Raw genomic sequence first — 57671 nt, forward strand, 5'->3', positions numbered from 1 at the left:
GGCTGAAGAAGCGCTGGTGGCGCAGGCGCGCCAGAATCCAGCGTTCCACCACCTGCACCGCCACTTCCACCTTGGGCTTGTCGCGGGGCTTGGCCGGGCGTGCTGGCAACACGGCTAGGCTGTAGTGCTGCGAGAGCTCTTCAAGCAAGCGGTGGCTGGTAGGCTCATACCGGTCCGGGCGGGCCATGAGCGCACGCGGTTGGTCGGGCACCAGCAGGCGCGGCACACCGTCGATGAATTCCAGGGTGGCAATGATGCTGGCCACCCAGTCGGCAGCCTTCTGGGTGGGCGTGGCGCAGGCATAGGTGAAGTTGGATGCCCCCAGCACGGCCACGAACACCTGGGCCTGGGCAATCTCGCCGGTGCTGGCGTCCACTACCGGCACCGTCTGACCGGCGTAGTCCACGAAGAGTTTGTCACCTGCTTCGTGGGTCTGGCGCATGGAGCGCTTGAGGCGCTTGGCCCATTGCTGGTACTTCTCGCAGAAGGCGCTGTATTTGTAGGCCGCTCCCTGGTGCTGTTGCTGGTACTCCTCCCAAAGCAACTGCAGGGTGACACCGGCTCGCTTGAGTTCGCTGTGCAGGTGGGCGTAATCGGGCTCCAGGTGGCGGGACTGGCGCGCCACTGGGGGCCGGTACAGCCGGGCTTGGAGTTCCTCGTCGCTCAAATGCTGGGCCTGTGCCCAGTCCAGCCCGGCGGCACGGGTGTAGCTGGCTATCTCGCTGACCGAGGATTTGGAAATGCCCAGTGCGGCGCCAATCTGGCGTTGGCTGAGGTTGCCGCTGTGCAGCAGCTGCAATGTATGTCTTATCTTGCTCATGATGACCCTTGGTGTGGGCATAGCTGGGTTCCGGTCAAAAAACCGGGCAGCCTACGCCTCGTTTGGGTCACTCAGGACACTGCTGGGGTGTCCGCCTTCAAAATGGAATGCCGTCCGCCATCACCGTGGAACGGTGTCCGTGATGACGCTGGAACGCTGCCCGCCATCAGCATGGAATCGTGCCCGCCATCGCGTGGAATACGCAGTCTGAGACAGTGGAATGGCTGTGGGTCATGGATGGGGCCCGGTCAGCGCGTCGGCCGGCTACGCAATCAATTCGAATTCGGCTTCTAGGCCGGAGTCGGCGCTGGGCGCGATCCACAGCCTGAAGCGGCCCGGCTCGACCACGCGGCGGCAACGCAGGTCGTGAAACGCCAGCTCGTCGCTGTGCAGTTCGAAGTGCACGCGGCAGCTCTCGCCGACCTCCAGACTCACGCGCCGGAAGTTCTTCAGCTCGCGCACCGGCCGCGTCACCGACCCTACGAGATCGCGCACATAGAGCTGGACCACTTCGGTGCCGGCGCGCCCGCCGGTGTTGCGCAAAGCCACCGACGCCTTCAGGCTGCCGCCCGCCACAAGCTGGCCGGCCGACAACTGAAGGTCCGTGTACTCGAAATGCGTGTATCCCAGGCCGAAGCCGAACGGAAACAGCGGCCGGTGGTCCTCGTCCAGATAGGCCGAGAAGAATCCGCTGGGGTCCAGCGGCGTGCCGGATGGGATCGACGCCGCGTGCGGGTCCGGTGGCCTACCGGTGTTCTTGTGGTTGTAGTACAGCGGAATCTGCCCGACACTGCACGGCAGGCTCACGGGCATGCGGCCGCGGGGTGGCAAGCCAGACAGCCCGCGTCGCTGGCCCGGTAAGCTGCATGCAGGCAGTCAGTTTTCGTACATGGACGCCCCCCGAATTTGCCAGGCTTTCAATTCATAACGGCTCAAAGGTAAAGATTGCACCCGTACATTCGGACTTTGAATGCGACTTGCGCCGCGGTCCCTGATGGGATTCGCTGATTGACGCCTCTATCGGTCGGGCGCACTTTGTGTGCTTCGAAAACTGCGGGCTTTGCCAACCACAGTCTGACCTGTTTTGCCATCACTTCATGATCGCCTGAGTGGTTGATCAACGCTTCCACTTTGGCACATCGATGCTGTTTCGGGTGGGGGCGTCCATCCCATTGGTCGGCGGTAACAGCTATAGCCGCACAATGGATCACGCGAGGCTGGAAAAATTTCGGCTGCTCGCATTGCGCCGTGTCAGGGAAGGCGACCCACCCTCCGAAGTGGTGAAGTCGCAGGGCATGAATCGCACGTCGATCTACCGCTATACACCGGACCTCAACCCGGACGAGCTAGTGTGGAGTCACATCAAAGGCACAGGGGTGGCTAGCAACCCGCTGCGCGCCGGAGTGAAACTCGAAATCCGTGTCGACCAGCAACTGCGCAACATGCAAAAGAATCGTGGACCGGTTCGATCACTCCAAACACCGTCTGACGTCCATATTTCGGACTGCTGAGCAACTTAACAGTACCCCTCAGGGATGTCGATAAATAAGCGCGGTTTCATCCTCGAAGTCACCCATTTCCTGCAGCCGCCGAACCTCGGTCCACCCGAGACCGGCTGCGGCAATGCGCGACAATTCTTCTGCGCGGTTGCGGCCCAAATCAGTGCTCAGACCATCCGACAGGCGACGCCGTATTAGATCGGAAAGCCTCACGACATGCTCGGTGGCGGCCATTTGGCCAATCCCCTCGGAACTCGCGATGCCAGACGGCGCATCGACCATGCCGCGCGGCGGTTCTCCCCGTTTTCCAAGCCTGCGTTCTACCGCATTGGCAGCCAGTCGTCCGGCCTGGCGATGCAGCATGATCGTTGATCCGGTCATTGCCACAAGACCGGGCGCGTCAGGATTTTCAACGGCGCGCACCGCATTTTTCGATGTTTTTCCGTCAAGCGTGGACGTGGGGCGCACGCCGCACCAACAATGCAAGACACTTTTGCGCGTCAACTTAAGCCCCGGAAACAGGCGGTTTGCTTCGGACAGGATGTAGTCGATCTCGTGGTCAAGAACGCGGATGTCATCGGGGTTTTCAGTAACGACCGTCTCGGTAGGGCCGATGAAATGGTTTTCGCCCCAAGGAAACACATAGTAGGGCTCGCCTTTGCTTGAAAACACCTCAAGCCCTTCGCCCCTGTAGGTGTCGGGCAAGCGCACCATGACATTGACACCCTTGACGCCAACAATGCGCTTGGCGCTGTTCCCGCCTGCGCCAGACAGTCGGTCGATCCACGGGCCGGTGGCGTTGATCACCATGTCGCAAGTAACGCGTGCTTGCCCTTCGGCCTCGGGCGCACGTTCGTCAAGCGTCACAGCCCAGCCATCGCCACAGCGGCTGATGTCCGACACCGCGGTATAGGTGCGCACCATGGCCCCCCGCCTTTCGGCGTCAAGGGCGGTATCGACGCAGATCCGTTCCGGCCAAGCGTACATGTATTCCTCGAAAATCCCGACCCCGCGCAGCGGCCTGCCAAGACCAGCCGCAAGCCCGCTTTCCGCTGCGGCCTGATCGGCCGAGACCCGTTTGTAGGACAGTGGCACTTTCCATCCGCCCAAGGCCTCGACCAGGCGGAACCCGATATCAACAAGCCATGGCGGGTATTGGTCGCCCTTGCGAAAGGGATAGTAAAACCTGTGCTTGGTCAAATGCCCGGGCATTTCCCGGACAAGTTCCGCACGGCAGCGCATGACCGCCCGCGTGTAAAGCAGTCGCTGCACCATATCCAACGGATGCAAGACCATCTGCCACAGCGGATAGCGCACCGCGAGATAGCCAAGCCCGGAATAAAGCATCCGACTGGATCGTGACGAGGTGCCCGCGCCGATATCGCCGCGATCCACCAACAAGGTCCGATAACCCCGCCCTGCCAGCTCACGCGACGCCGCGCAGCCCACGGCCCCCGCCCCAATCACCACGACATCCCAACGGCTTTCGTGTAGTTGCTCAAGTGGAGAACGCGTCATTCTTGGGTACCTTTTGGTTCAGCAACGGTCATCATTAGGGCACTGTCTTCCTGCAGCTGCAACGAGATACAGCCGATCGGGGTCAGATATACGGTTCGCGTCCGAACATCTGTCTTGTCGGTGGGGAACCCTAAGCGCAGGGACATTACGCGGATCGCGGCAAGGCGGTGATACTCATCGCCACATAATTGAGCCCTCAATGTGTCAACCCTTGACATGGGTGACTACCTGGTCAATCTTTTCCAGAACGTCACTCGGTACATTCAAAGCCTCGACGTTCACATGACTCCCGGGAATGATTACATTCATGGAAGATAGTCGGTCAATCTGCCTACCCAGCCTTTCAGAAAAATCTGTCGCAAGAAAATCGGGATTGATTACGATGACGGTCATTCCAACACCAGGAGAACGATCTCCTTTCGAAAATGAGGGCGCATCAATAGACCAGTTCGAACCGGTCAGGCCGGCGGAAAGAATTTCAATCATCAGGGCAACGTTCGCACCTCGGAAGCCGCCAAAAGGCAGAAGTACGCCGTCCAAAGCCTCCCGGGCATCGGTGGTTGGAGCGCCATCTGAATTGATCGCCCAACCTTCCGGAATGGACTTGTTGTCATCTGCCGCCTTTCGGACATTGACAAACGCTGTAGCGCTGGATGCCTGATCGATAACCAGTGGCTTCCCGTCACCTACCGGGGCGCCAAATGACAGTGGATTTGTTCCGTAAACGGCTCTTTTACTCTCAATGGTAGCAACCAATGCGGGAGCATTGCAAAATGCCAAAGCCACCAAGCCAACCTCCGCCAATCTGCGCGTGTAATAGCCCAGCTCTCCCACAGTAAAACAATTCGATTGAGTGAAGATGACCACACCCACTTCACTCGCCACATCAACAATGCCATTAAAGGCGCGATCAAATCCGAGCTGAGCAATGCCAAACCTGGCATCAACGCAAATCATTCCCGGGGCAGGAGTGGATATTGACGGCTCCGCATTTTTAGAAATACGCCCTTTCATGAATCCATCGAGATAGTCGACCAAATGAGAAAAACCAACGGCACCATTGCCAGCCCATTCGGCAGAAATAATCGCATCTGAAAGAGAGTCTGCAATGGCAACACTTGCCCCCACAGCAAGAATGGCATTGCGCGCGAGCTCCCTCGCTGCGGGGGTTTCATACTTCATTGAGTCACCTCACCTTTCATGCAGGAGTCAACTGTCACGCCCAGATATCACCCACGGTGAAGCCGTTTACAAATGGATCTGTCGGGTCAAGCACATAGGTGTTGTATCCGTAAATCCAAGATTGGCCGCCAATGGTGGGAACAACGCCGTTGTGTTGGCCGACTTGCATCTCCTCCACCAGATGTCCGGTATAAACAATACCCAACATACCTTCATGTCGAAAAGGTTGATTGAGGTTTAGCTGCCCTTTGGCGTGCAAAGTGGCCATTTTGGCGCATGTGCCTGTTCCGCACGGACACCGATCCAGTGCACCGGTCCATGTTGCAGGCTTGTCAAAATCAATTACACCGCTCGCAACCGTGACCGTATTCTTCCAGTCCGCATTCGGATTGGACGTGGGCCCAGAAAGCTGGGCTATCGTAATACCATACCCAGGGTAGTGTGGGTGCTCGACTGGCAGTTGATCTTGCGCAGCCTTAAGTATGAGCGCTGAGACGCGAGCAATTTCTCTCCCATGTTCGGGGATGAGTTCAAGCCCTTTGAATTGCCTAACGTCCGCAATGACGTAGAACATCCCTCCCCAGCCGACATCAACGGTTATTTTTCCCAAATGAGGTACTTCAATCACCGTATCCAAGTAGGCAGCAAATGCCGGAACGTTTTTAAAAGTGACCTGCGTAACTTTGCCATTGCTGCACTCTGCCTTGATGCCGATAAGCCCCGCCGGCGCTTCAAGCTGAAACTCTGTAACTGGCTCATGCATTGGAATCATGCCAGTTTCAAGCAGCACAGTGGCTACGGAAATGGTGTTCCCACCGCTCATCACCGGGTATTCAGTTTGTTCCATGATGATGTAGCCTGCGGCTGCATCCGGATGCTTAGCCGGCACGATAAGGTTACAACACAGCGGAGGATAACCTCGGGGCTCTCTCAGCATCAGAAGTCGGATCTGATCGTCATTCTTTTCGAGCCATTTCATTTGCTCGTATACGGTATTTCCAGGAATATGGGGAACGCCACCTGTTATCACACGCATGGGCTCGCCCGCATGTGTTTCGACCGCATGGAAGATACGCTTGAAGCTCATGGGGTTGTATGTTGTTTGGTTTTAAACATTTCCGCGCCAACACAGCTGGCGACAGATTTCCAACTATCTGAAAGAGGCATGGGTTGCCTTCTACTGAAAGTCTCCGGAAGGTGTTTGCCTCATCAACTGCGTGTTGTCGCCACTGGCGCTCGCATTGACGGTGACCTGGCGCTCGCTGACCAAGTTCCACCACGGACACGGCAGTCCCGCCGGAACACCCATCACAGCGGGGTGGTTCGAACCGGCACTCAACAAAACTGCGCGCTTGACGTCCGCGTACGGCAAGCCGGAAGCTTCGGTCATGACCGCGACCACACGGGCCTGGGAGTTTGACAACTTGTGCAGTTCCGACAAGTTTGCAAGACGGCACAAATCCGGCCCAAGCGCTTCTTGAACCTTCTCTGCTTCGGCAGACGGAGGCAGAACGACCGAATTGCCACATGCAATCGCAGTCATTGCCTGCAGCCACTGTGCATCGGTACCCGGCCCGTGGCAGTACACCGGTCCAATCGGGGTGAATACCAGAGTGTTCTCTTCACCCATCAAGGCCGGCATCTCCTTGGAGCCCAAGGAACGCACAACAGTAACCAAGGTGTCACGCGCCTCGTTTGCCTTGGCACGGATGGAAGCAGGCGCGTTGGACGCCAATGCGTTCAACCGGCCCACGCATTTCTCCATGGCAGCACCTTCGTACTTCCGACGGTCCATAAGGAGTCCGTCGATGCACACAGGGTAGTTGAGGTATTGCCGCAGTTCTTTGGCTCTCAGTTCGGTGAATGGTCCAGCATGCAAAGTCATCGAAGCGCCCCTCGGTTTGCAGAGCTGCTGAAGGAAAAACGGCCCAATGGAGCTCACACCACTGTCGATCGGGCCGGAGCCGTCCAGCTGCATACCCACGCGAAGACTATGAACCGTTCGATTGACAAAGATGTTCGGTACCCTTGACACCGACAGCACCTCACCGGCAGTTTCGTAGATCCGGGTATGAAGACCCAGATAGGCGGGCGCGACGACGGTATCAATGCGTTGTAACAAGCCTGCCAGATGGTTGGCTTGCCAGCGAACGATGTGAAGCACAGGCCCCTGGAGGTCGGGGTTTATCTGGTCGAGCGCCTTGATATCGGACAGCTCAACAATCGCTGGTTTGACCAAGCGACCGCCACTGCCGAGCCGCCCCAAACGCGCAACCTTGTGCCCATTCCTGGACAGCTCTTCAAGGTAAGCCTCAAATGCTTTGACATCTGTCTTTGCCGACACCGGACCAATGTCGGTCGAGGGGTCTGAGGCGCTGTTGACGCTACGCTCATTGAGCATGGCCTGCAGCATGTTCACCATCTTGTCTGCCACTACGTCTTGCAGGCACAGCAGTTTGAGTGAGTTGACCCGTGCGCCAGCGCCATCAAAGGCACCCAAGACCGCGTCGAAAATGACCTGCTCCGAGAGAGCGGAACTGTCGACCAACATGGCGGCAAACCCGGCGCTTCGTGCGAACACAGGCCGCTCAGGTTGAGCGCGGCCGGCATTCTTTGTCACTTCTGCTGTGACCTCACGGGACGCACCAATCACCACCGCAGCAGTCTTCTCATGCGACACGATGGCGGCGCCAACGGTTGCGCCGGGCCCTGCGACCACTTGCATGGCGGCTTCGGGAACCCCGCACTCGGTAAGAAGTTGCTTCAATGCCAAACCGACCGCTTCAGTTCCCGAGGCCGACTTGAGCACCACTGGGTTGCCTACGGCCAATGCAGCGCTGCACTGCGTCATGGACCATGCCAGCGGAGACGTTGCCGGAGCGATGACCGTGACGGCACCCATGGGCACAGCACCATCGAGTTCGGGGCACGCGGCGACCCGCGCCGCATTGAACCGGCACACGTCTGCCGCCCACCGAATTTCTTCCGCGACATCGGCGGTCGTCAATGTCTGGAGGTCGGTCAACACGCGCACCAAGCCCGCGCTTCCTTTTTCAAGCCTCCTGGCAACCTCCAGCAGGGCGTTGGCCCTATCGGAAATCGAACGCTCTGCCCAAGCAGCAAGACCCGCCTCGGACGCCCGGTCAACAGCCCCTTTGGCCAGCGCAACCAAGTCGTCATTTGGCAAAGTGGCGCCACCGACCACGCTGTTCGAATGCGACACATCAGGCGTTTTCACGATGCTGGCGCCAGCAGTCGGCGCACCCGAACGCCAGGCCAGGAGGTACCAGGGCAAAGGAATTGCCGGGTTCGACGAACCATCGGTCTTGGCGGCCTCCTGGACGGGGTCTGCAACGATTTCATCGATTGAAATCGACGAATCAACGACCTGATTCACGAACGAAGTGTTCGCTCCATTCTCAATGAGTCGACGGACCAGGTACGCGAGCAACGTGGCGTGCGGGCCGACAGGCGCATAGACCCTGCACGCTTTGTTGAGGTTCGACGGTCCCACGATTTGGTCGTAAACAGTCTCGCCCATACCGTGCAGACATTGGAATTCGTACTCCTTGCCTTGTCCAAGTGTGTGGACAGCAGCAATCGAAAATGCGTTGTGGGTCGCGAACTGAGGAAAGATGGCGTCCTGCGCACTCAGCAGCGCCTTGGCGCAGGCCAAATAGCTGACATCCGAGTGGACCTTCCGGGTGAACACGGGATAGCTGGCCATCCCCAAGGATTGGCAGCGCTTGACCTCGGTGTCCCAGTAGGCACCTTTGACCAAACGCACCAAGATGCGTCGGTTCGTTGCGCGGGCGAGCCCAATGACGTAGTCAACCACCGCTCGGCCGCGTTTTTGGTAGGCCTGCAATGAAATGCCAAGCCCGTCCCAGCCGACCAGCTCGGGTTCGTGCGAGAGACGCTCAAGCATCTCCAGCGTCAGCGGAAAACGAGCCACCTCTTCCTGGTCGAGGTGGAAGCCGATGTTCCATTTTTTTGCCGCTCGCGCCAGTTGAAGCAAACGCGGGTACATCTCGGCAATCACACGCGCATGCTGAGTCACTTCATAGCGAGGGTGCAGCCCCGTGAGCTTGACCGAGACACCTGGACCCTCAATGGGTCCCAGCCGACCGGCGGTCTTGCCAACCATCTCGATGGTATGCGCGTATGCCTTGAAATAAGCGTCGGCATCATCGGGTGTGAGCGCCGTTTCTCCCAACATGTCGTAGGAATAACGGTAGCCTACCTTCTCACGAGGGCGAGCTTCCGTGATCGCCTCCTCAATCGTCTGTCCCGTCACGAACTGTTTGCCCAGCAGTCCCATGGCAAACGAGACGCCTGCGCGAACGGCGCCTTCACCACTGCGGCGGAGCACGGCCGACAGCGCGTTGGCAAGGGACTTTTCATCGGGTTGTTTGAGCAGCTTCCCGGTGATTGCCAGCCCCCATGCCGTTGCATTCACGAACAGTGACGAAGACTGTCCAACGTGCCTTTGCCAGTCCTGCCCAACCACCTTGTCTCGAATCAGCTTGTTTCGCGTTTCCGTATCGGGAACACGAAGCATGGCTTCTGCCAGGCACATCAGCGCGATGCCTTCCTGACTGTCCAGCGAAAATTCCTGCGTGAGCAAGTCGATGCTACCGGCATCCAGGCGAGCCTTGCGGACGCCCAGGGCGAATCTGGAGGCCAGTTCCTGGGTTGTCTTAAGCTGATTTGCGTCAAGTTTGGCCTCGTGCATCAAGCGATGCATGGCGTCCTGCTCGGACATTGCATCGAACTCATCGATGCGCACACGAAGGTCGGCCAATTGGGCCGCAGGAACAACAGCGCCCATTGCGTAGGTTTCAGACAACACTATCAACTCCGAACAATTTGTGTGAAATACATCAAGCCTGGATACCGCGAAGACGCTCAGAACGTCGACGCAGAGCTTCCAAAGTAATCAGCAACAGGGTGGAGGTCACGACAAGCGTGGTCGCCACCGCGAGGATAGTTGGACTCAGTTGTTCGCGGACACCCGACCACATCTCGCGCGGCACAGTTCGCTCATCCGAGCCCGTCAGAAACAGCGCAACGACAACCTCGTCGAACGAAGTAGCAAACGCAAACAGCGCACCGGAGACAACTCCAGGAGCGATGAGCGGCAACTTGATGGCCATGAACACCTTCAGAGGTGAGGCGCCAAGGCTGCGCCCCGCCCGGGTGAGGTTCTCATTGAATCCCGCCAGTGTGGCCGACACCGTCACAACGATAAAGGGCACGCCCAACGCGGCGTGAGCTAGCGTCAACCCGAGAAGGCTGTTGACCAACCCGAACGGGCTGAAGGCGAAGTAAACGCCGACCGCTGTGATGATGGAAGGAACAATCATTGGCGACAGCACCAGCCCACGAATGAAGGTCCCACCTTTCAGGCGAGGGTGCATCAGACCAAGAGAAGCCAGGATTCCCAGCACCGTGGCAACCAGTGTGGAACCGACGCCGACAATCAACGTGTTCTTGAAGGCCAACTGCCACTCGGGACGCTCAAGAAAGTTCTGGTACCAGCGCAGGCTGTACCCGGGCATCGGGTAGGTGAAGTAGGGCTCACTGTTGAACGAGAGCGGGATGATGACCAGGATGGGCAGAATCAGAAACAGGAGAACCAGCATCGAGAACACCAGATGCGTGATCCGACCGGCAGCGCCCCAAAAAGTCACATAGGCAGGAAATTTCGTCATTTTTTACCCCAACTTCACACCAGAGCCGCCAGTCAGCCGAACGAAGATGGCGTACATCATCAGGACACCGGCCAAAAGTAAAGTAGCCAATGCAGCCGCCAACCCCCAGTTCAATGTGGTGTTGACGTGATTGGCGATGTAGTAGCTGATGAGCTGATCATTCGCACCGCCCAAAATGGCTGGCGTGATGTAGTAGCCCACGGCCAGAATGAAGGTCAGGAGTACTGCGGCCGCCACGCCGGGGAGCGTGTGAGGGAAGTAGACCTTGCAGAACGAGAGAATGGGCCCGGCCCCAAGCGAACGGGACGCACGCATGTAGATGGGTGGAATGTTCTTCATGACGCTGTACAGAGACAGGATGGCGTAGGGCATCAGGATGTGGGTCATGGAGATGAGCACGCCCCATCGGTTATAGATGAGCGTCCAGCCAGTTTCCGAGATACCCATTACCGCCAACAGCCCATTGAAGACACCATTGGTTTGCAAGATGACCATCCAGGAAACCGTGCGAACCAGGAACGATGTCCAGAACGGCAGGAGCACCAGGATCATCAACACATTGCTGATTCGAGGTGGCAAGGCAGCCAACATGTAGGCAACGGGGTATGCAATAAGAAGGCACAACAAACTGATGCAAGCACTGACCCAGACCGTTCTCAGAAAAACGTCGCGGTACAGCCTCTGCTCCTCTGGCTGTTGAACGATTTCCCCGCTGTCATCCCGTGTGAGGTCGAAGGCCTTGAGGTAGTAGCCAAGCGTCGTCGGCTGGGACGCGTACTTGAGGGCAACCCATGTGCCAGGCTCTGCCCACCGCGAGTCAATTCCTGTCAGCCGCTCTTGCCACGAGACACCTTCAGACGCTTCGACCTGACGCGCCGTCTTGAGCAAGAGGCTGCGCATGCCCGCAGATTCAAAGTTCAACCTATTGGCGGCTTTATTGACGCTACCAGAACCTTTGGCGGCGACGAAGTCGTCGGCCAAAGCCTTGAACACCTGTTCTGGAGGCAGTTTGCTCGTCTTGGGTTCCCAAGACCCGATGGTTCGCGAAGTACTCGGGAATGCTGCTGAAACAGTGGTGTCCTTCACACTCTTTTGAAGCAGGTTGGCGATGGGCCCAACAAACGTCAAAAGCAGGAAGACGATGAGAGGGAGTATGAGCGCGTATGCACGCATCTGGCCCATCCGCTCGGCGCGGCGCAATCTGGCCTTCAGGGCCGAAGCACCGATTTCCAGTGGGTCAGGAGCACTTTGATGAACGGAGGCGGCAGACATGGATGTGGCAATCTTTCGATGTTGGTGCGGAAAACGCTCTCACGCCCCCTCTCAGGGACCATTACTTGCGGTTGAGCCAGGCAGAAAACTTCTGCTTCAGGTCGTCGGCATGGTCAGCCCAGAAGGCGGGATCCACGTTCAGCGAGCCGGGCAGGTTCTTCGGTGCAGTGGGCAGATATGGCAGAACCTTTTTATCAATGAACGCCACGGCAGACATGCGAGCTGGACCGTAGGCGGTCAGGTTGGTGAGAGCGGCAAGCTGCTCTGGCTGGGTGGCGTACTTCACGAACGCTTTCGCTTCCTTGAGGTTCTTTGTGCCCTTGACGATGCTGTAGCCCTCGGAGTTGTTGAGCGCTCCCTCCCAAATGAATGCGAACGGCTTTTTGTCGGTCGCAATGGCGCTGTAGATACGGCCGTTGTAGGCGCTGCTCATCACCACTTCGCCGTCAGCCAGCAACTGGGGGGGTTGTGATCCCGCCTCCCACCAGACGATCGAGGATTTGATGGTGTCCAGCTTCTTGAACGCACGATCCACACCAGCAGCCGTGGCGAGTGTCTTGTAGACCTGATCAGCAGGTACGCCGTCCGCCATCAGAGCCCACTCAAGCGCACCTTCAGGCGACTTGGACAAACCGCGTTTACCGGGGTATTTCTTCAGGTCGAAAAAGTCGGCGACTTTTGTCGGGGCAGTGGCGCCGGTGTTGCTTGTGTTGTAGACCAGGATCGCAGACCACTGGACGTTACCTACCATGCACTCGTTGAGCGTCTGTGGCAGGAAGTCATCGGCCACTTTGCCGTCTTTGGAGGGCACGATGTCGGTAGCGGGATTGATCTTTTCGAGCAGCCCCTCATCGCATGCACGGATGACGTCAGACAGTTGCAGGTCGATCACATCCCACGAGACGTTGCCGGTCTGGACCTGGCTTCGCAGTTGCGCGATGCCACCGTTGTAAGTGTCGCCCTTGACCGTCACCTTGCTGGCTTTGGCAAAGGGCTTGAACACCGTCGCATCCTGAGCCTCTTGATAAGAACCGCCCCAGGACGTGACGGTCAGCTGCGCGGCGTTGGCTTGAGCCGCCAGAGTGAGAGCGGCCATTGCCGCGAATACCTGATGACGTACTTTCATTGGGATCCTCAAGAAGAAGTTATGACACAAAGGAACTAGCCGGGCTCGTGGCCTGGCGACTAGAGCAAAGCCCGGCAGGACTCCGCTTTCCAGCCCACGCTGAGGGCATCACCGACTTGCAATCGGTGTCCCTCACCGTGATTTGGAATCTTCACGATGAAATCTTGCTTGCCGCAGATGTCGCAGTGCAAGCGCAAGTGGTCACCGTAGTAGATGATGTCCACGACACCACCCTTGAAAAAGTTTTCGCAATTTTCGGCATTGGCGCCAACCAGGACCTTCTCAGGGCGTAGCGATACGCTCACCTTCACCCCGCTGGAGACACCTTCTGCAACAACGGCTCGAACGGCAGCACCATTTTCGAGCTTGACCGAACAAAAGCGCCCATCCACGCGCTCAACAATTCCGAGAAGCTCGTTGCTTTCGCCGATGAAGCGTGCGACAAAAGCACTTGTAGGCGCCTCGTAGAGGTCAGATGGCGTCGCGAGCTGCTGAATGATGCCACTGTTGAACACCGCGATGCGGTCAGACATCGTCATGGCCTCACCCTGGTCGTGTGTCACATACACGATAGTGAGTCCGCTCTTTTCATGGATGCGCTTGATTTCATACTGCATCTGCTCTCGCAACTGCTTGTCGAGTGCCCCAAGGGGTTCGTCCATCAGAACCAGTGCAGGTTCGAAAACCAGTGCCCGCGCGACGGCGACACGCTGTTGCTGGCCACCCGAAAGCTGGGCAGGCATCCGGTCACCCAGCTTTTCCATATTGACCATGGAAAGCGCCCGGCTGATCTTCGTCTCGATATCGCTTGCGCTCGTCTTTCGCACCTTCAAAGGGAAAGCCAGGTTTTCGCGCACAGACATATTGGGAAACAACGCATAGCTTTGAAAAACCATGCCGATATTTCGCTTCTCAGGAGGAATTCGATTGATTTCCCTGTCCTTAAGACGAATCTGGCCATGCGTTGCAGTTTCGAATCCGGCGAGCATCATCAGACACGTCGTCTTACCCGATCCAGACGGCCCAAGCATTGTCAAAAACTCGCCATCCCGGATATCGAGATTCAAATTCTTGATGACCAAGGACTCACCGTCATAGGTCTTCTGAACATCCTTGAAAGAAACAATGGTCGACATTTTGTTGGCGTTAATGGTTAACAAATCAAAGGACTACACCTATTCCACAACTGAAGAGCGACAGCGCCGCGTAGTCAGCTGATGGCGGGCCTAGGAGGACGACTTCCTGGTGCGACATGACCTCTGCACGAGCGCTGGACTGAACTGTGACCGCTCAGGTGCAGCTCCATGCAAAATAAACCACAAGTAATGCTTAGCTTCAGCGCAAGTGATGAGCCAGCTCAATCTGGTGCAAATTAGAGGATGCAAATAGGGATAAGCCCATATTGGTGCTGGCAACTGCAGGTATTCGAGCCCACTTGGTGCGCACGTGTCACCGTGCCAAGCTGCCCCACTATTGCCACCTGGACTGGCCCACTTCGATCGACGGTGCGGATTCAAATCTGAAGCGCATCAACACGGCGCTGCCACGGGCTGTGTGGGTCACGGAAGCGCGCCACGCCGGCGCTGGCGACCCCTTAAAGAGGTCCTCCTGGGTCCACCTGAGCTCAAAACAAAAAGGGGCAGACGAAAAATCATCTGCCCCTGCCATACCTGCTCACGCACGTGAGCTGGGTCGACATGACTACCAGCTGCGAGGCGGTGCGTACGTCTCTTTGACCACGCGAGGTGACGTCCAACGCAGAAGGTTCATCCATGACCCCGCCTTGTCATTGGTGCCGCTACCGCGACCACCGCCAAAAGGCTGTTGCCCGACCATGGCGCCCGTTGGCTTGTCATTCACGTACAGGTTGCCTGCAGTATTGACCAAGACCTCCTGGGCATGGCGAAGCGCGAAGCGGTCCGTGCAGAACAGCGCACCAGTGAGCGCGTAATCCGATGTCGAATCAACCAAGCCGAGCACATCGTTCCAGTCGTTGTCTTTGTAGACATAGACCGCCAAGACCGGTCCAAAGAGTTCTTCCTTCATCAGGAAATGGCCCGGATCCTTGACCTGGAAAACGGTCGGCTCGACAAAGAACCCTGGTTCGTCCCAGCACCGCCCCCCGGAAACGAGCTCGACGCCCTTGTCCTCGCGGGCTGCGGCGATTCGGCTGCTCAGCCGCGCGTATGACAGTTGGTCAATCACTGCGCCCATGTAAACCGACGCGTCGGCAACGTCACCAACCTTCAATCCATTGAGAAGCTCCTGCACCTTCACCTTGACCTGGGGCCACAGGCTTTCAGGAATATATGCACGCGAGGCAGCACTGCACTTTTGCCCCTGATAGCCGAATGCTCCGCGCACCAAAGCGATGGCCACCTCATCGGGGTTTGCCGATGCATGCGCAAGAACGAAATCCTTGCCCCCGGTCTCACCGACGAGTCGGGGGAATGTCCTGAAGTTATCGACGCCTGCTGCGGCGCGCTTCCACAGAGAGCGGAAGACAGCAGACGAGCCTGTGAAATGCAAGCCGGCGAAGTGCCTGGAGCTGAACACCGACTCCGTCACCTCGACGGCTTCTCCAGGAACGAAGTTGATAACGCCGGGAGGTAACCCGGCCTCTTCCAAGGCCTGGAAAAACAGATAGTTTGCCCAAGTGGATTTGTTCGACGGTTTCCACAGCACGACATTGCCCATCAGCGCGGGTGCACACGCCAGGTTTGTTCCGATGGCCGTGAAGTTGAAAGGCGACACAGCGTACACAAAGCCCTCCAGCGGACGCCAGTCGGTCCGGTTCTGCGCTTGTGCGGTGGTCAACGGCTGGTCTTGCAGAATATGTTGCGCATTGAAGGTGTTGAATCGAAGAAAGTCGATGAGTTCACAGGTGCTGTCGGCATCCGCCTCATCCATGGTTTTGCTTTGACCCAGCATCGTGGCGGCGTTGATGCGATGGCGCAACCGCCCGTCAACAATCGCGGCCGCTCTGTGCATGACAGCCGCTCGGTCTGCAAAGCTGGTGCGCTCCCAGTCCTTTGCCGAAGCGAGGTTGTCCTTGATGGACTGCTCGATCAGGTCCTTTGAAGGACGGTGTACGCGCGCCAACGCTCGCGTCTTGTCGTGCGGCGCGTACAGCGTCTCGACATCCCCGGTGAAGTACTTCTTGCCGCCGATGACGGTGGGAATCTCGGTGACGGTGCGGTCTTCCAGGTGCTGCCGCAGCTGACCCAATGAGGCAGAGCCCTCGCTGTAATCGGTTGCAGGTTCGTTCAAAGGCCGAGGGAAATGTGGAGTGGAGAGCATGTATTCCTCATGGTGTAGGGCGCATCCGGATTCATCTATGGAACGAGCACATCGCTCAGCCAAGCGATGCATGGAACTTCGTCGCATTGTTGAGATTGGAAACGCCAAAGGTGGACGGCATGAGTTTGACTATCTCATTCATGGGGCGTTACAGCATCAAGGTTCGTGATGCAAAAGTCCAAGCCCGGTGAAGCTACATCCCCGCGGATCGAACCCAAGCTTTCTGTAAGAGTCCGCATTCCTGCAGGAATGCCCCGGCGACCTCACAGCCTTGGCCATGCTGAAACCCACTGATTCCGACAGTCATGACCGCTATACTGGCTCGAAAAAGTCCATTTTTTGCCCCCATCATGAATATCTCCGAAGAATCCCCGCTGCCAGATTGGGAGCTGTTAACCAGTTGGGTTGCTGTGGTGGAAACTGGAAGCGTGTCTGAAGCGGCAAGGCAACAGAATCTTTCCCAAGCGGCCATTTCTCAACGGGTCAAACAGCTAGAGGGATTATTCGCCACGCCCTTGCTTGACAGGGCCACTCGCCCCGCCCAGCCGACAGCAGCCGGGCTGCGTCTGTTCGAAAACGCCAAAGAATTGACTACCCGCGCCAACCAGTTGATGGAGAGCGTGCGCAACGTGAGCCGCGCCCGCCGAATGATCGTTCGCTTCGGATGTGTGGACTCGTTTGCGGCAACAGTCGGACCCATGATGATTCGAGCTCTTTCGAGCTCCTCGCACCAAATTCGCCTTTGGTCGGGTATCACGCCCGTGCTTGAACTGCTGTTGGAGAGCCGACAGCTCGACATGGCCATCACGACCGGGCATACAGCGATGCCCGGGATCACCAGAGTGCCTCTGTTTACCGAATCCTATGTCGTCGTTGTGCCGGTCTCGATGAAGATTGAACGGCTAGGAACACTGTCGGATTTGGCCCGCTCGTTGCACTTTATTCGTTACAGCGCTCGCTCGCTTATCGGTCAGCAAGTCGATGACTATCTTCAGCGCGTGGGTGACTCGCTGGAGCGCACTTGCGAATTTGATGCAACCGATCCGCTCCTGAGCTTGGTCGCCAGTGGCATGGGCTTCGCACTGACAACGCCTCTTTGCATCTGGCAGTCACGACAGTTTTTGCCCCAGATTCGTGTGCTGCCAGCATCCGCGTTCACCAAGCACGGCAAGCCATACCCTGACATCAATCGCTCCTTCTACTTGGGATACCGTTCCGGTGAGCTCGGCACATTGCCAAGCGAAGTCAAAGACTTGGTTCGCATTGCGGTCGCAAAACAGATCTCAACTGAAATCCGTACTCAACTGGGCTTGGACCCAAATGCGTTGCGCATTCACTCCGACGGAGATTAGGGCAATGCTGATCAAGGCCAGCTAAATCGGTAGCCCATGTTCACGGCCCGCTTTAACCCATCTCGTTATACACAACTCATCCCAAGGCTGAGTTATGCTTCTAATTTAATAGCGTAGAACGCATGTGAACTGGGCTGCAAGGGAGTTTGAGACGATGGACTTGGGCGACAAAAGGCGAGACAAGCGGGCAATCAAGATGATGAAGGGCTTCAGTGCGATGGGTGATGTACATGATCGTGGCCTGGCGCATTGCGCGGCTGAAGCGGCTGGGGCGCAGTTGCCCCGAGTTGGATGCGGCGCTGATGTTCGAGCCGGATGAATGGAGGGCTGCCTATATTCTGAATAAGGAGAGGATACCGGACAAGCCGCCCACGCTAAACGAGGTGGTGCGCCGGATCGCCCGCCTGGGTGGATTCCTGGCGCGTAAAGGAGATGGAGAGCCGGGTGTCAAAACCATCTGGCTGGGCATGCAGCGCATCATCGACTTCGCCGCCGGCATCCGGTTCTCACGCGAACTGCTGGCTCAGGGGAGTTGTGTATATCGAGATGGCTTTAACGCCAAGAACTGCGTTACGTCATTGGCCAGGGTGGCGGCGAGAGTCTTCATGCTCATCACGACACCGGTAGATTGACCTTGTGCAGCGACTGCGTGGCATCGGGTCAATATTCAAGCGGCGCCAACAGTCGCACTACCTTCAGGCACGCGCTGCCTCTCCAGCTGCAGTTGGGTTCAATTGAGCGCTTGGATATGCCTTTTCTCGTCGCTACACAACACGATGTGTGCACGCCGGCGGGTTGAGGTAGTGCGCCGAAGACATAGCGAAGCGAAAAGGTGTGCAAGCTTGTTTTCCATAATTTAAACGTAAATTATATTAATTTATATAAATTGACGCCACTCAAATTCGAGTACCGCCTTTGAAGCTGAATTTATAAGGGACAGCTATCGAAAGCGTTACTCTACTATTAATAAGTTCCAAGGGCTACAGGCAAGCCTGATTTGAAATTGTACACGGTAATAGGAGGTTGTTTTAGGTTGCCCTTTTCATCAAAAGAAAATATACCAGAAACTCCTTTATATGAGCTTTTGTAAATTTCGGCTCCGACTTTTTCAGGATCAATAGAATTAACTTTTTGCATCGACTGAATAATAAACATTGTCTGATCGTAAAATGAACCAGCATAAGTATCTGGGTCTCGGCTAAAACGTTTTTTGTATTTAACCTTGAAACTGGGGCCCTCTGCCATTTTGTCCAAAATAGGCCCGCCTTGTGCGCAAAAAACAGTATCATCTGCAGCATCACCTGCCAGTTTCCCCGTTTCTGCTGTGCAAACTGCATCTCCACCCAAAAGTTTGGCAGTAATACCAAGCGCCTTTATTTGTCGGACCATTGGGCCAGCTTGTGATGAGTATCCTCCAAAAAATATAACTTCGGGCTGTTTGGCTTTAAGGCTAGTCAAAATCGCAGAGAAGTCAGTGGATTTATCGGTTGTGAATTCAGTGCTGACGATTGTCAATCCTAATTTTTTTGCTTCTTTGGTGAACTCATCGGCTAAGCCTTGCCCATAAGCAGTTCGATCATCAATTACCCCAACTTTTTTGACCTTCATAACTGTGGCTGCATAGAATGCCATGCGCGACCCAATTTCATTGTCACCTGCCATGATGCGGAAAAGATTTTTATATCCTCCCTGGGTAACTTTAGGGTTGCTGCCCACAGTCGATAATACTACTCCACCTTGGCTATAGACCCTTGACGCAGGAATTGCTACACCGGAACAGTAGGGGCCTAGTACAAATTTTATGCCACTATCTACTAGTTTTTGTGCCACATTTACCCCAGCTTTAGGGTCACATTGATCGTCCTCGGACTGCAATTCAAATTTGAGCGTCTTTCCTCCTACAATAATTTTTTTGGTATTCATCTCCTCCAGTGCTAAGCGTACGCCGTTTTCATTGTCTTTGCCCGCATAAGCACTCCCTCCCGAGAGGGGACCAGTGTGACCAAAGGTGACCGTCTGCTCTTGTGCGTAAGAAAGGCTTGAGCACAAGATGGCGGTGGTTGCCGCAATTTTCATATGAATGGATTGCATTTGGATTTCTTTATTAATCTAATTAATAGTTGTAAACTTGAAAATCTTCTCTAGGCAGTTTGTGGTTAATTTTTATGTTGAAATTTGGTGTGATAGGGGCCCTCTATTAAATATTTTTCATGTTGATAAATTATTTATTGCATTCAGTAAATTACTCCCGGAGTTCGTTGGTGCGCCGAATCAAAGTGAAATATTGAATCACGAATGTCCCGTGGAATCACTTACTTGGAGCCAGTTTGCAGTCACATCCGAGTCGATACCTGTGTTTTAACAATGTCAGCGATGGTCCTGCCACCGGTATCGCTGCCGGAATTACCGTCGTCTCTAATTGGCCATGAACCACTGGTTCAGCGGGATTCAGGGGATAAGTCTGGGCTGAGACAAACAGTGAGGCAATAGCAGCAAGAAATGCAACTGGGGTGAAACGGAACTTAATGAGACGCATCCTCCAAAAATTGGCAATAGGCCGATCATCCAAAGCTCGCGCACCCAATCGGATCATGAGGCCGGCAGCGTGAAATTCCATGACTCGTCAGCGTAGTTCGCAGTCTCCCATCTTGGTTTTACAGCATCTACTACGAAGACAAAGCATTTTTTCGGGATCAGTTCAGCGTTAGCTAAGTTCATTCATAAAATTTCTTATGCGAAAATTAGTTCGTATCGTATTGTAATCATTCGCACGTGTTACCGCAATGCATGTGTAATGTGATGTTGTTGCTTCAAATTACGCCTTGTCCCCGCACAAGACTTGGTTGGGGTCGCGTAGCCCGCGGCGGGCAGCGGGGCTTTGCTGCGCTCACGCCTGTAGCCCAGGCACGGGGCTTTCAACACCCGGTAGAACCTCGACTCATTGGTCAGATATACGCCCTCGTCGGCCAGCTTGGGGACGATCTGGTACGGCTTCAGGCTTGCGCAGTTCTGGCGGATGGCGTTCGGAACGAACGCTGTAGAGCATCTGCAGCAGAATCGCGTGCAGCAGCTTCTCGGCGCAATGCTGTAGCGATCGATTTTGAAGTCGACATCGTACATACCCGAGAACAATCCATCCATCTTCATCAAGGCAACGTTGACCATCCTGCGGATCGGCCGCAGGGGATGCCCTGCGGGCACGAAGTCCTCCAGCTTGCGAAGGGTAAACAGGCTCTCGATTAAGATGCTGGCTCCGAGCATGATCTGGGCTTTGGATTGCTCAGGAGATAGACTCCAGCCTACCGGCCAAAGGGGCTATTCAACGGCTGCGGAGTATTTGAGCAGCCTGTTATGACTAGGTACAATAATTCCCTTGCGAAATAATTCCCCATACACAGATCTAGCGCGAGTGCATAGCGTGACTATCTCGTTCATGAAAAACCGCGATAGCGCTATGAAAATAAAAAAACCAACCCCGCAAGTTTTTGTTCGAGAAAACAAGCAGCCCCCCGTTCCGACAGAGGTTGCTCAAGATGGAGGCCGATCCGCAATCAAGCTAAGTGTGCTGGCCGTTAAGGCGCGCATGTTTCGGTTAGCCCATCGCCTGACACTGAGCGAATTAAGCAAACGGAGTGGCATTTCCGAATCAACGCTTTCTAAAATTGAAAACGGCCAACTGTCACCAACATTCGAGAAGATCGATTCCCTTGCAAACGCCCTTGAAATAAACGTGGCCGAACTTTTCAGTCGCTCCACGCCAGCAGCACCTACCGGTCGGCGCGGCCTAACCCGCCGTGGAGACGGTGTGGTACATCCGTCCCCTCAGTACGATTACCAGTTCCTTTGTGCTGATCTGTCCGATAAACAGTTCATTCCCATGACGGCCCGCATCAAGGCACGAACAGTCCATAATTTTTCGGAGTTGCCTCGTCACGAAGGTGAAGAGTTCATCTATATACTAAGCGGCGACATCATGCTTCATTCGGAATTTTACGAACCCTTGCAACTGTCTTGCGGGGATAGTTGCTACTTCGACAGCAAGATGGGCCATGCTGTTACATCCATGAGCGAAGATGATGCGGAGATTCTGTGGGTCACATCCAAGTACGTGAGGCCACAACCCTGACAAATTTGCGCTTATGTGAGCTTCTCCTGCATTGCAAGAACTCGTAAAACTGAAAAGCAACCGATACTGCCGGCTGAAGTCAGGCACTCCAGGAAGTGTGGGCGCCGACCAAAAACTGACCCACTGGGGGCAACTGCCCGTGGACAATAACTGGATTGAGAACCAAATTCGTCCCATTGCCATTGGCCGCAGCAACTGGTTGTTTGCCGGAGCCTTCGTGCCGGTCAACGCGCGGCAGCAGTAATGAGCCTGATCCAGTCAGCCCGCATAAACGGGCATGACCCCTATGCCTACTTGAAGGACGTGTTGACGCGACTGCCAACGCAACGGGCCAGTCAGATCGGTGAGTTGCTGCCACACCGCTGGCAAGCCAAAGTCGTTTGACTGCCTGCCGTGACCGCCGTCAGCGGTCAATATGGGATGGCCGGACGCATACTGGGCTGGGGCCTGCAGGCCCCATGCAGATTGGCCTGTTCAAGGATGCGCCGACCATGGCGTGGTTCCGCCGCCGCCCCGAGGCTCCAGTGATGAGCACGCGTGGTCGAGTGGGCTAGCCGCGTTGGCCTAAGAATTTGTCGATGTTGTCATGGTTTTCGTGAGTCTGGAGTCTTTAAGGTTGAGTGTCCTAAACAATTGGATCGAGGGAATGGGTCGAGCTGATACCCGACGTTATGGAGAAGATTGACTAAGAAGTCACCCGTGTCAAGGGTTGACGCATTGAGGGCTCAGCGACCCAAGCGCTTTAGCGCTGTCAGTAGCATGGCTTGCAGCGCAGGCTTGATGTGCTTGGCTTTGTCATCTCGGTAGTTGAACGGATACGTTTCATCCATGTAGAGGGACTGGCACATTTCCAGTTGTATGGCGTTGATGCCTCGTTCGGGGCGTCCGAAGTGGCGAGTAATGTAACCCCCTTTAAAGCGGTCGTTGACAACCAGTGTTATGCCCAAATCGGTTGGCAGTGCCTGCACAACAGCCTCAAATAACTCATCTCGGCATGCTGCGCCGCTGTTCGTGCCGAAGTTCAGGTCTGGCAACTTGCCGCTGAACAGATGCGGCAACACGCTGGCGATGGAATGCGCTTCCCACAGCAGCAGGGTCCCGTGCTGTTCTTTCATTCGCTGAAGCTCTTGCTGCAAGGCGTCATGGTATGGACGCCAGTACTGGGCAACCCGCCTTTCGATCTCGTTCCGGCTGGGCTCTTGACCCGCTTGATAGACAGCCTCATCGCGAAAGGTTCGGGTTGGACAGAGGCCTGTGGTGTTTTGGCCCGGATACAGACTCTCTCCACCTGGCGGTCGATTGAGGTCGATGACATAGCGCGAGACTTTCGCCTGAATGACGCCGATACCCAGGTTGTCAGCGAAGTCGTAGACCTTGTCCAGATGCCAATCGGTGTCTGGCATGCGCAAAGCATGCTCCTGGTACTGCGATCTCAGCTCTTTTGGCACAGAGGTCCCCAAATGAGGAATGGAAATCAGGATAGGCGCGACACCTTGTCGCAGCGAAAAGGCCTCGTGGACCTGATTGTTCATGAGTGAAAATCTCTGGTTCATTGCAAGATTGGGTGGACCCACTTTCCCTGTCGGCTTGCGGCATACGGCTGCTTGGGGGCTCGGCAACTCTGACCCTCGCGACGTCGGCATCCTGCATTAGCGTTGGTTTTGCTCGGCCAAATACGCAATAGCTGAACATCAGCTTCACAAACAGTAATCCTGTTCGGATAACGAAAGGGTGAACCTACGCTACGGGTCATCAATCCTCAACTGAACCGGAGCCCTATGGAAAGCTATGACACCGTCGTGATTGGTGCCGGAGTAATCGGCTGCTCAGTCGCATACCACCTCGCTAGTCTCGGAGCCAAGCGAGTGCTAGTCCTAGACCGCACTCAGATTGGAGCGGGAACGACGTCGCAGTCCAGCGGCATCCTTCGCACTCACTACTCGATCGTCGAGAACGTTGAGTTGGCTCTGAATTCCTGGCAAGTCTTCAACAATTTCACAGAGTACCTCGGCGACGAAGATGCTGCTTCTGGCCTGATCAAGTGTGGCTACCTCATTGCCTCACCCGAGGGGCCCAAGCTGGAGTCTCTTCGCGAGTCGTTGACAGCCCAGAAAAACATGGGCATCCCGCTGAGCATGCTCGATGCGAAGCAGGCCGCGGAACTGCTTCCCATTGCTCGATTTGACGATGCAGCACTGATTGGCTATGAGCCGGAAGCCGGCTTTGCTGACGCGTACCTGGTTGCGACCAGCTTCGCGCGGGCTGCGCGAAGGCTTGGCGTAAAGATCATGGAAGGGGTTGAGGTAGAACAACTGCTGCGTGTGGACGGAAAAGTCGTGGGCGTACAGACCAACAAGGGCAGCTTTAGCGCATCGACAGTCATCAGCACGCAAAGCATTTGGGCCACCGACATCGAGCGCTGGACGGGGGTTTCCACTCCGGTGGTTCCCGAACGACACGCTGTACTGGCTTTGGAAGGCCCGCACCCCTACACCTTCAAAATGCCAGTGTACAAGGACCTGGGCTCCACTGGAATGCTGTATTGCCGCAGTTACGGAGGCAACCAGATGCTCGTGAGTGAAGGGATCGTGGGTGAAAAGCTCGACACCCCAGACAACGAGCAAGGCGACATTTCGATGGACTACATCGTCGAGGTCGGCGGCCAGGTGGCTGAGCGCTTCCCCGGGTATGAGACAGCCAGTATTGCCTCTTCCTGGACCGGGGTCTATGACGTCACGCCCGACTGGAACCCCGTGTTGGGTCGGTTGCCCGATGTGCCTGGTCTCATTGTTGGATACGGCTTCTCTGGCCATGGCTTCAAGCTTTCACCGGGGGTAGGTCGCGTACTGGCGCAGGAGGCGCTTGGCTTGAAGACCGATGTGTCATTGACCCCCTATGCGCATGAGCGTTTTCGCAGCGGAAAGCTGCTTACCGGCAAGTACGGACTTGGTGCCGTCTCCTAATCATTTTTTCTCAAACCAATATGAATATGAATATGAATATTCTTGTTCCCATCAAACGCGTGATTGACTACAACGTGAAGGTCCGCGTCAAGTCCGACGGTAGCGGCGTCGATGCCGCTGGCGTCAAGATGTCGATGAACCCCTTTGACGAGGTCGCCGTCGAGCAAGCGGTTCGTTTGCGCGAAGCAGGCACTGTCACCAAAGTCACCGTCGTCACCTGTGGCGCACCGGTTGCTCAGGACGTGCTTAGAACTGCGCTGGCCATGGGCGCTGATGCCGCTGTTCTGGTCGACACCGGAGCCGAACCTGTCGATTCTCTGGGCGTCGCGCACATCCTCAAAGCACTTGTGGAGCGCGAACAGGCGTCGCTGGTGGTGTGCGGAAAACAGGCGATTGATGACGACCTCGGTGCCACTGGCGCCATGTTGGCCGGTCTCCTGGATTGGCCACAAGCCATCTCGGTGAACAAGCTGGAGCTCCAGGAAGGAAGGCTAGCGGTCACCTGTGATGGTGATGCGGGCCTGGAGCAATGGCAGCTTCCCGTACCTGCTGTGATCAGTGTTGACCTTCGCCTTAGCGACCCCCGAAGCATCTCGCTGCCCAATATGATGAAAGCCAAGAAGGCCACCATCACCACCATTGCCGCTGCCGAGCTCGTCAGTGTTCCCAAGCCCGTGGTTACTGTGGTGGCCGTATCCGAGCCGCCTTCCCGCGCCGCTGGCAAGAAGGTCCAGAACATTGACGCCTTGATTGAAGAGATTCGGCGCCTGTCGCCTGCAGAGACTTGAGGAATTCGATGATGAGCAAACTTACTTTGATTGTTGTCGACCACGACGCTGACGAAATCGACCCGGCAACGGCTCGCGTTGCCACCGCAGCCGCTGCGCTTGGGGGATCTGTGCAGGCCCTGGTCTTCGGTTCCGATGCCGTGGCGCAACAGTGCGCGGCCATTGCGGGCATCTCCAAGGTGCTGCATCACCCCTTGGTCAAGGTCAATGCGGAAACCGTCGCAAAGGTCGTGCATAGCATTCAAGACGCATTTGATGCAGTCGTGGCGTCGCACAGCATGATGGCCCGAGCTGCGCTGCCCCGTGCCGCGGCGCTCAGCGCTTGCGCGTTCCTGACAGATGTTATTGCCATTCAAGGTGAGGTTTTCACCCGGCCTATGTATGCCGGTAGCGTAATCGCTTCGGTCAGCGTGCAGTCCAAGGTGTTTTTTACGGTGCGTGCCTCCGCGTTCGAGCAGGCATCACGTCAAGCTCCAGCAGAGGTCAGTTCGATGGTTGCCGTTCCGGCAGATGAAAGAACAGAACTCATTGGGAAAGAGGCCGCGTCCAGCAGCCGTCCAGATCTTACGCGAGCTCGCGTGGTGGTGGCGGGTGGTCGTGGTGTCGGCTCTGCTGAAAACATGCGCCTTGTCGAAGCCCTGGCGGACAGGCTGGGTGGGGCAGTGGGGGCTTCTCGTGCTGCAGTGGATGCCGGTTTTGCGCCCAATGCGTTGCAGGTTGGGCAGACGGGTAAGACGGTTGCACCTGATATCTACATTGCAGCAGGTATTTCGGGCGCCATCCAGCACGTCGCGGGTATCAAGGACGCGAAGGTCATCGTGGCCATCAACAAAGACCCGGATGCTCCCATCTTCTCCATTGCTGACATCGGTCTCGTCGGCGACCTCTTTGAGGTTCTGCCCAGGCTCACAAATGAGTTGTCGACCATCGGTTGATACCCGACCATGTCGACGCCTCCAGATGGCGTGAGGCCATTTTCGATCGTTCAAACGACACCGGAGCCTTGGAAGAATGGGGGAGGGGTCACTCGGACCATCTCTTCCAGGCGTTCTGAAAACGGGACGATCTGGCGTATCAGCGTAGCGGACATCGAGAAGGATGGGCCCTTCTCGGTCTTTCCTGGCATCGAGAGGGTTTCGGTGCTCATGCGAGGGCCGGGGCTAAGGCTTGTCGGTGCCGGGGTGTCCCTCAATTTTCCCGAGGTTGGAAGCAAAGCCAAGTATTGCGGTGAAGCGCAATTTGAGGCGCGCCTAGGAGGTAGCTCAGCCCGCTTCCTGAACATCATGGCTCAAAACAACCGGGTGACAGCGCAAGTGTTGCTTCAACAGCGCGCGTGCAGTTGTGCTGCCAACAGCGTGATTGCCGTCGTGGTTCTCTTGGGAGTGGTCACCGCAAAATGCCAGGACGGATGCTCCATCACTCTCCATCCCAGTGAGGGTCTGGAAGTGACGCGTCCAGGCATCGAGCTCGACATCGAAGCCAACGCCGACAGTTCTGATGCCTGTTGGGCCGTCATTACCCTTAGCGAAACATAGTTAAGGCGACGCTGAATAAGGCAAGTTAAAGCGCGACTTTGGTATTCGGGTTCAGAGAATCCATGGAATCCAGTCAAACCACGCTGTTTCCCAGCCCCTTGGGGCTCGGGTTTCGGGCCATTCGGCCCACTTTGGACCCTTACAGGCGCACCTGCGCCATCAGCCGTCGTCGCCCCAGGTAGATGTTGGCCAGCGCCAGGGCGGTGAATGCCCGCGTCGCATTCTTCTGTAGATCCCGATAGCGCACTTTGGTGAAGCCCCATAGCTTCTTGACCACGCCAAAGACATGCTCTACCCGCGCACGTATCTTGGATTTATTGCGGTTCTTGCTGCGAATCCCCTCATCGACCACGCCGCCGCCGCGGCTGCGTTGGTTGGTGAAGTCCTGGGCCTTGGGGGCTCGGCCTCGGATTAAGGTCTTCTGGCTGGCGTAAGCCGAGTCGCCATACACGCGCCGCTCTTGGCCGTGCAGCAGATCGGGTAAGGGGTGTTTGTCATGGATGTTGGCAGCGGTGACTACCGCGCTGTGTGCCAGCCCGCTTTGGCTGTCCACGCCGATGTGCAGCTTCATGCCGAAGTCCCACTCCTGGCCCTTGCGGGTCTGGTGCATCTCGGGGTCGCGCGCTTTGTCTGCGTTCTTGGTGGAGCTGGGCGCGCTGATCAGGGTGGCATCCACGATGGTGCCGGTGTTCACTTTGAAACCCCGGGCTTGCAGTTCTTGTCCGACCTTGGCAAACAAGGCCTCGCCCAGTTTGTGCTCGTTCAAGAGGCGGCGGAACTTGAGCAAGGTGGTGGCATCGGGCACGGGCTCGCGCCCCAGGTCGATGCCGACGAAGTGGCGCAGACTGGCGCTGTCGTACAGGGCTTCTTCGCACGACAGGTCGGCCAGGTTAAATCAGTGCTGCAGGAAGTGGATGCGCAGCATGCGCTCCAGTCCGATGGGCGGGCGGCCATTACCCGCCTTGGGGTAGTGCGGTTCGATGACTTCGCATAGAGCCGCCCAAGGCACGATGGACTCCATCGTTTGCAGGAACGTATCGCGCCGGGTCGGTTTGCGGTGCTGAGCGAATCCCGCTTCTTGGTCGACTGCCATCGCAAGGGTCTGTTGTTTCATCGTCATGTAACGCTTCAGCCTCGGTGACCGTGGACCTTAATCAGCATTGCATTAGGTTTAGGTTCGGTCACTGCCGTGCAGGCCTGATTACCGAGTTGCCTGTAGTTGTTTGCCTCATCCTCTGCAGTAGGAATTGCTCGTTCCAATTGCATTGGCTTCTCATCTCCACCAAAGACTTTGAACCCACTCTAAGGCCGTGTGGTTTGTCTGTCGGATCGGATAGCGCGCATGGACTGGGTGGCGACAGCATTCCCTGCCGCCACCCAGTCCGCCGCCTCACTCAGTCGTCTGTATGCACTCGGTGCATCTCCGTCAATATTTTCTCCAGGTTGTTAGCCATTTTTATGTAGTTACCGGTTGTTAGGTCAATCTCGACCGGTCCTTGCAGGGGAGTAGGCCAATCGGTTGCCCTTAGCAGGGGGTAGTCTTCGGCACTGAATACACACACCTGCGTTTTCAGCGTATCCAAGGTCACCGCGATGGCCACTATGCGTTCTGGACCAAAGTCCCGTTTCGAAGCTTGTCCATCAATATCTCGGTTAACCATCACATACACCCCAGGCGTTTTGCTGTTGTTCCAAAAACGGAGTTTTCGGAAGTTCAGGAGGCGGTGCACTTTGCTCACCAGTTCCCAATTTGCGCACCGCAGCATCTCGGTCGTCGCTGCGGTCACTTCCTGGGGAACGGAGACGGTTTCAGTCCAGGATTTTTGAGTGGACATGCTTTGTTCTTTTTTTGTCATGTGTAATTTAAGTTTGCTACCCACCGGGCAGCGTTTAATTTCATTCGGGTCACTTTCATGCTGCTCTCACTGCAGCTGCCTTTTCCGCTTAGGAAAAAGCCAGGCAATCTTTCAGGTTCTACGTTCATTGCGTACCCCGGCGGAGGGTTTAAGTCTCTATATATCTACCGGTCATCTGGTTGCGGGCCAAATTTTTAAAGAACCACTGAGATCCGACGATGCGGAACGCGGGGAGAAACTGAAAAGCCAAAGGCGGAACAGCGTCTAGAGAGGCAATAAAAGTGTGTTTTCGAACCCGAGGAGGTTCTTGTCGATCCGCATCGAGGAGATCGATGTGGACGTGAGACAGCGTTCACGCTTTGTCGCGCTACTTGCCAGGGGAGGTGCTAACCGAAAGGTCAGTCACTGATGTGTAAGTAAATGTAGCATTTAATTTTGAAGATGACAAGGGCACCGCGCAATTTATATTTGCGAGGCGGCTTGGCACATCCTGCATGTCACTGCGCGGGGCAGGATGCCACGGCCACTCGGTGGATTTCTGCTGACTGCGCGGCCGAGCCGGACGCTGCACGGTTTGCCATGCACGGCAGTTGTAACGAGGGAGAAGTCTGCGCGGGCGGCGCAGACCGGATTGCCAGGGCAGAACAACGGTCTGCAGATTTATCTTGGACTCTGATCTGTGCCGGGTCGACGATCTACCCGGCACAAGCTCGCCGATGGGCTTTCCCTGGGAGAAGACGTCTTAAAGTGGCGTTGCACAGGGCCTGTGCCGGGTGTGCCATGTGCTTTTCTTAAATATCGTGAGATATATAGGGATACCTATATACCGTCCCATACACAGCCTCCATAAGCCAAGAAGTTTCCACCCAACTCCCCGGCACACCCGGCACAGTGAACTTCCAGGCCCGCCCACGGCGGACCACAGACAGTTTTCAGCGGGAGCCGTTAAACCTCTTAGACGCAGGCGCATCTGTACCAAATGGCGAAAGGCCCTTGGGGACTGAGGCTGCCAGGGAGATGTTGCAGACCCTGCGCTGGACACCGTCCACCCGTATCCGCGATTCATCCAGTTCCTTGAAGTGTTCGTTCATACGTTTCCAGAACTGCACCACACTGACCTCTCGCATGGCGTTGGTAGCGCACCAATGGCGGTAGTCTTCGAAGACCCGGTCCTTCAGTGTGTCGCAGGTCGTTTGCAGCGCAACACCCAGGTCGTCTATCCAGGAGACCACGGAGTTGGTATCGGCTTTCGCCTCCTGCAGCATGGACTGCATGGCCAGGGGCATGACAGGGTCGAAGCCGCCCCGCGATTGCAGGCGGACCAGACCTTCCAGGGCCCAGTTCAGGACGCCAGACAACTCACAGGCGATGATGTTCTCGGCTAACAAGGGGTCGCGGTCCCGCTCCGCAATGGTGACGCCGAAGGGGACGATATCCCAGCGCCGCCAGAATCCGATGCTGTGGTCGGTGATGGCGGGCAGATGGTTGCCCAGTACCAGCCACTTGCCTCGCACGTGGATGCTGACGGGGTCACGGTATTTGCGGTCGATGGGTATGCGCTCTCCGGCAATCATGGACTTCAGTCTCTGCTCGTCAAACGGTTTGCGAGGCACCTCATCGACGTACACCAGGCTGGCGCCGACCAGCACAGACAGGTGGAAGCCGGCAAGTTGGTCCAGGGACATAGCCGCAATGCGGCCGTGCAATGCCTGCACGATGTTGGCCAAAACGCCCTTCCCATTGGCCCCCTGCCCCAGCCAGAACTGGGCGCGCTGGTAGCGGGCATCCGCCAGCAGGGTGTATCCCACGTATTCCTGGACCCGGTCCCTTACCGGTGGGTCGGGTAGGACCCGCTCCAGAAATCGAAGAAATGCGTGGGGTACAGGACCCGCAGGGTCGTATCGGCATCCCAGACAGTGCGTCAGGCCCAGGTCCGGGTTCGCGGCATGTACCTCCAGCACATTGCCGACCAGATGGACATAACCGTTTTCTGTCGGAATGACCACGTCGCGGGTCAAGGGCGGAATAGACGGCGCAAAAAGACAGGCTGCCCGAAAGGCCTTACGGGCGTTTTCTGCGCTGGCCCAGTTCAGGTCTTCGGCCACCAGCCAGTGGTAGGCATGCCGCTCCGCCTCGTCTTCGTCAATCGGTGACCAGTGCGTGCCCGTCCATCGGTATAGCAGCGTGCGGTCCGACGCGACGCCCCCGGCCTGGACGATAGTGCCGGCATAGAGATGCGGACGGAAGGGGCTGCGGACGACTTTGCTCATACCAGGCCTCCTACACCGCTGGGTGGCTGCACCCGGCGGTTCAACCAGGTCTCTACATCGGTAGCACGCCAGCGCAGCTGCTGGGGGTGCGGTCGCAGCAGTCGGGGTGGTAGGGCTTGCGGATTGCGCCGGATATCTTTGCGAATCGTGTTTTTGCTGCGACCCAGCAACTGTGCCAGGTCGTCCAGTGTCAACAGAGGTTGTGTTTCCATGGTGTCTCTCGGTATCGGTCCAGTGATGACAAATAGAGAGACCGACCACGCCTTTCTGTGCCAGCTACTGGCAGGGGTTGCCGGTAGCTGGTATCTGTAGCGAGGCAGGTTTAAACGCGTGGACTGCAGATCCGTAACTGCGGTTGGGTAGCGCTGCAACGAGAAAAAGGGCGCATCCGGTATGGATGCGCCCTTGGGAATCAATACTTTTGCGTGGCCGAAGCCATCGCCCTGCCCTTTCCATCCGTCTGGTGCGGCGGTCCGACGCCTCAGAGATGTCCTGTGCGACCGTGGTTCTGTGCCCTGCTCCTACCGTCGCACTTTCAACCTACATCTACATCTACATCTACCTGTACCTGTACCTGTACCTGTACCTGTACCTGTACCTGTACCTGTACCTTTTTATTACGCACGCTTAGCCTCGAACTCGTGCGCATCGTGGATTTCTACTGACCGGTGCAGCCAGTACAAGATGTTCGGCAGTTCGCTGGTGCCAAAAATGTCACTACTGCTCACCTCTCCGTACATCAGCACGAGCATGCGCTTAGAGTGGAGGTCCAGCGACTGCATGTCAAACCCTGACTGGCGGATTTTGGGGTCATCCATCATCTGCCGGATAGCCCGGTCGATGCTTTCTTCCTCGGTTTCTGCTCTTGCCGAGAAATCGCGTAACTTGACCTGGTTCGCTAGGAGCTTCACTACGATGGGTGGGGTTCCCAGGTACACCGCAGCGGCTTCACAGAATTCTCGACCGATGTCCTCCGTGCTGCGAATACCGTTGCGTAGCTGGTTGATGTAGCCGTAGCTCACGCCCAGCTCTTTGGCCATGTCGGCCAGTGGGGACTGGCGACGACGGCATTCGTCAAACAGCCAACCGATGAGGGGGCCACCGGGAGTCTGGTACAGGCGTGTGACACGTTCGGACTTGCTCTCGCCGGCGACGGGCGCTGGGGTGACGCGGTAGTCCTTGGTGCGCCGACGACCGGTTGCGGTACTGAAACGTTTGGTGGTCTGTGCCGATGGGGTCTGGTGTTGCATATAAGGTGTCCTATGGGTTGCGTAACGGCTGTTACGTGCAACGTATAGGCACCGCGATTTCGTTTTGGGTGGGGATGGTCTGTGGTTCTTTCAGCCCATGGAACCGTGCCGTGTATGGTCTGGCCGTAGGCCGTCGCTGCAAGTTGGACGAGTACTTACTGTGGCCGCAGGGCTCAGTCAAAGCTGCCGAGCGGTGGAGATCCTCTTTCCCTACAAGGGCATTGCCGTCCCAATCGACCCTATGATGGCAGCTACCAATTTACGTAGCATCCCCGCAGAAAACCAGCCGTGAAAATTCTCTATTCCATCATGACCGTCATCGGCTGGGCCGTGGCTATCGCGGCCTTGTTGGCCGCACTGGGCTTTGGCTACATGCGCCTGCACTATGGCCCTCTCGATATCCGCGTGCCAACCCACTCTCGGTAAGCGGCCGTAGCCGGCGAAACACCTTCACCACAGTGCCGAACCGCGGAGATTGATCAAACGCTTTTTTTCTTGGCGTTTGCGGTATTCCCGTATGCCGCCCGCGAAAAGCACGGCGAAACCACCGCACAGGAGAACTTCCCAAAGGCTGAGAGGTCGGCCCAACAACGCCGGTGTCAACGCGAATGCCCCTGCTACGGTAAGCACAGCGGGGATGGCCATACGAAGAATATTGAACATTATGTTTAGAGCTTGGTATCGCTGGTATTTCGACCTCGGAGGTTTTCGCTCTTGCGACAGTTCTAGCCTTTCAAAGTTCGAAACGATTGTGGGTCTCCAAACTTCCTAAATCTAGAGGATGCTCACAAAACGCGAACCTCAAACCAGGCCTCGGGCAGATCTCCCAACGCTTGTAGGCCCGCCGTACGTGCCGTGTTGCAGGCCAGCTGCCACTGGCCCACCAGCCGACGGGCCTCATCGGTGAGTTCGGCCGCATCGCCGTTGTCTGCCAACTGTTCCACCGCCTTGAGCGCGTGCACCACGTCTTCTGGCGAGCCGACCTTCCTTTCCAGCGCCTTGCAGTAGCGTACTTCCGCGGTCATCCGTTCCTTGATAGGCAGATCGGGATAGTCGATGAGTGAGACGGTGTAGAGGACATCAACCATGGTTTCCATACGGCTTCCTAGCGTTGGGAGTTTTACAAGAAACTGTATTAATATAAGGCGTATCCACTTAGCTCCAGTCGATGCAAAATGACTGGATGGATATCCATACTTTAGCGCCAACGCCCGTAAAAGACTACCCGCAAACCTGGAACGAGTTTCTCGACTGGTTTGCTACCGAAGAAGCCTGTCTGTGCTATTTGGCGCGATTGCGCTGGCCCAGCGGATTTGTATGCCCGCGCTGCGGCTGCGTGGGCGAGGCTTACCGCGCCACCCGTACCCGGCTGATGTGCCCCGGTTGCCAGCACCAGAGTTCAGTAACCGCTGGCACTATCTTCGACAAGACCCGCACACCCCTGCGCGTCTGGCTGGCTGCGGCCTGGTACCTGACCAATCAGAAGCAAGGTGTGAGCGCTTTGGGCTTGCAGCGCGTGCTGGGTCTGGGCAGCTACCAGACTGCCTGGACTATGCTGCACCGACTGCGTCGTGCGATGGTTCGACCGGGCCGTGAGCAACTCAAGGGTCTTGTCGAAGTTGACGAAACCTACCTGGCTATCACAGACAGACAAGCCCCCGTCGTTGCCAAAGGGCGCAAGAGCCACACGAGCAAGGTGCAGGTAGTCATGGCCGTGGAGATACTGGAGCCCAAGGGGTTCGGCCGTATTCGCCTGCGTCGCGTTGCCGATGACTCCGCCTCATGTGTCATTCCATTCGTGCAGGAGGTCATTGAGCCTGGCGTCAAGGTGCGCACGGACGGCTCGGCAGCCTATCGGTCCTTGACGGAGCTGGGCTTCATCCATCAGCGCATGGTTATGCTGGGCTCAGATGTGCCTGCCCACGTGTCGATGGCCGGCGTGCACCGGGTGGCGGCGCTCGTGCAGCGCTGGATTTTGGGAACACACCATGGTTCGGTGCAGCCCGAACACCTTGATGCCTATCTGGATGAGTTTGTGTTCCGCTTCAATCGCCGCACGTCCAATTCTCGGGGCATGTTGTTCTATCGGTTGCTGCAACAAGCAGTCTTGACTGCACCACTGACCTATCGGGATGTGGTGACAAAGGCTTGAAGGATCACACCTCGGAAATGTCAACGATATACTGATCATCTATCCAGTATTTTTAATCGCTGGAGCTAAGTGGATACACCTTACTTATGAACAGTTATTGCGAGGTACACCTTACCCATGAACCGCATCCAGTTCCAGCCCAGCCTGTCCATGCGCGACGTCCAAATTCGCTACGACACCGGGGCGCAGTGCGAAAGCGCGGTATTCGCTTACCTTTAGCCCAAGGGCTGGCGCTGTGCCCACTGCGGATGTTCCCGCTCGTTTCAGCCCCGTAACGGCTCAAGTCGTCAGCTGTGGGAGCACGTGATCTACGGCTACCAGTCCTCCAGCATCGTCGGTACGGTGTTTGAGCACACCAAGCTACCTCTGACCGTCTGGTTTTTGGCCTTTTAACTGTTGACGCAGAGTAAAAACTCCATCAGCGCATTGGAGCTCATGCGCCAGCTTGGACTGAGCGACAAGACCGCCTGGCTCGTCAAACACAAGCTACTGGAGACGATGCGACTGCGAGAGGAGCCCCGGCGTCTTGATGGGCGGGTGGAGATTGACGATGCATATCTGGGCGGCGAGCTGGCTGACCATATCCAAGGGGGCAGAGACGGGTTGAACATAGCCGCCTTTGTGGCGCCGCTGCAAACCACGCCAGCCGGCAAGCCCCTGTTCATGCGTTCGCGTCCGATCGCCGAGTTAACCAAGCAGACTCTTAAGGAATGGGCACTGCACAGCCTGGTGCCGACGGCGCATGTGGTCTCCGACGGGACGGCCTGTTTCGCACAGGTGATCCAGATGGATGCCACCCACGAGCCCTACGTCATTGGCAGCGGCAGACGCGCAACCCATATGCCTGCTCTCAAATGGGTCAATACGGTGTTGGGCAACGTGAAGACGGTCCTGGGTGGGACATACCATTTTGTCGCTTATCCCAAGTACGCGAGGCGCTATCTGGCCGAGTTTGCTTACGCTTTCACCGCCGATTTGACTTGCGGCTCTGCTGCTACGTTTGCTGCGCGCTGCCTGTCTCAACCAGCTCCAGCCTTTGAAGTTTCTTCGGCGGTCTGAGGCTGGTAGCGAATCAGGAAAAACCACTGCCTGCGCTTATGGAGTAAGCGCAGGCAGCTCTATTTTCTATAGCACCAAGTCCACCATCGCGTCCCACGGAATCAGCGCACCCCGGTGCTGGATGACGCGGGCGGCCAGGCGGTTGCCTTGGGTGGCGGCGGCTTCCACGCTGCCGCCTTGCAGACGCACGGCCAGGTAGCCTGCGGCGAAGGAGTCGCCTGCGGCGGTGGTGTCCACCACCTTTTCGACCCGCTCGGTGGCGATTTCTTGTACGCCGCTGGCGGTGCGCACGAGAGTGGCGTTACTGCCCCGCTTGATGACGATTTCGGGGCATGACAGAGCCGATGCTGCGGCTACCGCTTCGTCCAGACTCGCCAGGCCGCGCAGGGCCTGCTCGTCGTCTGCCGTCACCAGGGCCATGCTGGCCAGGGCATAGGCGCGGTCGAACCAGGTATGCGCCTCGGCCCGGCTGGTCCACAGGCGGGGGCGGTAGTTGTTGTCAAACACCACTGTGGCCCCGCGCGTGCGCAGGCGGGCCATCAGGGCCAGCAGGCGTTCGCGGCCCGCCGTGGGCAGGATGGCCAGGCTGATGCCGCTGAGGTAGAGCGCATCAATCTGGTCCGCCGCGTGCTCCAGCGGTGTGTCCGGCGCATCGAAATACGCCTTGGCCGCGCTGTTGTCGCGCCAGTAACTGAAACTGCGTTCGCCATGGGCATCCACCTCGATCAGGTACAGGCCCGGCATGCGGCCTGGCAGGCGCTGCACCAGCGACACGTCCAGCGCCTCGGCCTGCCAGCGCGCCAGCAGGCCGGTGCTCAGGCCGTCGTCGCCCAAGGCGGTGGCGTAGCCGACCTGCAGCTTGCCTGCCGAACACCGCGCCAGGTAGACCGCAGTGTTCAGCGTGTCGCCGCCAAAGCCTTGCTGCATGGAACCAAAGGCAACGCCCTGCAGTTCCAGCATGCATTCGCCGAACAGTACGACGCGCGGCATTACCAGTTCACCAACGTGCCATCGTGCTGCAGCCGGTTCACCGGCAGGTAGGCGCGCTGGTACGGGTACTTGGCGGCCAGTTCCTCGTTGATCTCGACGCCGTGGCCTATGGTTTCGCCGCAATGCATGTAGCCGTCCTTGAAGCTGTAGCTGTGCGGAAACACTTCGTCGGTCAGCTCGGTGTGGCGCATGTATTCCTGGATGCCGAAGTTCGGCACCCAGGTGTCGAAATGCAACGCCGTACCCATGCACACCGGCGACAGGTCGGTGGCGCCATGGCAGCCGGTGCGCACCTGGTACAACGAGGCAAAGTCGGCAATCCGGCGCAGATGCGTGAGGCCACCGGCATGGACGATGGTGGTACGGATGTAGTCGATCAGCTGGTTCTGGATCAGGTCCTTGCAGTCCCAGATGGTGTTGAAGATCTCGCCCACGGCCAGCGGCGTGGTGGTGTGCTGACGGATCAGGCGGAAGGCGTCCTGGTTCTCGGCCGGGGTCGCATCTTCCATCCAGAACAGGTGGAAGGGTTCCAGCGACTTGCCCAGGCGGCCTGCTTCGATCGGCGTCAGGCGGTGGTGCACATCGTGCAGCAAATGGATGTCCGGGCCCACGGCCTGGCGCACCGCGTCGAACAGCTTGGGCGCGTGCAGCAGGTATTTCTCGCTGCTCCAGTCATGCTCGCTGGGCAGGTTGCCGTCGGCAGGTTCGTAGAACATATTGCCTTTGCCCACGCCGTAGACCGCCTCCAGGCCGGGCACGCCGCTTTGCGCGCGGATCGCCTTGTAGCCCATCTCCTTGTAGCGCAGCACTTCATCGACCGTGTGTTCAATATCCTTGCCGTTGGCGTGGCCGTAGACCATCACCCCGGAGCGGCTGCGACCGCCGAGCAGCTGGTACAGCGGCAGGTTGGCGGCCTTGGCCTTGATATCCCACAGCGCGGTGTCCACGGCGGCAATCGCGCTCATGGTCACCGGGCCGCGGCGCCAGTAGGCACCCTTGTACAGGTATTGCCAGATGTCTTCGATCTGGTGTGCATCGCGGCCGATCAGGCAGGGAATGACGTGGTCGTTCAGGTAGCTGACGACGGACAGCTCGCGGCCGTTCAGCGTGGCATCGCCGATGCCGGTCAGGCCCTCGTCGGTTTCGATCTTCAAGGTGACGAAATTGCGGCCGGGGCTGCAGACGATCACGCGGGCGTTGGTGATTTTCATAAGAATGTGGGTGGTGAAAGAGTGGGTACGAGCCGGAAACGGGCCTTAGCCGTTCCAACCTAAGTGGCCGAGAAAGTCGCGGGTGCGCGCAACGGTCGGGTTGTCGAAGATCTGCGCGGGCGGGCCCTCTTCCATGATGGCGCCGTTCTCGAACACCACCACCCAGTTGGCCACGCGCTGGGCGAAGCTCATCTCGTGGGTGACGACGATCATGGTCATACCCTCTTGCGCCAGCTTCTTCATCACGTTCAGCACTTCGCCGACAGTCTCCGGGTCCAGTGCCGAGGTGGGTTCGTCGAACAGCATGACCTCCGGCTCCATGGCCAGGGCCCGGGCAATCGCCACGCGCTGCTGCTGGCCACCCGACAGATTGGCCGGGTAGTTCTGCGCCTTGGATGCAAGGCCCACCTTCTCCAGCAGCTTCATGGCACGGGCCCGGGCCTCGGCCTCGGACATGCCGAGCACGGTGATCGGGCCCATGGCCACGTTGTCCAGTGCGGTCTTGTGCGGGAACAGCTCGAAGCTCTGGAACACCATGCCCATACGCTGGCGCACCTTGCGCACCTCGGACTCCTTGGTGGGCAGCGGCACACCGTCCAGCAGCACACGGCCACCGTTCAGTGTCTCCAGCGCATTGGTACAACGCAGCAGGGTGGACTTGCCCGAGCCGGAGGGGCCGATCAGGCACATCACCTCGCCCTTGTTGACCTGCAGCGAAACGCCGTTCAGCGCCACGAAGTCGCCGTACATCTTGCGCACGTTGTCATACACCAGCACGGGTGGCTGGTCGGAACCCTTGCGGGCCAGTGCACTGGGCACAGTATTTGTGTTCATTCCTTGACTCCGTATTTCTTGTGAATCCAATCGACCAGCTTGGCCTGGGGGTAACCCATCAGCCAATACAGCGCGGCCATGGCTGTGAGCATCTCCAGCACGCGGAAGGTCTGCGCGCGGATTTGCATGGAGGTGTAGGCCAGCTCACTGACGGCAATCACCGAGACCAGCGAGGTGTCCTTGAACAGCGAGATCCAGGTGCTGGCCAGCACCGGCAGAATGCGCCGTCCGGCCTGCGGGATCACCACCTTGAACATCGCCTGCCGGCGTGACATGCCCATGGCCAGCGCGGCTTCCATCTGCCCCTTGCGGATCGAGTTGATACCGGCACGGAAGGTCTCGGCGTTGTAGGCCGAGATGTTCAACACCAGGGCTACCAGCGCCGTCGTCAGGGCCGAGAACTGCACATCAAAGGCGATGGGCATCACGTAGAAGGCCCAGTAGATCACCAGGATCAGCGGCAGGTTGCGGAAGAATTCGACGAAGGCCAGCGAAACGTTGTTCAGCAGCTTGTTGTTTGACAGGCGCATCAGCGCCAGCAGAATACCGCCTGGCACGGCCAGCAGCATGGTCACGACCGTCAGGCCGACCGTCATCGCAGCGCCTTCCAACAGCGCGCTGCGGTGTGTCCATATGACGTTCCAATCGAAGTTCATGAGCGCCCCAGGTGTGCGAGTTTGTGGTAAGCGCGGTCAACCACGCGGGTCACCGGGAACAGCAGCAGGAAATACATCACCATCACTGCAGTGAAAACCTCCACCGGTCGGTAGCTTTGCCCGGCCACGGTCTCGGCACGGTGCATCAGCTCGGGTACGGCGATGACGGTGGCGATGGCCGTGTCCTTGATGGCCATGGTCAACACCGAGCCAAAGGCCGGCAGCATGCGGATCGTGGCCTGCGGCAGGATGATCTTGCGCAAGATCTGCGCCCGCGACATACCTAGCGCCAGGCCGGCCCGGGTCTGGCCGGGACGGATGGACTCGATACCAGCGCGGATGATTTCCGACGCATAGGCGGCGATGTGCAGTGTCAGCCCCACCAACGCCGCCCAGAACGGCGGAAAGGTCACGCCGGCCAGGATGGGAAACGCGAAGTAGATCCACACCAGCACCACCAAGATGGGGATGGCGCGCATGGTGTCCACATAGAACACCAACAGGCGGCTGAGCCAGCGCGGTCCGTACAGGCGCAGCAAGGCGATCACCAGGCCCGCCAGCAAGCTGGTGATGGCGCTGATGACGCTGAGTACCACCGTCACGCCGAAGCCACTGGCGAAGAAGCGCCAGTTGTCGATCAGCGGGGAAAAGTCGACATCCATGGGGAGTCCTTAGGTTGCGCCGACGCTTACTTCAGCTGCTGGGTCATGCGGACTTCTTCGGCCGCCAAAGCCGGTTCCATGCGCTTCTCCACCTCACGCAGCCAGTCCAGATAGACCTGCTCGTTCTTGTTCACCCCCATGCCGGTCTTGATGTCAAAAATCTTGCTGTCCTGGCAGTTGTTCTCCTTGGGGAACACCGCCAGGCCCTTGACCTTCTTACTGATGTTGGGCCACAGCATGCGGTTCAGCGGCGCCACGTCGGAGCGACCAGCCAGCACTTCCTCAATCGGTGCCACCGAACCGGAATTCGCCACGCCGCGCAGCTTGGCATTCGGAAACTGGGCGCGCACCATGGGCTCTTCGCCAGCTCCGGAGAAATAGGCCATGGTGATCTCGGGCTTGTTGAACTCTTCCAGCGTCTTCACGTTGGTGAACTTGGGGTTGTCGGCGCGGCCGAACATGCAGACGCCGGTGCTGGAGAAGGTCACGAAGTCGATGATCTTGGAGCGCTCGGCGTTCTGGTTCAGCGGGCCGATCATGATGTCCATCTGGTTCGCGATCAGCGCTGGCACCTTGGTTTCATGGCTCACCGGCACGGGCTCGATCTTCACGCCCAGCAGCTTGGCGAACTCCTTGCCCAGCAGCCACGACGGACCAGACCAGGGCTCGCCCTCGCCGGTGGTGTTTTGGGCCAGCCAGGGCGGGTTGTTCACCACGCCGACGCGCAGCACGCCGGCCTTGCGGATCGCGTCGATGCGCGGACTAGCACCGGGTGCGGGTGGAGTCTGTGCCAGGGCGGCGCTTGAAGCGGCAGCCAGTACCGCGGCTGCGGCGATGATTTTGGCCGCGCCAAGGCGGACAGCGTAGTTCTGCATGTTTGTCTCCGATGGATGTATGGATGCGGGAAGCCATCGCGGTCCCGCGCCGCGGCTTACTGGGTGCGTGGCCGCAACCAGCTCACTTGATGTTTTCGATGACGCGCTTTTCGTCCGCCGTCAGCGTAGCCTGCAGCGTCTTCTCCACCTGGCGTAGCCAGTCCAGATAGACCTGCTGGTTCTTGTCTACCGCCAGGCCCACGGGCGAAGCCTTTTCCTGGCTGCTCTGGCAGTTGTTGTCCTTGGGGTAGACCACCAGGCCCTTGACCTTCTGGTTCAGATTGACCCAGGGCACACGGTTGATCGGTGCCGCGTCGGCCCGCTTGGCCATGATCTCCTCCACTGGCGCGGTGGCACCCGAGCTGGCTACGGCGCGCAGCTTGGCCTTGGGGAAGCGCTCCTTGACCCAGTTCTCTTCTGCACCGCCGGTGAAATAAGCGATGGTGATGTCGGGGCTGTTCAGGTCGTCCACCGAATTCACCTTGGCCAGTTTTTCGTTGCCGGCGCGGCCGAACATGCAGACGCTGGTGCTCGAATAGACAACGAAGTCCACCACCTTCAGGCGCTCTGGCGTCTCGCCCAGCGGGCTGATGGTCATATCCACCTGGTTGGCCGCCAGCACCGGCACCTTGGTTTCATGCGACACGGCCACGGGCTGCAGCTTGACCTTCAGCAGCCGTGCGTATTCGGTGGCCAGCAGCCAGGCCGGGCCACTCCAGGCCGCTCCATTGCCGGTGGTGTTTTCTACCAGCCAGGGCGAGTTTTGCAGCACGCCAACACGCAGCTCACCGGCCTTCTGGATAGCGTCGATGCGCGGGCTGGCGCCCGGGGCCGGTGGTGCCTGGGCCAGCAACGCGGTGCTACCAGCAGCCAGCAGCAAGCCGGCGAGCCTGTGGCGGGGAAACGGGGAATGCAAAGGCTTAAATCTCATGTTGTCTCCTGTTGTTAGGTGCGGGAATTAGCGCCACGCCTGGGCAAATTCGCCAATCACGCGCTCCAAGTGGGCGCGCATGGCCGCCCGGGCGGCAATCGGGTCACGCGCCAGCAGTGCCTTGAAGATGCGCTGGTGATCCGCATGCGAGGCCAGGCGCAGATCGGGGGTGTGAAAGTGGTGTTCGATCTTGGTCCAGACCGGGCTACGGGCTTGAGCCCACATGGCGGTCACCATCTGCAGCAGTACGCTGTTGCCGGTGGACTCGGCGATACGCAGGTGGAACAACTGGTCCGCCGCTTCGTTGGCCTCTTTGTCGTCCATGTTGTCGTGCATATCGGTCAGGGCCGTGAAGATCCGGTCCAGGTCGCTGTCCTTGCGGGTTTCAGCGGCCACCGAGGCGATTTCCGACTCGATCAGGCAGCGCGCCCGCAGCAGCTCAAAGGGGCCGGCGCCGGTTTCGGGCATGTAGACGGGCGCGGCGCTGGTGCTGCTGGTGCCGCTGGTCTGGGTCACGTAAATGCCCGAGCCGCCGCGCACTTCGACCACGCCTTGCAGCTCCAGCGCAATCATGGCTTCGCGCACCGAGGTGCGGCTGACGTCAAAGCGCTCGGCCAGGGCCCGCTCCGAAGGCAGGCGCTCGCCCAGCTTGAACTCGCCCTGTGCTATCAGCAGCAGCATTTGCGCTGCCAAACGCTGGTAGGAGCGGTCCGAGCCGAGTTTCTCGGTCTTCTGGGATGCCGAGCCATCGTCGCTGGGTTGGATGAGTTGCAGTGCCATGGTGTTTCTCAAAGTGGTTGGACCAAATATTAATTGGTAAACCAAATTAGCCCATAGTGGTTTACCACTATGGGCTAATTGGTTGGTCCAGTTGTCAAATGGCATCTTTTCCGCCCTGTCTACACAAGCCCATGCCCGTACTTTCCCAAGCCTCTCTGGCCACCCTATCCCCCAACCAAACATTGCTGCAGTTGCCGCAGTACCAGCGCAGCCCCCTGCAGATCGGCGTGGTGCATCTCGGCCTGGGTGCGTTCCACCGCGCTCACCAGGCGGTGGTGTTCGATGCCTTGCTGGGCCAAGGCGACCCACGCTGGGGCGTGCTGGGCGTGGCGATGCGCAGCACCGAGCTCGCCGATGCATTGGCCGTCCAGGACGGTCTGTACTCGGTGCAGATCGCCAGTGCTGAGGGCCGCCGCTGGCAGGTGGTGGGTGCGCTAAGCCAGACCTGCGTGGCCGCCCGCGAACCCGAGCAAGTGGTGGCCGCCATCGCCGCGCCCAGCACCCGCTGGATCACCCTGACCGTGACCGAAAAAGCCTATGGCCCCGATCTGGCCGCGTTGCTGGTCCAGGGTCTGGCGGCGCGGCGCGCAGCGGGCCTGGACGGGCTGACCATCGCATCCTGCGACAACCTCACCGGCAACGGCCACAAGCTGCGCCAGCTGTGCCTGGATACGGCGGAGAAAACCGACCCGGCGTTGGCCCAGTGGATTGCCAGCCGCTGCACCTTCCCGAACAGCATGGTCGACCGCATCGTGCCCGCCGCCACCGCGCAGCACTGCACCGACGCCGCCCAGGTACTGGGCCTCGAAGACACCTGCGCGCTGGGCACCGAGGGCTTCTGGGAATGGGTCATCGAGGACAACTTCGTCGACCCGCAAGACGCCGCCCGGCTGGCATCCGCTGGCGTACAGGTGGTGCAGGAGGTCCTGCCGTTCGAAGAAGCCAAGCTGCGCATGCTGAACGGTAGCCACACCGCCATTGCCCTGATGGGCGCGGTGATGGGCCTGCCCACCGTCTCCGACTGCGTGGCCCAGCCGGACATCCATTGGTTCGTCCACCACCTGATGACCGAACTGGTGATGCCGCAGTTGCTGCGCCCGGGCTTGCCAGCCTACCGCGATGCCCTGTTGGCGCGTTTTGCCAACCCCGACCTGCGCCACAAGGTGCACCAGATCGCCTCCGACAGCTCGCTGAAGATTCCGCTGCGCTGGCTGCCGACCATCCAGGCCCGACTCGCCGTCGGTGCGCCCGTAGAACCTCTGGCCTTTGCCAGCGCAGTGTGGCTGCGCTACCTGCTGGCCGAAGACGATGCCGGCCAGCCGTATGTAATCTCCGACCCGCTGGGTGCCACGCTGCAGGCGCTGGCGCAGCAGCAGCACCGCGGCGACGCTGCGGCCGCCGTCCAGGCCCTGCTGGCCCAGCCTTCCGTCTGGGGTACCGACCTTCCCCACAACCCGCAATGGACCGCCCGCGTGACCTACTGGCTGCAGCGCATCCAGGCCGGCAGCGTGGCCGCCGCACTGGCCGAGCTGCGCAGCAGCCTCACATCCTGAATTTCCACCCACCTGAGACCCCCCTATGCTGAACCACACACCCTCCATCCAAGACCAGGTCGCCCTCGTGACCGGCGCCAACGCCGGCATGGGCCTGGCCACGGTCCGCGCCTTATTGGAGGCCGGCTACCGCGTAGCCGCCACCGACCTGCACACCGAGCAGGTGGCCAGCACCCTGGCCGCACACGGCGACCGCCTGGCCTGCTTCGTCATGGATGTCAGCGACTATGCGCAGGTGCAGACCGCCTGCGACCAGATCGAGGCGCACTTTGGCCGCATCGATGTCTGCGTGAACAACGCCGGTTTCCTGCAGTACGCCAACTGCGAACAGACCACGCCCGAGCTGTGGCACAAGACCTTGCGCATCAACCTGGACGGCGTGTTCTTCGTTAGCCAGCGCGTAGCGCCGGGCATGAAGGCGCGCGGCTTTGGCCGCATCGTGAATATGTCGTCGTATGGTGCCAAGACCGGCGGCCTGTCGCCGCTGCCCGCCTATGCGGCCAGCAAGGGCGGCATCATTTCGCTGACTTTCAGCTTCGCCCGCGAATACGCGCCGTTTGGCGTCACCTGCAATGCGCTGGCCCCGACCTTCGTCAAGACCCAAATGCTCACGGAGCAGGTCAGCGCCGAGCGGCAGGCCGAGCTGCGGCAAAAGATACCGGTCGGCCGCTTCTGCGAGCTAGAAGAGCTGGCCCATAGCGTGCTGTTCCTCGCGCATCCGCTCAGCGGTTTCATCACCGGCGAGGTGCTGGACCTGAACGGCGGTTTGCAGTTCGATTAACCGTAGTCCGTTGGATCGACGATTCCGTCAAAAGGGTGCGGACAAAAACTGGGACTACACAACCTATGGCAATGCTGCACAAGGTCGTTTAAAGCGCCATCGTGGTATTTGAATGCCGAGAATCCATCGAGTCCGGCCAACGCGCCCTGTTTCCCAGCCCCTTGAGGCTGGATTTTTGGCCATTTGGCCCGTTTCGTACTTACAGACGCACCTGTGCCATCAACCGTCGCCGACACAGGTAGATGCTGATCAACACCAGGGCTGCGAATGCCCGCGTCGATTATTTTTTGCAGGCCTCGGTAGCGCACTTTGGAAAAGCCCCATACACACTGTGTCAAAGTGTCGTCCTCAAGCGCCAGTTCACCTTGTTGTCGGGCAGCTTCGTCAGTTCGTAGCAGATATGGTGAAGAACAAGGTCTCGACAGTAAAAGCGTCCCCGCAAGACACACCAAGCGGGCCGCCATCATCGTTGGTCTGAGGCCGGTAACAACTATCAATTTAATGGCTTATTTCCCCCGCGTCTTCGCAAACCCCTTGATTTGCAGTGCATTCATCAGGCTCCCCCCGCCACTGCCACCCACCGCCTCGAAGATATCCGACCACATCTTGTACGCATAGGTACTCCGAACTCCCTCCGCAGGAGCATTGCCATAGCGCCCCGCCAAAACTGCGCTACGAGCCTCTTTGATGGCATCTAACAAATCCTTCAATGGGTCCGCTTTTGCCGGCTCTGATAAACGCGCCGGGGCAGTCGGCGGGGCCTGGACCTGGACAATCGTCCGAACACTGGCCAGCGCTGACTGAACTGCAGCAACCTTTGCATTCGGTACAGCCCCACGTTCACTTCGGGAAGCTGCCTCCAATGTGAGCCGTGTTGCCTCCTCAAGGCGCCAAATAGGGTCAGCTTCATGCTGCTCCGCAGAGCGCCTTGCCTTTTCGGCAGCGAGCCGTGCAGGCTGGAAAACTCTTGCCTCCAGCAATGCGACCTCTTCTACTGACAGCACATCAGCTAGGTCTGGTGGAAGTTCAAGTGAGTCAACTGGTAGGCTCGCCACAAATTGCTGGATGGAATACCCATGTGTGTTGCCGTTTGTGCCCTTAGGAATCCAAGACGAGCGGTAGAGCATTGCGCGGTTTCCGCGGAGTTTGAGGTGCATGTGAACAGTCCATTGGTGACAAGTGATGCAACGTGTAGTCACTAGGCGAAATGGCGCGCGCGGGTGATGTAATCCCACTGGAGCGATGTCTTGCATTTGAGAAACGGTCAGCTCGGGATCGGGCCAACTTCACAGGTCGGGATTTGCTTCTAGGTGGAAGTCCGCTCATGTTTAGGTTTGTCCGACATCTGCCCGAGCGAGAACGCGGCGGCCAACACGGCGGCCTGAGGGCAGGTGTCGGATAAACCTCGAGGGAGGAAACCGCGTAATGTACCGCGCAGGCTTGAGAAGACTACGGGGCTACCAGCACCTGCGCCAAGAGGCCGGTCGTGGGGATACCTTTGTCGATCACATGCGCGTCGACCGGCACCTGGGTGATGGTTTCGCACTTCGTGCAGGCCCACTTGCCACGAACGTGGCGCTCCACCGTGAACACGCCGGGCACATAGTCCAGCTTCTCGGCCACGTCTTCTCCGATGCGTTGCATCTGGCAGCCACATTGGCAGGTGGTGGACGCTGGCTCATGGCAGATCTCGCGCCGGGGCAGATTGGCCGGTAACGGCTGGCGTTTGGGTTGTTGTTTGGCGTCAGGCGCAGCCGCCGGTGGCTGGAGCTGTTCGATCTCAACGGCAACTGCTGCCAGGTCTGCCTCGATCTCGTCTTCCAGCAGGCTGCGTTGCTCGGCGTTGAAGCGTTCGGACTGGGCGGCGAACTTCATGCGCTTGAGCAGCGCGTTCTCATGCGTGAGTTTGGCGTTGAGCGCCTGGCTGTGGCGCAGTTCGATGAACAGACGCATGGTCATCTCGCGCAGCTGCTCTGCGCTCAGATCGTCCAGGGATTGCGGCTGCATCAATATGGCGCCTACTGTGCCAACCAAGCGCAGTAGCGGCTATTGGCGCATCTCCCAATTGGCGCTCAGAGGAACCAGGCCACAACGATCAGACCACGGTGATGATGCCCGCGTCTTCCACGCGCTGTCAGGGCAAGCCCAGCACCAGCGCATCGAGCTGGGCAGGCCCAAGGCTGCAGTGGGCTTCACAAGCTGAAGCCCATATGAACTTGCCTTGGTGCAATCTACGTGCGGCCAGCCAGATACCGATGCCGTCGTGCACCAGCACCTTGATGCGGTTGGCGCGTTTGTTGGCGAACAGGTACGCATGGTGGGGGTGGGCAGCGCCGAAGACGGTGATCACCCGGGCCAAGGCGGTGTCGGTGCCTGCGCGCATGTCCAGCGGGGCGGTGGCCAGCCAGGCCGCGTCGATGCGGATCATGTGCGGATCACTTGAGTGATCATTTGAGGATGGCTGCGGTAAGCAGCCAGCCAACACATATTGACAGGCGAACTATTGGATTGGTGGCGTCCAGCGGTGTGGGAGCAAATCGTCGATCTGGCTGTTCCTTTGTGTCGGCAGCCGGGTGAGGACATCCTTCATGTAGGCATACGGATCATGTCCATTGATCTTGGCGCTTTGGATCAGGCTCATCACGGCGGCGGCGCGTTGACCGGCGCGCAACGACCCTGCAAAAAGCCAGTTGTTTCTGCCCAGGGCGACCGGGCGGATTTGGTTCTCACACCAGTTGTTGTCTATGGGAACCTGGCTGTCTTCCAAGTAGTGCGTCAGCGCCACCCAGCGTTTGAGGCTGTAGTCCAGTGCCTTTGCCGTCGCCGATCCGTTGGGGACTTTGCTTCGTTGCAATAGCAGCCACTGGTGCAGGGCATCCCGACCCACGCACCCAGTGTGGAGCGCGCTATCTCCAGGCCGGCACGGCCAAAGATCTTCTCTTGGTGGTATAGGGGTAGATGGTCCGCATACTTGGCCACCAACACCTGGGCCAGCAGTCCCGCGGTGGGGATGCCCTTGTCAATGACTTGCGGGGTAACCGGTGCCTGGGTCAGTGTTTCACAGTTGGCACAGGTCCATTTGCCGCGCACATGGCGCTCTACCGTGAACACGCCAGGCGTGTAGTCCAGCTTCTCGGATACATCCTCGCCAATGCGCTTGAGTTGGCAGCCATATTGGCAGGTGGTGGAGTCGGGCTCGTGGTGAATATCCACGCGAGGCAGGTTGGCAGGCAGAGCCGCACGCTTGGGCTTCCTGGGCGGCTCGGTGTCCGTCGTGGGTGGCGTGAGGTTCTTGAGTTCTTGCTCGATGGCGGCAAGGTCCTCGTCAAAGGCTTCATCCAGCAAGCTGACCTGCGTGCTGTGGAGTTGCTCACTGCTGCGGCCAAACCGGTGGCGCTTGAGCACAGCCATCTCGTGCGTGAGCTGATCAATCTTGGTCTGGCGATACACCAGTTCCTTGGCATCGCTGCTTGCCATCTGGTCCAGTTTGGCGATGTGCTGGTCTTGCTGTACCACTTTGCTCATCAGGGCCGTGAGCAATTCGCGCAACTCCTGCGCACTCAATTGGTCCAGCGAATCGGGGGTGACAACCATTGCATGCAGTGTGGCAGACAGCGCACGCCATCCCCATGGGTGCAGACACCGATGGACCCGCCTGATAGCACCACCTTACGGCCCATTCACACTACGCTGATGATGCCGTCAATGCCCAGGCGCTGCCAGGGCAGACCCAGCACCAGGGCATTCAACTGCTCCGTGCTGAGCTGGTGATGTCTGTTGCCCCCCGCTGCTGGCCAGACAAACTTGCCTTCGTTGAGCCGACGGGCTACCAGCCAGATGCCGATGCCGTCGTGCACGAGCACCTTCATGCGATTGGCCCTGCGGTTGGCAAACAGATAGGCGTGGTGGGGATGCGCTGCACCAAACACTTGGACTACTCTGCCAAGTGCCGTGTCCGTACCCGCCCGCATGTCCAGTGGCTGTACCGCCAGCCAGGCGTAGTCGATGCGAATCACTTGAGGACGGACGTCGACCAGCAGGCAAATTCACTGGCTGCAGACACGGGCCAGGTGACGCTCATTACCAGCCCTGCTTTGCGCACCTCTACCTTGATCTCACGCACCGGTGACTCAGCAGGCTTCGTGAGAAGCGGCAGCGCAATGAAGGATGGCACGCTCGTGCCAGCAACGTCCACGGCAGTGGAGTCACTGAGCATTGACTGTCTGGATTGGGATGACTCTTTGAGCCAACGGTGCAGCACATTGGCGTTCATGCCATTGGCGCTGGCGACCGCCGCAATCGATGCGCCCGGTGCATTGCAAGCGGCCAGCAATTCGGCCTTGGTCTGGGCAGAATAGGTGCGCTTGGTGCGTCGAACTGCGTACCTCGGGGTATCTACGTCTTTGAGCATTGTGTCCACTATCGTTTGATGTGGACACAATGTTGCTAGGTCGGGTGCCAATCAACAAGATGACTTCGCTGGCCGCTTACCCTTCAATTCTCTTTGCATCTTCTTCCCACGAGCTACAGCTACATTGAAGAGCAATGCAATTGGCAGCGTCCACGCAAGGCATAGGCAACAAAGAAAGCCGCGAACGTCAAGTCCATTCGCCGCTGGTCAAGCCAATGCGTTGCAGCCAGGCACCAACGTCCATGGGCCGCGAGAAAAAGTAGCCCTGCATGGAGGGCACATTGCGTTGACGCAAGAAATCCGCCTGCTGCGCGGTTTCAACACCCTCGGCAACCACATGCAGATTGAAGCGCAATGCGATGTCCAAAATGACCTCAATCAACGCTGCATCGCTTTTATCGACGCCTAGGCCTTGCACAAAACTTTGGTCAATCTTCAACTCCCGCACGGGCAGCTGCTTGAGATACGCAAGACTGGAATAGCCCGTTCCAAAGTCGTCGATGGAAAACTGCAAGCCCAACTCCGTCAAGGTATTCATACGCTCTATAACCTGCGGTACATCGTTGAGCATCATGCCTTCGGTGACTTCCAGCACCAATCTTCCTGGGAGGATCTGGTACTGGCGCTGCAAACCGCTCACGAACTCCACGAAGTCGGACTCTCTGAAATGGCGTGGGCTGATATTCACCGAGATGGGCAGCTTGCAGCCATTCGCATCCAAGTAAGCAAGCAGCCTGCACACCGCTGTCAACATCCAGCGGTCCAACTCCACGATGAGGTAGGAAAACTCCGCTTGTGGAATGAAGCAGCCAGGCGCCAGCAGGCCTCGCACCGGGTGCTGCCAGCGCACCAAGGCTTCTGCACCTTGCAGCACGCCATTGCCGTCCACTTGAGACTGCAAGAACACACGCAGCTCGTTGTGTGCAATGGCGGCACGCAAAGAATGCTCGACCTTCAGTCTTTCTTCTATCGCGACACCCATTCCAAGCTCGTAGAAAGTGATGGTGTCGCCGCCGGCTGCCTTGGCCCCACGCCTGGCGCTCTCGGCCCGACGCAAGATCTCACCCGCGACCTCTGTCGCGCTTTCGGGATAGATCGCCACTCCCACAGTGCCGCGCAGGTGAAACAAATCTGACTCCAGCTCTTCCGAAAACTGTTGCAAGACCCTGCGGACGCGCGTCGCAACTTCGCCAGCACGCTCCGCCGCTGCCGCGCCATCCGGGTAGACCGGCGGCATCAAGACAGCAAAATGGGCGCCGCCCAGGCGTGCCATAGAAAAGCCATGCTCTAGGCCGTCCGTCAGCCGCTGGGCAATGCGTGTGAGTGCATCGTCGCCCACTTGCATGCCGCGCGAAGCGTTGACATCGCTGAAATTCTCGATGTCAAACACCATGACCCCCCCTTTGAGCGCAGGCGGCGCTGTGGGCCCCAAGGTCTGCACCAGACGGTCTGAAAACAATGAACGGTTCGGTAGGCCCGTGACAGCGTCATGCCATGTGAGGAACTCCATGCGCTCCTGGACTTCTTTGAAGCGGGACACATCGTTGAACACCCCCACATAACACGACACCTCGCCGTCTTCGCCGTACACCGAGCTAATGCTCAACAGCTCAGAAAACACCTCGTTATTCTTTCTCCGGTTCCAGACTTCCCCCGTCCATGAGCCCAGCCTGGCGATGCGCTCCCACATGATCTCAAAAAATTCTGCCTCGTGGCGACCCGACTTCAACATGCGTGGGTTGCGGCCTAGGACTTCACTCTCGCTATAGCCGCAGATGACAGTGAACGACGCATTGACGGCCAGGATTTCACCGGTCTTGGAGGTGATCACCACACCGTCGCTAGTATTCTCGACAACCTGTGCGAACAGCTGCTGCCGCGAATTCGCGTCACCCAATTCACTGGAATACCAGGCCAGCATCTCGTGCTGCTTTTGCAACTGCGTCAGCCTATCAATGAGTGAACGGTTCACCCCCTCCAATTCTGAGATCAAGCCGCGCAAGCGTAACTGGGTACGCACACGGGCGCGCACGGCACTGGGAGAAAATGGCTTGGCAACATAGTCCACAGCGCCAATGGACAGGCCATACTCTTCCGCATCGGGTGTGCTTTTGGCCGTGACGAAAATAACCGGAATGTGGCGGGTTGCAGGGTCGCTCTTCAAACGTCTACAAACAGCATACCCATCGATATCCGGCATCTGCACATCCAACAATACTATGTCCGGCGTAGGATTGGACGCCGCAATATGCAGCGCTGCGGCCCCATCAGTCGCCACCAATACCTCGTATTCAGGCTGCAGCAGCTTCGACAGGACACGCAGGTTGACCGGGTCATCGTCCACCAACAAAACTACCGCTTTGCGTGCTGCCATGGAATCAAACATAAGGTGTCTCCGTTTTACATCAGACTGAAATCTTTACCATTTTGCACTTCCTGCTGGGGTTCAAATACATAGCTTGTGCAGCAGTTGCGCAGCAGGTTCAAACTGCAGTCTTTGCATGCAGTCCTGCAATTTCTGAAACTCTGCCCGGTCTAGCAGGGGACTGATCTGCGCCTGAATCTCTTCAAATTTATCCATGGCCGCCATGTCCTGTCTTAGCAAAAGCTTACGCAGGTCAACCAGTTCTTGCGGGTCCAGCGGCGCCGCAGATGCACTGCCCGCATTTTCCAGATTGCGACTGTGAACATCCAGATGCGGCAAAGCACTGAGCTGTATGTTTTGCAGCTCCACGCCGATTTTCTGAACCCACTGCACCATCTGGGCGGGAGGCGCTTTCAAACAAGCCGACTCTGCTTCTGCCGCAAGCTTCTCCACCGCCTTCAAGCCCAGCATGCCTGCTGTTCCTTTGAGCTTATGCATTCTTTCCTTGAATTTGGACCGAGGCTCTTGAGTGTCCAGCGGTTTATCCTCGAATTCAGACAGTAGCAACTTCAACATACCTAAAAATAAGGACAAATCTCCCCCCATACGCCCCCAGGCATCGCCTGTATCCACGCCGTAGATGCTGGGCCAATCGGATATGCTAGGTGCCGAGCCCTCGGTTAGGGCACCGGAATCAGCAGACAAAGGCGTGAATGGCAGGTGGCGCCGGATGATGTTGACCAATTGCCGAACGTTAAAGGGCTTGGCTACAAAATCATCCATACCGGCAGCGGCAGCCTCCTGCTGCTCTTCCAGCATGGCACCTGCGGTCAACGCAATGATGGGCAGGCTTGTCAAACCCAGTTGGGTACGGATCATGCGGGTAGTCGCCAGGCCGTCCAGCTCAGGCATTTGCACATCCATCAACACTGCGTCGTAACCTGCTGGTTGCGCCACCAGCATATCGATCGCCTGCTGACCACGGCCAGCCAGACTGACCTCCGCGCCTTCTAACTGCAGAATACGCTTGGCCACCTCCAGGTTGATTTCGCTGTCGTCCACCACCAGCACCCGTACTGCCCGCAAGCCGGTACCGACGCTGATGACCCGATTGCTTTGTATCCCAGCGATCTCGCTCTGCGCCACGACGCCGAACTCCAGCTCGAACCAGAATTCGCTGCCCAGTCCTTGTATGCTGTTCAGCCCCAGCTCCCCTCCCATCAGGGTGACCAAGTGCTTCACGATGGACAGGCCCAGCCCGGTGCCACCAAAACGGCGCGTGGTGGTGGAATCCTCTTGCACAAACGGCTGAAACAGCCTGGCCTGGGCAGCTGGCGAGATACCAATGCCGCTGTCTCGCACCTCAAAGCGCAAACGCATGCTGTCAGGTGTATTGGCCAATAGCCGAACATCCAGGCTCACCTTGCCCGCTTCGGTGAACTTGATGGCATTGGACAAGAGATTGGTCAATACCTGTTGTAGCCGCGTTGCGTCACCCTTCACAACGTCCGGCACACCTGGGCCCGCATGTATCTGAAACACCAGTCCCTTGGCCTGGGCCTGCATGGCCATCAGCTCCGATAGGTTGTGCAGCATCAGGCTGAGATCAACCGGCACATGCTCAATCGCCATCTCATTGGCTTCGATCTTGGACAGGTCCAGCACGTCGTTGATCAAAACCAACAAGGACTGGCTGGCCGATCGGATCTTGTCCAGAAACCAGGCCTGCTCCGCATCCAGCTGTGTGCGCGCCAGAAGATAGGACATACCAATCACAGCATTCATTGGAGTCCGAATCTCGTGGCTCATATTGGCCAGAAACTGGCTCTTAGCACGACTCGCCTGCTTGGCTTGATGCATGGCTTGTCGTAAAGACTGCTCGACCTGCTTTTGCCTGGAGACATCATGTGCCACCCCTAGGTAGCCAAACACGCTGCCATCCGCAGCCTGCATGGAAGTGACTACGAGCGCGACAGCCACCCGGCCGCCATTTTTGCGGACATACGTCCATTCACGCGGTTCGCGCAACACCGAGGGGTGGGTAAACACTGCGCCGCCTTCGATCGGATAGCCGAGCTGCTCGGCCATCTCCCGGCTGCGAGCTTGCATTTCCGCTTCATCGTGGATCAACACGGGCGTGTGTAAACCCACAATCTCTTCTGCAGAGTAGCCCAGCAATCGCTGCGCACCGGCGTTGAAAATACGGATAACGAGATTGGCATCGGTCGCGATGATAGCCACCTCAGATGCCGCCTCCAGCACGTTCTGCAGCAAGGAGCTGGTCTCCGTCAATCGCTGCTCGGCCAGCTTGCTCTGCGTCACATCAAAGTTCACGCCGGTGAGTCTGTTCGGCTTTCCTTCTGCGTCACGCTGTACCCGCGCTGCAGATTTCAAATAGCGCACCTCGCCATCCGGGCGGCAGATCCGAAACTCTATTACCAGCGGGTCGGTACTATGCAAAGCGGCAGCGGCAGCGGCTTCGTAGTGGGCTCTGTCGTCTGGGTGCAGGCACTGCTCCCACACTGCCAACGGATCCAGGCCGATCGTCGACGCAACGCCAAACAGATCGAAAACCCGCGCATCCCAATGCAGAGCGTGGTGAACAAGATCCAAATCCCACACACCTAGACCCGCGCCGTCGGCGGCCATTTCAAAGCGCAAATTGGTATCGTACAGTTGGGCTTCGACTTGCTTACGGGCCGTAATGTCGCGCGAAATGCCGAAGATACCAATGGTCCGGCCCTGGGAGTCGCGCAAGGGCATCTTGGTCGAGAGATTCCAGGTGGGGGGTCGATCTGGCCAAGTTTCTTCTTCCTCCAGGTCCACCACAGGCACGCCGGTATTCATGATCTGCTTTTCCTGGCGGGCCGTCTCCTGGGCATGCTGTGCAGAAAAGAAATCGGCATCCGATTTGCCTATGGCCAGAACGGGTTGTTCCAGACCATAACGTTGGGCCAGTCCGGGGTTGATGCGCAAGAACCGGCTTTCCCGGTCCTTGAAGTAAATCTGGTCAGGCACCGTATCTAGCAGTGAGGCCATCAAATGGCGCTCATCGGCCAAGGCAATCTCTGTCTGTTTTCGGTTCGTGATATCTAACAGAATGCCGACCAAGCGCACCAACCGACCAGCCTCCAGTTCAGGCTCACCCAGCACCCGCACCCATATCTGTCGCCCTAGTTGGGTGCGCATGCGGACTTCCACGTCCCAAGCCGCGTTTTCCGCAACGGCCTTGCTAATAGCGGCTTCAATGACAGGACGGTCCTCTTCCTCGTAGAAACTCAGCCCGGCCTCTACGCTGGGTTGGTAATCCATGGGAACTTCATGTATTCTTTTAAGCTCCGGCGACCAAGTGACGGTGGACGTGTCCAGATCCACCTGCCAGGCGCCCATTTTGGCTACGCGGCTCGCGCGCTCCAGGAACAACTGGCTGGCACGCAGCTCTTGCTCGGCCAGTTTGGTGGAGGTCACATCACTGCGGATGGAGATATAGTGCTCAACCTTGCCATCGGCTCCGATGAAGGGAGCAATGATGCTGTTGACCCAATACAACGAGCCATCTTTTGCGCGGTTGCAAACATCGCCACGCCAAGGTGTTCCCGCAGAAATGGTTCTCCATATTTTCGGCCAAAAATCAGTACCTTGCAGGCCGGAGTTCACGATGCGGTGGGTTTGCCCCAGCAACTCTTCCCGGGTATAGCCAGAGATGCTGCAAAACGCATCATTCACATCGGTGATGCGGCCTGCTCGGTCCGTGACAGACACGATGGTGTGCAAGTGGATGGTATGCAACAGCGCCTCATTGTCGCGTTGCAGCGCTGCAAACGCCAGGCGCCCTTCGACAAGTTCGGAAACATCGTGGACCAATACATAAAAACCGTGCACTTCGCCATCCACAACATCCGGCAAATAGTGCGCAAGGGAATGCCGCACCCCTGAGCCATCCGGAACGGGAATAGCCCGTTCAAACGTCTGTGGCTCGCCGGCTAGAGCCGCCTGCATATGCGGCAGATTGCTCCGGTACAAATCTTCACCCAACAACTCGCGAATGTTCTTGCCCATCAAGGCGTCAGGGTCCACGCCAAACCAGCTTTCATAGGCATGATTGGCGAACTTGTTCACCAAATTCCGATCCCAATAGGCGATCAAAGACGGTATGGCGTCCAAAATGGTCTGCAAGTCACGGCGGGTCGCGTCCAACTGCTGGGTACGCTGCGCCACCTGCTGCTCCAGGCTGGCGTTCAGCAATCGCACCTGCGCTTGCGCTTGCTTGGTATCACGTATGTCACGGACAGTTTTCACCTGCCCTACGGTGCGCCCGGTAGCATCAAGGATGGGCGCTACCGTCACGGCTACATCGATCAGTTCACCTTGGCGGTTGGCATAAACCGTTTCAAAACCACCACGAAAGCCCCCTGCCTCTACGGTATCGGTGGCATCGGTGGTGTTTGGCTCTTCGGGCGTAAACGAATAGTTCGATATCAAATCTGACAACGGACGATTTAACGCCTGCGCAGCGGAGTAACCCAAGAGCTTTTCAGCAGCAGGATTCCAGTTCAGCACCAGGCCGTCCAATGACACTGCAATGATGGCGTCGGCAGAAAACTCCACCATCGATGCACGCTGTGAACGCTCCAGCTGCACGTGCTCCACCTGCTGCACCATTTGCTGTCGCACATACGCCATGATTGCCAAAAGCAGGCTGATGAATGCGCCCACGATCGCTACCGCACCGGGGCCAACGACGTTCAACTGCTGCACAAACAGCTGGGTAGGTTGCAGATTTAGCTCCCAGGTGCGGCCAAAGAGGGGGATGCGAACGCTCTGCTGCATCCCTTGCGCAACAGGTAGATCTGTGGACTGGCTGTAAAAAGTATGCGTGTCTGCTCCAGCCACGTCTTTGAGTTCCAACATCAATTTGTCGCGGTGCAAATCTGCCCTCGCAAGTACCTCGTCTATCGCCAAAGGCGCATACGACCACCCCTGGGTTGCCTCCATACGCTCCTTCTCGGTGCTGAGAACAGAGTCGGGGCGGTAAATCGGCAATAGCAACAGAAAAGATGTTCTCGACTTCCCTTCGGTCTGCACCAGGGCAATGGGTCCAGTGAGGGTAGGCAAACCGGTGCGCATGGCTTGATCTGCGGCGGACTTGCGACTTTCTTCAGACGCTATGTCAAGGCCCACCGACGGACTATTTTCGGATACTGGCTCAATATAGTGGATTACATAACGTTCGCCGTCGTGCGGCTGCAGCTGCCGCACCGCAAAGTTGGGCCAACCATCTGCCTGAGAAGCGGCCACAAAGGCTGCCTCTTGCTCCTGCGGTACGCGGCGTATTACGCCAAAGCCGCGCGCACCGGGAAACTCCTTCTCGATACTGCGGCCTTGAGCGTAATGCCGAAAATCTCGCCGGTCCAACTGGTCAAACCCGGCGCTCAGCGTGGCACCCCGCACACCTCGCAAGCCATATTCGTATAAGCCCAGACGGTGCTGCAACTCACCGACGGTGTCTTGCACCAGCGCTGCAAAACGTTGGTCAACAAGCTTGACGTTTTCAGCGTGCTGCCAAACAGCAGCACACATGGAGAGCAGAAGCCCCGCCGCAAATACCATCGCTGCACGCAATAGCGGTTTTTGTAGCGCCACGCCATACCTCGGCCAGACCGAACTGAAAGACGGCTTCATGGCAACAAGTCCGTATCACCGCGATTGCGGGACGCGCAGAGCAAATGCGGCTCTTGCGAATAGAGATGGTTGGCCCTCAAAGCCCATACCTGCGCGCGGCCTGCACCTTTGGCTGCGTACAGCGCTTTGTCTGCCGCGGCGATCAGGTCACGTTCGGT

General features: G+C 58.0%; 46 protein-coding genes and 7 pseudogenes (2 of these 53 running past the window's edge). 15 read left to right on the forward strand and 38 right to left on the reverse strand.

What is annotated here, in order from left to right; all coding sequences use genetic code 11:
- Together istA and AC097O_RS00965 are read right to left on the reverse strand one after the other, a co-directional pair.
- A protein-coding gene (istA, locus tag AC097O_RS00960; protein ID WP_479590938.1) for an IS21 family transposase crosses the window boundary here: on the reverse strand, window positions 1–841 show its 5' portion. Its footprint begins 704 nt before the window's first position; the window shows 841 of its 1545 coding nt (coding positions 1–841); the start codon lies at window positions 839–841; its stop codon lies off the left edge, out of view.
- A gap of 243 nt (window positions 842–1084) precedes the next feature.
- On the reverse strand, window positions 1085–1633 hold the full coding sequence (locus AC097O_RS00965) for a fibronectin type III-like domain-contianing protein (RefSeq protein ID WP_479590940.1): 549 nt from the start codon (window positions 1631–1633) through the stop codon (window positions 1085–1087).
- A gap of 296 nt (window positions 1634–1929) precedes the next feature.
- Here AC097O_RS00965 and AC097O_RS00970 point away from each other — a divergent pair, with 296 nt between their 5' ends.
- Window positions 1930–2331: a hypothetical protein gene (locus AC097O_RS00970; protein ID WP_479590942.1), complete on the forward strand. Its 402-nt coding sequence runs from the start codon at window positions 1930–1932 to the stop codon at window positions 2329–2331.
- Window positions 2332–2349: 18 nt separating this feature from the next.
- On the opposite strand, the gene AC097O_RS00975 is transcribed toward AC097O_RS00970, so the two are convergent.
- The 9 genes from AC097O_RS00975 to pruA all read right to left on the reverse strand — a co-directional run bounded on the left by AC097O_RS00975 (window position 2350) and on the right by pruA (window position 16431).
- Entirely contained in the window at window positions 2350–3837 is a 1488-nt protein-coding gene (locus AC097O_RS00975; RefSeq protein WP_479590944.1) for an FAD-dependent oxidoreductase, read from the reverse strand.
- Between the two features lie 204 nt (window positions 3838–4041).
- Window positions 4042–5019 carry an Ldh family oxidoreductase gene (locus tag AC097O_RS00980; protein WP_479590946.1) on the reverse strand — a complete coding sequence of 326 codons (978 nt, stop codon included), beginning with the start codon at window positions 5017–5019 and terminating at the stop codon, window positions 4042–4044.
- 34 nt (window positions 5020–5053) lie between these two features.
- Entirely contained in the window at window positions 5054–6106 is a 1053-nt protein-coding gene (locus AC097O_RS00985) for a proline racemase family protein (protein WP_479590948.1), read from the reverse strand.
- Between the two features lie 90 nt (window positions 6107–6196).
- Entirely contained in the window at window positions 6197–9868 is a 3672-nt protein-coding gene (locus tag AC097O_RS00990; protein WP_479590950.1) for a proline dehydrogenase family protein, read from the reverse strand.
- Between the two features lie 34 nt (window positions 9869–9902).
- The gene (locus AC097O_RS00995; protein ID WP_479590952.1) at window positions 9903–10733 is read right to left on the reverse strand and encodes an ABC transporter permease; all 831 of its coding nucleotides are present in this window, start codon (window positions 10731–10733) and stop codon (window positions 9903–9905) included.
- 3 nt (window positions 10734–10736) lie between these two features.
- Entirely contained in the window at window positions 10737–12005 is a 1269-nt protein-coding gene (locus AC097O_RS01000) for an ABC transporter permease (protein ID WP_479590954.1), read from the reverse strand.
- A 61-nt stretch (window positions 12006–12066) separates the two neighbouring features.
- Entirely contained in the window at window positions 12067–13131 is a 1065-nt protein-coding gene (locus AC097O_RS01005; RefSeq protein ID WP_479590956.1) for an ABC transporter substrate-binding protein, read from the reverse strand.
- 59 nt (window positions 13132–13190) lie between these two features.
- On the reverse strand, window positions 13191–14267 hold the full coding sequence (locus AC097O_RS01010) for an ABC transporter ATP-binding protein (protein WP_479590958.1): 1077 nt from the start codon (window positions 14265–14267) through the stop codon (window positions 13191–13193).
- Between the two features lie 565 nt (window positions 14268–14832).
- Window positions 14833–16431, reverse strand: a complete 1599-nt coding sequence (pruA, locus tag AC097O_RS01015; RefSeq protein ID WP_479590961.1) for an L-glutamate gamma-semialdehyde dehydrogenase — start codon at window positions 16429–16431, stop codon at window positions 14833–14835.
- Between the two features lie 350 nt (window positions 16432–16781).
- Between pruA and AC097O_RS01020 the strand changes: the two genes are divergently transcribed.
- Together AC097O_RS01020 and AC097O_RS01025 are read left to right on the forward strand one after the other, a co-directional pair.
- Entirely contained in the window at window positions 16782–17783 is a 1002-nt protein-coding gene (locus AC097O_RS01020) for a LysR family transcriptional regulator (RefSeq protein ID WP_479590963.1), read from the forward strand.
- A gap of 224 nt (window positions 17784–18007) precedes the next feature.
- Window positions 18008–18298: pseudogene (locus AC097O_RS01025) on the forward strand (IS4 family transposase); the annotation flags it as partial.
- Between the two features lie 448 nt (window positions 18299–18746).
- Here AC097O_RS01025 and AC097O_RS01030 read toward each other — a convergent pair.
- Together AC097O_RS01030 and AC097O_RS01035 are read right to left on the reverse strand one after the other, a co-directional pair.
- Complete coding sequence (locus AC097O_RS01030) at window positions 18747–19874, reverse strand: branched-chain amino acid ABC transporter substrate-binding protein (protein ID WP_479590965.1); 1128 nt, start codon at window positions 19872–19874, stop codon at window positions 18747–18749.
- A 928-nt stretch (window positions 19875–20802) separates the two neighbouring features.
- Window positions 20803–21044 (reverse strand): annotated as a pseudogene (locus AC097O_RS01035) (transposase); the annotation flags it as partial.
- 157 nt (window positions 21045–21201) lie between these two features.
- On the opposite strand from AC097O_RS01035, the gene AC097O_RS01040 reads away from it, so the two are divergent.
- Window positions 21202–21909: a helix-turn-helix domain-containing protein gene (locus AC097O_RS01040; RefSeq protein WP_479590968.1), complete on the forward strand. Its 708-nt coding sequence runs from the start codon at window positions 21202–21204 to the stop codon at window positions 21907–21909.
- Between the two features lie 127 nt (window positions 21910–22036).
- Window positions 22037–22293, forward strand: a pseudogene (locus AC097O_RS01045) (transposase domain-containing protein); the annotation flags it as partial.
- Window positions 22294–22634: 341 nt separating this feature from the next.
- Here the strand turns inward: AC097O_RS01045 and hutG are convergent.
- Complete coding sequence (gene hutG, locus AC097O_RS01050; RefSeq protein ID WP_479590970.1) at window positions 22635–23441, reverse strand: N-formylglutamate deformylase; 807 nt, start codon at window positions 23439–23441, stop codon at window positions 22635–22637.
- A gap of 246 nt (window positions 23442–23687) precedes the next feature.
- On the opposite strand from hutG, the gene AC097O_RS01055 reads away from it, so the two are divergent.
- The 4 genes from AC097O_RS01055 to AC097O_RS01070 are packed head-to-tail and all read left to right on the forward strand — an operon-like array spanning window position 23688 to window position 27195.
- A complete protein-coding gene (locus AC097O_RS01055; protein WP_479590973.1) occupies window positions 23688–24872 on the forward strand; it encodes an NAD(P)/FAD-dependent oxidoreductase in 1185 nt (394 codons plus the stop codon).
- A 32-nt stretch (window positions 24873–24904) separates the two neighbouring features.
- Window positions 24905–25660, forward strand: coding sequence for an electron transfer flavoprotein subunit beta/FixA family protein (locus AC097O_RS01060; RefSeq protein WP_479590975.1), 756 nt, complete (start codon window positions 24905–24907; stop codon window positions 25658–25660).
- 11 nt (window positions 25661–25671) lie between these two features.
- Window positions 25672–26595, forward strand: a complete 924-nt coding sequence (locus AC097O_RS01065) for an electron transfer flavoprotein subunit alpha/FixB family protein (RefSeq protein WP_479590977.1) — start codon at window positions 25672–25674, stop codon at window positions 26593–26595.
- Window positions 26596–26604: 9 nt separating this feature from the next.
- Window positions 26605–27195: a HutD/Ves family protein gene (locus tag AC097O_RS01070; RefSeq protein WP_479590978.1), complete on the forward strand. Its 591-nt coding sequence runs from the start codon at window positions 26605–26607 to the stop codon at window positions 27193–27195.
- A gap of 139 nt (window positions 27196–27334) precedes the next feature.
- Here the strand turns inward: AC097O_RS01070 and AC097O_RS01075 are convergent.
- The 4 genes and pseudogenes from AC097O_RS01075 to AC097O_RS01090 all read right to left on the reverse strand — a co-directional run bounded on the left by AC097O_RS01075 (window position 27335) and on the right by AC097O_RS01090 (window position 31533).
- Window positions 27335–28309: pseudogene (locus AC097O_RS01075) on the reverse strand (IS5 family transposase).
- A 280-nt stretch (window positions 28310–28589) separates the two neighbouring features.
- Window positions 28590–29051: a hypothetical protein gene (locus AC097O_RS01080; RefSeq protein ID WP_479590980.1), complete on the reverse strand. Its 462-nt coding sequence runs from the start codon at window positions 29049–29051 to the stop codon at window positions 28590–28592.
- 932 nt (window positions 29052–29983) lie between these two features.
- Window positions 29984–31321 carry a DNA primase family protein gene (locus tag AC097O_RS01085; protein WP_479590982.1) on the reverse strand — a complete coding sequence of 446 codons (1338 nt, stop codon included), beginning with the start codon at window positions 31319–31321 and terminating at the stop codon, window positions 29984–29986.
- Window positions 31318–31533: a helix-turn-helix transcriptional regulator gene (locus tag AC097O_RS01090; RefSeq protein ID WP_479590983.1), complete on the reverse strand. Its 216-nt coding sequence runs from the start codon at window positions 31531–31533 to the stop codon at window positions 31318–31320. The genes AC097O_RS01085 and AC097O_RS01090 overlap by 4 nt, the downstream gene beginning before the upstream one ends.
- A 275-nt stretch (window positions 31534–31808) precedes the next feature.
- On the opposite strand from AC097O_RS01090, the gene AC097O_RS01095 reads away from it, so the two are divergent.
- Window positions 31809–31952: a hypothetical protein gene (locus AC097O_RS01095; protein WP_479590985.1), complete on the forward strand. Its 144-nt coding sequence runs from the start codon at window positions 31809–31811 to the stop codon at window positions 31950–31952.
- Here the strand turns inward: AC097O_RS01095 and AC097O_RS01100 are convergent.
- Window positions 31939–32571: a hypothetical protein gene (locus AC097O_RS01100; RefSeq protein WP_479590987.1), complete on the reverse strand. Its 633-nt coding sequence runs from the start codon at window positions 32569–32571 to the stop codon at window positions 31939–31941. The two genes, AC097O_RS01095 and AC097O_RS01100, sit on opposite strands and share 14 nt — an antisense overlap.
- 288 nt (window positions 32572–32859) lie before the next feature.
- On the opposite strand from AC097O_RS01100, the gene AC097O_RS01105 reads away from it, so the two are divergent.
- On the forward strand, window positions 32860–32997 hold the full coding sequence (locus tag AC097O_RS01105) for a hypothetical protein (RefSeq protein WP_479590989.1): 138 nt from the start codon (window positions 32860–32862) through the stop codon (window positions 32995–32997).
- Window positions 32998–33356: 359 nt separating this feature from the next.
- Here the strand turns inward: AC097O_RS01105 and AC097O_RS01110 are convergent, their stop codons facing one another.
- On the reverse strand, window positions 33357–33668 hold the full coding sequence (locus AC097O_RS01110; protein WP_479590991.1) for a hypothetical protein: 312 nt from the start codon (window positions 33666–33668) through the stop codon (window positions 33357–33359).
- 86 nt (window positions 33669–33754) lie between these two features.
- On the opposite strand from AC097O_RS01110, the gene AC097O_RS01115 reads away from it, so the two are divergent.
- Entirely contained in the window at window positions 33755–34723 is a 969-nt protein-coding gene (locus AC097O_RS01115) for an IS1595 family transposase (RefSeq protein ID WP_479591461.1), read from the forward strand.
- Between the two features lie 396 nt (window positions 34724–35119).
- Window positions 35120–35782: an IS1595 family transposase gene (locus AC097O_RS01120; RefSeq protein WP_479590993.1), complete on the forward strand. Its 663-nt coding sequence runs from the start codon at window positions 35120–35122 to the stop codon at window positions 35780–35782.
- Between the two features lie 66 nt (window positions 35783–35848).
- On the opposite strand, the gene AC097O_RS01125 is transcribed toward AC097O_RS01120, so the two are convergent.
- From AC097O_RS01125 to AC097O_RS01160, 8 genes are all read right to left on the reverse strand, one after another.
- Window positions 35849–36772, reverse strand: a complete 924-nt coding sequence (locus tag AC097O_RS01125) for a sugar kinase (RefSeq protein ID WP_479590995.1) — start codon at window positions 36770–36772, stop codon at window positions 35849–35851.
- Window positions 36772–37983 (reverse strand): D-mannonate dehydratase ManD, encoded by a 1212-nt coding sequence (gene manD / locus AC097O_RS01130; protein WP_479590997.1) that lies wholly within the window; start codon window positions 37981–37983, stop codon window positions 36772–36774. The genes AC097O_RS01125 and manD overlap by 1 nt, the downstream gene beginning before the upstream one ends.
- Before the next feature lie 45 nt (window positions 37984–38028).
- Entirely contained in the window at window positions 38029–38817 is a 789-nt protein-coding gene (locus AC097O_RS01135; protein ID WP_479590999.1) for an amino acid ABC transporter ATP-binding protein, read from the reverse strand.
- Window positions 38814–39473 (reverse strand): amino acid ABC transporter permease, encoded by a 660-nt coding sequence (locus AC097O_RS01140; RefSeq protein ID WP_479591001.1) that lies wholly within the window; start codon window positions 39471–39473, stop codon window positions 38814–38816. Before AC097O_RS01140 ends, AC097O_RS01135 begins: the two co-directional genes overlap by 4 nt.
- Window positions 39470–40135 carry an amino acid ABC transporter permease gene (locus tag AC097O_RS01145; protein WP_479591003.1) on the reverse strand — a complete coding sequence of 222 codons (666 nt, stop codon included), beginning with the start codon at window positions 40133–40135 and terminating at the stop codon, window positions 39470–39472. The genes AC097O_RS01140 and AC097O_RS01145 overlap by 4 nt, the downstream gene beginning before the upstream one ends.
- A 26-nt stretch (window positions 40136–40161) precedes the next feature.
- Window positions 40162–41010 (reverse strand): transporter substrate-binding domain-containing protein, encoded by an 849-nt coding sequence (locus tag AC097O_RS01150; RefSeq protein ID WP_479591005.1) that lies wholly within the window; start codon window positions 41008–41010, stop codon window positions 40162–40164.
- An 82-nt stretch (window positions 41011–41092) separates the two neighbouring features.
- Window positions 41093–41941: a substrate-binding periplasmic protein gene (locus AC097O_RS01155; RefSeq protein ID WP_479591007.1), complete on the reverse strand. Its 849-nt coding sequence runs from the start codon at window positions 41939–41941 to the stop codon at window positions 41093–41095.
- 27 nt (window positions 41942–41968) lie between these two features.
- A complete protein-coding gene (locus AC097O_RS01160) occupies window positions 41969–42721 on the reverse strand; it encodes a FadR/GntR family transcriptional regulator (protein ID WP_479591009.1) in 753 nt (250 codons plus the stop codon).
- A 131-nt stretch (window positions 42722–42852) separates the two neighbouring features.
- Between AC097O_RS01160 and AC097O_RS01165 the strand changes: the two genes are divergently transcribed.
- Together AC097O_RS01165 and AC097O_RS01170 are read left to right on the forward strand one after the other, a co-directional pair.
- Entirely contained in the window at window positions 42853–44274 is a 1422-nt protein-coding gene (locus AC097O_RS01165) for a mannitol dehydrogenase family protein (protein WP_479591011.1), read from the forward strand.
- Window positions 44275–44299: 25 nt separating this feature from the next.
- Window positions 44300–45055 (forward strand): SDR family NAD(P)-dependent oxidoreductase, encoded by a 756-nt coding sequence (locus AC097O_RS01170; RefSeq protein WP_479591013.1) that lies wholly within the window; start codon window positions 44300–44302, stop codon window positions 45053–45055.
- A gap of 199 nt (window positions 45056–45254) precedes the next feature.
- Here AC097O_RS01170 and AC097O_RS01175 read toward each other — a convergent pair.
- The 10 genes and pseudogenes from AC097O_RS01175 to AC097O_RS01220 form a co-directional block, all read right to left on the reverse strand.
- Window positions 45255–45381: pseudogene (locus tag AC097O_RS01175) on the reverse strand (IS5/IS1182 family transposase); the annotation flags it as partial.
- A 180-nt stretch (window positions 45382–45561) separates the two neighbouring features.
- Window positions 45562–46212 carry a hypothetical protein gene (locus tag AC097O_RS01180; RefSeq protein WP_479591015.1) on the reverse strand — a complete coding sequence of 217 codons (651 nt, stop codon included), beginning with the start codon at window positions 46210–46212 and terminating at the stop codon, window positions 45562–45564.
- Between the two features lie 298 nt (window positions 46213–46510).
- Window positions 46511–47062 (reverse strand): annotated as a pseudogene (locus AC097O_RS01185) (transposase); the annotation flags it as partial.
- Window positions 47063–47189: 127 nt separating this feature from the next.
- On the reverse strand, window positions 47190–47483 hold the full coding sequence (gene tnpB, locus AC097O_RS01190) for an IS66 family insertion sequence element accessory protein TnpB (protein ID WP_479591017.1): 294 nt from the start codon (window positions 47481–47483) through the stop codon (window positions 47190–47192).
- A gap of 72 nt (window positions 47484–47555) precedes the next feature.
- A pseudogene (locus AC097O_RS01195) lies at window positions 47556–48649 on the reverse strand (IS66 family transposase).
- A gap of 86 nt (window positions 48650–48735) precedes the next feature.
- A complete protein-coding gene (tnpB, locus tag AC097O_RS01200; RefSeq protein WP_479591019.1) occupies window positions 48736–49071 on the reverse strand; it encodes an IS66 family insertion sequence element accessory protein TnpB in 336 nt (111 codons plus the stop codon).
- Window positions 49068–49466 (reverse strand): transposase, encoded by a 399-nt coding sequence (locus AC097O_RS01205; RefSeq protein ID WP_479591021.1) that lies wholly within the window; start codon window positions 49464–49466, stop codon window positions 49068–49070. The genes tnpB (AC097O_RS01200) and AC097O_RS01205 overlap by 4 nt, the downstream gene beginning before the upstream one ends.
- Before the next feature lie 187 nt (window positions 49467–49653).
- Entirely contained in the window at window positions 49654–51852 is a 2199-nt protein-coding gene (locus tag AC097O_RS01210; RefSeq protein ID WP_479591023.1) for an EAL domain-containing response regulator, read from the reverse strand.
- Between the two features lie 60 nt (window positions 51853–51912).
- Window positions 51913–57513 (reverse strand): PAS domain S-box protein, encoded by a 5601-nt coding sequence (locus AC097O_RS01215; RefSeq protein ID WP_479591025.1) that lies wholly within the window; start codon window positions 57511–57513, stop codon window positions 51913–51915.
- Window positions 57510–57671: the end of a diguanylate cyclase domain-containing protein gene (locus AC097O_RS01220; protein WP_479591027.1), read on the reverse strand. Its footprint extends 816 nt past the window's final position; the window shows 162 of its 978 coding nt (coding positions 817–978); its start codon lies beyond the right edge, outside the window; its stop codon occupies window positions 57510–57512. Before AC097O_RS01220 ends, AC097O_RS01215 begins: the two co-directional genes overlap by 4 nt.

It is taken from the genome of Rhodoferax sp. LS1P39, assembly GCF_056521425.1.

Coding starts and splice junctions, on each gene's coding strand:
- AC097O_RS00965 (WP_479590940.1), bottom strand. CDS start 1,633: ATGCCCGTGAGCCTGCCGTGCAGTGTCGGGCAGATTCCGCTGTACTAC.
- AC097O_RS00975 (WP_479590944.1), bottom strand. CDS start 3,837: ATGACGCGTTCTCCACTTGAGCAACTACACGAAAGCCGTTGGGATGTC.
- AC097O_RS00980 (WP_479590946.1), bottom strand. CDS start 5,019: ATGAAGTATGAAACCCCCGCAGCGAGGGAGCTCGCGCGCAATGCCATT.
- AC097O_RS00985 (WP_479590948.1), bottom strand. CDS start 6,106: ATGAGCTTCAAGCGTATCTTCCATGCGGTCGAAACACATGCGGGCGAG.
- AC097O_RS00995 (WP_479590952.1), bottom strand. CDS start 10,733: ATGACGAAATTTCCTGCCTATGTGACTTTTTGGGGCGCTGCCGGTCGG.
- AC097O_RS01000 (WP_479590954.1), bottom strand. CDS start 12,005: ATGTCTGCCGCCTCCGTTCATCAAAGTGCTCCTGACCCACTGGAAATC.
- AC097O_RS01005 (WP_479590956.1), bottom strand. CDS start 13,131: ATGAAAGTACGTCATCAGGTATTCGCGGCAATGGCCGCTCTCACTCTG.
- AC097O_RS01010 (WP_479590958.1), bottom strand. CDS start 14,267: ATGTCGACCATTGTTTCTTTCAAGGATGTTCAGAAGACCTATGACGGT.
- pruA (WP_479590961.1), bottom strand. CDS start 16,431: ATGCTCTCCACTCCACATTTCCCTCGGCCTTTGAACGAACCTGCAACC.
- AC097O_RS01020 (WP_479590963.1), top strand. CDS start 16,782: ATGAATATCTCCGAAGAATCCCCGCTGCCAGATTGGGAGCTGTTAACC.
- AC097O_RS01030 (WP_479590965.1), bottom strand. CDS start 19,874: ATGCAATCCATTCATATGAAAATTGCGGCAACCACCGCCATCTTGTGC.
- hutG (WP_479590970.1), bottom strand. CDS start 23,441: ATGAACAATCAGGTCCACGAGGCCTTTTCGCTGCGACAAGGTGTCGCG.
- AC097O_RS01055 (WP_479590973.1), top strand. CDS start 23,688: ATGGAAAGCTATGACACCGTCGTGATTGGTGCCGGAGTAATCGGCTGC.
- AC097O_RS01060 (WP_479590975.1), top strand. CDS start 24,905: ATGAATATTCTTGTTCCCATCAAACGCGTGATTGACTACAACGTGAAG.
- AC097O_RS01065 (WP_479590977.1), top strand. CDS start 25,672: ATGAGCAAACTTACTTTGATTGTTGTCGACCACGACGCTGACGAAATC.
- AC097O_RS01070 (WP_479590978.1), top strand. CDS start 26,605: ATGTCGACGCCTCCAGATGGCGTGAGGCCATTTTCGATCGTTCAAACG.
- AC097O_RS01080 (WP_479590980.1), bottom strand. CDS start 29,051: ATGACAAAAAAAGAACAAAGCATGTCCACTCAAAAATCCTGGACTGAA.
- AC097O_RS01085 (WP_479590982.1), bottom strand. CDS start 31,321: ATGAGCAAAGTCGTCCGCAGCCCCTTCCGTCCGCATCTCTATGCCGGC.
- AC097O_RS01090 (WP_479590983.1), bottom strand. CDS start 31,533: ATGGAAACACAACCTCTGTTGACACTGGACGACCTGGCACAGTTGCTG.
- AC097O_RS01095 (WP_479590985.1), top strand. CDS start 31,809: ATGTCCTGTGCGACCGTGGTTCTGTGCCCTGCTCCTACCGTCGCACTT.
- AC097O_RS01100 (WP_479590987.1), bottom strand. CDS start 32,571: ATGCAACACCAGACCCCATCGGCACAGACCACCAAACGTTTCAGTACC.
- AC097O_RS01110 (WP_479590991.1), bottom strand. CDS start 33,668: ATGGAAACCATGGTTGATGTCCTCTACACCGTCTCACTCATCGACTAT.
- AC097O_RS01115 (WP_479591461.1), top strand. CDS start 33,755: ATGGATATCCATACTTTAGCGCCAACGCCCGTAAAAGACTACCCGCAA.
- AC097O_RS01125 (WP_479590995.1), bottom strand. CDS start 36,772: ATGCCGCGCGTCGTACTGTTCGGCGAATGCATGCTGGAACTGCAGGGC.
- manD (WP_479590997.1), bottom strand. CDS start 37,983: ATGAAAATCACCAACGCCCGCGTGATCGTCTGCAGCCCCGGCCGCAAT.
- AC097O_RS01135 (WP_479590999.1), bottom strand. CDS start 38,817: ATGAACACAAATACTGTGCCCAGTGCACTGGCCCGCAAGGGTTCCGAC.
- AC097O_RS01140 (WP_479591001.1), bottom strand. CDS start 39,473: ATGAACTTCGATTGGAACGTCATATGGACACACCGCAGCGCGCTGTTG.
- AC097O_RS01145 (WP_479591003.1), bottom strand. CDS start 40,135: ATGGATGTCGACTTTTCCCCGCTGATCGACAACTGGCGCTTCTTCGCC.
- AC097O_RS01150 (WP_479591005.1), bottom strand. CDS start 41,010: ATGCAGAACTACGCTGTCCGCCTTGGCGCGGCCAAAATCATCGCCGCA.
- AC097O_RS01155 (WP_479591007.1), bottom strand. CDS start 41,941: ATGAGATTTAAGCCTTTGCATTCCCCGTTTCCCCGCCACAGGCTCGCC.
- AC097O_RS01160 (WP_479591009.1), bottom strand. CDS start 42,721: ATGGCACTGCAACTCATCCAACCCAGCGACGATGGCTCGGCATCCCAG.
- AC097O_RS01165 (WP_479591011.1), top strand. CDS start 42,853: ATGCCCGTACTTTCCCAAGCCTCTCTGGCCACCCTATCCCCCAACCAA.
- AC097O_RS01170 (WP_479591013.1), top strand. CDS start 44,300: ATGCTGAACCACACACCCTCCATCCAAGACCAGGTCGCCCTCGTGACC.
- AC097O_RS01180 (WP_479591015.1), bottom strand. CDS start 46,212: ATGCACCTCAAACTCCGCGGAAACCGCGCAATGCTCTACCGCTCGTCT.
- tnpB (WP_479591017.1), bottom strand. CDS start 47,483: ATGATCCGCATCGACGCGGCCTGGCTGGCCACCGCCCCGCTGGACATG.
- AC097O_RS01205 (WP_479591021.1), bottom strand. CDS start 49,466: ATGCTCAAAGACGTAGATACCCCGAGGTACGCAGTTCGACGCACCAAG.
- AC097O_RS01210 (WP_479591023.1), bottom strand. CDS start 51,852: ATGTTTGATTCCATGGCAGCACGCAAAGCGGTAGTTTTGTTGGTGGAC.
- AC097O_RS01215 (WP_479591025.1), bottom strand. CDS start 57,513: ATGAAGCCGTCTTTCAGTTCGGTCTGGCCGAGGTATGGCGTGGCGCTA.